Here is a 57,671-nt window from a genome sequence, read left to right as displayed (position 1 = left end):
CTGGTGGATGAACCGGCCTGGTCCTTGTCCTGATTGTTGTCCGTCATGTCAAGTCCCGATGCGTGCCGTGACCAGGCCCATGGACACTTCGATCTTGTTGCACAAGTCGATCACTTCCACCACCTTGGCGTACTGGGTACGAGCGTCGCCCTTGATCGCGACACTCATCTTGGGATCACGCCCCTTGGCGTCCAGCAACTGTGTTTCAAGCTGGCTGATGTTCACGGGCACGCCATTGACCATCAAGGCGCCATCAGACATCACCTGCACGATCTTGAGGTCATGCTTTTCGGTGCTGGGCTTGTTGCTCGGCTTGGGCATGCTCACGCTCAGTCCCTGCACCGATGCGGTCGTCATCAAGATGAAGACCACCAGCAGCACATAGGCCAGATCCAGCATGGGCGTGACGTTGATCGAATCGTACGGTTTGGTTTCGCTTTGAACTTGCATCGCAGCGCTCCTTTACTGCAGGCGCTTGGTAGCGAGCCCGATTTCAGTGATGTCGAGCTTCTTGGCGATTTCCAGCACCTCCATGACCTTCTCGTACTGCGCCGCTGCATCGGCCTTGAGCACCACCGGCAAAGCCGGATTGGCGGCTTTGTATTGCGCCAGGTTGGTTTGCAACTGCTCCAGGCTCACCGGGTAAGCATCCAGGAAGACCTGGCCATCTGCCGTGATGGTGATGCCCTTGGTCTGTGGCTTGGCCAGGTTGTTGGTGGCCTGGGTCAAGGGCGGTGTCACCTTCACGCCCTGCACCGAGGCCGTGGTCATGATGATGAAGACCACCAGCAGCACATAGGCCAGATCCAGCATGGGTGTGACGTTGATATCGTCATACGCCTGCAGATCGCCTTTGACATCACCCGCCATGTCGTGCTCCGGTCATGCAAAGAGGATCAACGCGCACCGTAGTTCTCGGCCACACGGGTAACGAACTCGTCCACGAAAATGCTCATGTCCGACGAAATGTTCTTGATGCGGGCGGCCAGATAGTTGTAGCCAAACAGCGCGGGAATGGCCACCCCCAGACCGGCCACGGTGGCCAGCAGTGCTGCCGCAATGCCAGGTGCAATCGCATTCACGTTCACGTCACCCGCAGCGGCAATGGCGGCAAAAGTGATCATCACGCCCACCACGGTACCCAGCAGACCCAGGAACGGGCCGCCCGAAATGGCAATGGTCAACAGAACGATCTTGCTGTTGAGCGAGTGGCTCTCGCGGATCAGGTCGGCATCGATGGCGGCCTTCACGGCATCAATCGATGCCCCCGACAGTGGTGCCGCCCCTGCACTACCCACGTCGCGCTTTTTGAGTTCACGCAAGCCGGCCTCGTACAGGCGCGCCAGTTGCGAATGCTTCATGCTCTGGGTAGACACCGTCAGCACATCCTTGGCACCCCTAAAGCCAGCCAGGAACTTGCTGTTGTCCTTGTCGGCACGACCAACCAGTACGGCCTTGTCGTACATCACCCAAACCGCGATGACAAACATGATGGCCAGGATGATGATGACCACCCAGGCATCCGTCGTCAGGTTATTGACCAGGATGGCGAAATGGCCGGCTTCGCCACCGCCTTCGGCATCGGCGCTGCCTTCCGTCTGGGTTACCGCCAGAACCAGCTTGGCTTCGGCGCTCTGTGCCGCATGAGCGAACTTCACCCAGTCATCAGACCGGACCGTGCCCGCCACTTCAAGCTGATCGAGTTGACCAGTCAGGCCTTCACCCACATTCAAGACACCATCAATGGGCGCGACATCTGCGGGCAGATCAGCCTGCGCAGCCTGCGCGCCATTGACATACAGGGTGACCTTGCCGGCACCTACCGTCACCGCCACATGAGCCCAAGCGTAGGCAGGCAACTCGCCACCGGCGGCAAGCCCGCCACCCAGCGCGGCAGTCAACTTGCCACCCACCAGCTTCAATGACAGCGGTCCCTGGCTGAACAGCGTCCCGTCCAAGGTGGCGGGCTTGAGCCACAGGCTCACGCTATAAGGACCGGCCGCAGGGGCCTTCAATTTCTCGCCGCTGAAGGCGATGGCTTGCCCACTTAGCTTGGCTGCGGAGCCGATCAGGCCGTTGGCCTCGCGCTCTACCGCAGCCGCCGACTTGATCTGGCCTGAGGCATCGGTCGCGGGCTCGCCTGCCTTACCCGAGAATGTCACGGCTGCCGCCATGGCCCCATCAAAGAGGGCGGCGGAAGTGGCTTCAGCCGCTGCCTTTTCGTTACCCGCATACACGAACACGCCATTCTTGTCGGTACCAGGCGCCACGCTGGGCACCTGGACCCACAGCACAGCCAGTTCGTTGGTGCCGTCAAAGCGCTCAACCCAGAACTTCAGCGGCGTCTTGTCATCGGCGGCCACCACGCGCAGATCGCTGCCATCGGGCTTGGCGCTCAGGAAGTCGAAATTGCCTGAATGCAGGCGAACCGGCACCACTGCACCCGACAAGGCATTTTTGGTCTCAACGCCTTGAGCCGTCGTGTTAAGCGTGACCTTGGTTCTTTGCTTGAAATCTGCATTCCACCAAGCCTGCGCCGTCAAGGGCAGGCAGCTGGCGGCCAACAACAAAGCCGAGGGGAGCAGACGCGAGAGTTTCATGGGGATCATTCGTCAAACGGGACAGCAGAGCATTATCAAAAACGGATGTGTCTCCGATAGGCACGGCAGTCGTGCCATTCGGATCACACCAAGGACGCATCAGCGTCACGGATTTGTCACACGCATCAAGGGCAGTTCTTCTTGCAATCCTTGGCATCCTTGGCATCCTTGGCATCCTTGGCATCCTTGGTGTCCTTGGTGTCCTTGCGGTTCTCCGTGACATGGCCGGCTGCAGGAGGCTGGGCATCGTCCTGCGCCTCGGCCCCCAGGCCCAGCAACTCGACGGTCAGGATGCCGTTGCTTTGCTTGGCCTCCTTTTCCGATTTGCTGTCTTCGGCTGCCTCTTCAACACCGGCCTGCGGCGCTGTCGGGGGAGGGGTCACGTTGACAGACACGGACACCGACGGCCCGGGCCCTGCGCCCGCGATGGCTCCGATCAAGTTGTCCCCACCAATAACTGGGCCAGCCAACTGAATGCCGTCACCGCCCTTGATATAGGCATCCAGCGCGCGGATTTCACCGTTGGGGGCGAACAGCTTGATCAAGCCAGTGGACACGCCCTGCGCATTGCGGGCAATCTGGATGCCGCTGCCCGTGGTCGGCACGGCGGGCTTGAGCACCACCTGATTGATGTCGGTGTCAAACAGGCGGCGACCACCACCGGCCGACACGGCCGTGTTGGAGCCCTTGCCCGAGTCGATCGACCCGCCACTGGTGTAGATCAACAGATCACCGGCACCCACGACCATGGTCTTCTGAGCATTGACCAGGAAGTCACCCTTGGAATAGGCACGCAGATTGCCGCCATCGCGGACGATGATGCCCAGTGGATCACCAGGATTGGCTGCCGAATTCAGGCCGGCCAGCACGCCACCGCCCAGGGACATCACGTCAAGGCCACCCGTGGCGAAGTCGCCATGCGCCAGCGTGTGCACCTTGCTGGCGGCCAGGTCGATGCTGCCCTGACGTTCAAAAGAGTTGCCCAGGCCGGCCAGGTCCATGGTGCGCGCCAGGTCAGCCCACAAGGCTGCGCGCTGTTGCGCTCGACGGGCTTCTTCAGCGGCATCGGTTGAGGCTGCAATGGCCACGGCCTTGGCACCTGTTTCCTGCACCAGGCTCCAGACTTTTTCGCGCTTGAGCTTCTCGTACTCAGCCGAGCGGTAGTAAGCATCGGCCTTGCCAGCCAGTTCGGGCAGGTAGGCGGCCACGAATCGCTGGTTCAGGTACTGGTTGAGCACCCCCACCTGCGTGCTGCTCTGCAAGGTCTGGAACAGGTTCTGCACCTCGGCCCAGGACACCTCGCTCCAGCTTTGCGCACCGGCTGGCAGCTCCAGCTTGCTGGACACCGCATCCATCACCGCGGCACGGAAAGCCGCATCCTCACCCCAGTTGGTCACCGCCTGAGGCAGGTTCACCTGCTGGCTCATGCCCGCTGCCACCAGCACCTTGGCACTGGCATCAGGCAGGGCCGTGTTGCGCACGGAACCGGTAGCCAGAATGCCCTTGGAGATGCCCAGGTCCAGGTCCTTGCCAGCTTCGACGCGCAGCAGGCCGGGGCCGGCCAAGCTCACCTCAGCCTTGAGCGCAGACGCATAACCGCCGATGCTGCCGCCTGCCTGGATCGTGGTGACATCATCCGCACCGAAATGCTGACCACGGAAGTTGAGCGCGTTAATGTCTTCGCCCGCCGTGATGGAGGCTGCCCGAGGCAGCGCCAGCGCGCTGGTGGCTTCCGAGCCAAACGTGACGTCACGCCCGGCATGAATCGTGATCAGGTCCTTGTTGTTCTGGTAGTAGAGAGAGGGATAGGGCGAGAGCACGGCGCCATCTACAGGTGAGTTCTCAAACACCCGATTCAGCTTCGTTTTCAGATCGCTCAGACTTAGCGTGGTACTGGTCAAGGCAACGGCGGGGTTGCTGACGCTGTTGGGTGCGGTCTCCCCCCCATCCACAAAGTGCAGTCGCGCATTGACATTCAGATCTCGACCTGCATACACCGCAAGGTCTGCAAGCGGAGATTGCATGATGCGGATGGCATCAGTTGTCTTGCCCGAGTTGCTGAGATTGACATCCCCGGACACACTGGTGATGCGCACGACCGGTGGCGCAACGTTCATCCAGGAGAGGGCCGCCTCCGAAGCGGTTACCTTTTCAGCGGAAACGCTGGTGAAGTCGCTCAACAAAGCCCCCACCGTTTCATTTGCGCCAATTGGCGCGCTGGCCCAGTGTGTATGGCCACGCAGACTTGTCAGCAACACGCCGCTGCCCTCTGCATAGGTGGCATAGTAGCCTGGCGTCGAGATCGAACTGCTCGCTCCTGCTTTGGTCAAATTGACTCGCGCCGCAGGCTCAGGCATCATCGTCGGATTGAACGTCGTGGCCACATTCAGGTCACCATTGGTCTGCACCGCCCAATGGCCGTCCATCAGGCCCAGATAGGCGCCGGATGGTGACACGGTCTTGTTCACTGACTTGCGCCCATCACCCAGCGCCAATGCGCCACCTGCCGTGATGCGCCCCTCGCCACGGCCCAGGAAGTAGATGCCACCGGCCACATCCTGACCTGCCGACACCGTGATATCCCCGCCGTTGAGCACCTTGAGCGACTTGCTGCCGCCAGCCGATGTGAGCGTACGCGCCGAGGTCGGGGCCACCACGCCGATGTTGCGGATGCTGCCCTTGGCGGCAACTTCGATGTTGCCGCCGCCGAAGGAGCCGAAGCCTTGACGGAAGCTGTCGAAGGCCGACCACCAAGCCACTTCGGAAGCCGAGTCGCCCCCGTGGTAGAACCAGTTGCCGATCATCTGCGCCGGCGCTGCCTGCGTGATGTTCTGGCCTGCCGTGGCGGTCAGGCGTCCACCGCGCTCGGTGAACTGCCCCCAGGTGTAGTTGTAGGGCATGGTCTCGCCATCTGCCAGGCTGGACAGGCGCCCGGCCACATACACCGAGGCCTGCTCCACCGTGGCGGAAGTGGGCGTCCCGGTCGCCTTCAGATCAATGTTGCCTGAGGCGACCAGGTCGATCGAACCGGCCGTCGTACGGATCAGCTTGCCGCCCGCCACCGTCAGGTTCTTGGCCGTTGCACCATGGGCCAGGGTGTCGGCCGATGTCGTGTCGGCGCCAGCCACGAAGCGATAAGATGTCGCATCACCGGCCTTGATGTCCGTGGGCGCCGTGGGGGGCTTGGGGGTGGCGGCTGCCCGGGTGGCCGTGGCAAAGCCATCACTGATGTTGGCGTTGACGTTGACGTTGCCGCCGGCACGCACAGTGAGGTACATGGGCTCACCACCCGGGCGCTTGTCGCTGTAGAGGTTGAGGTCCTGCCCGAAGGTGAAGTCCTTGGTGGTCTGGATCTCCACGCCAGACTTCAGGTGCACATTGGCCATGCCACCCAGGTTCATGGCGCCCAGCAAGGCACTCTTGTTCTCATCACTCAGGAAAGTGCTGTTGTCGCTGTCGATGGACTTGAGGCCCCAGGCGGTTGCGGTATGGTCACCGGTCACCAGTTGAGTGCGGGTGTCGCTCTTGTACACGCGCACGGCTTCCACATCCACCTGGCCGGCCTGGATGTCGGCATAGACCGCATCCACATTGAGCTTGCCGGCTTCGGTCGTGGCGCTGTCATCACGCCGTGCACGGATCACCACGCGACCATCGAGTGCGTCGTCCGCACTGGCTGCGGTGATCGTGGCCTGGCTGATTTCTCCCGTGCTGGCATCCTTGGAGCCGATCTTCACGCGGCCGGCCACCTTGGTTGTGTCGTCCACCAGGCCCAGGGAGTTGAGCAGGATGTCGCCGCCGTTGGCGCCCGCGCGGGTAGAGTCGGCCTGCAAGGTCGAGCCGCCTTGCAGCACCACCTCCTTGCCCGCGTTGAGCTGGATCACACCACCGGCCAGGGCTCGGGCGTCAATCTTGCCGCCCGAGGCCACGGTGACGGAGCCTGTGTCAGCCGTCAGCACCACGCGTTCGGCCTTGACGGTGTTGTGCAGCACCTGATCACCTGAACGCACACGCACGGTGACAGCATCATGCGCATTGCCATTGCGCGTAGCCACCATGGTGGCCAGGCGGTCCAGGGCCGACCCATCGGCTGCCATGCCTTGCGTACCGGGCTCTTTCACCAGTTGGCCCGCATCCACGACCAGGCTGCCGCCCAGGCCGGTCTGGCCTGCGCGACCGGCATCCAGGTTGATGCGCGCCTTTTCACCCAGGCGCACGCGCCCTTGTTCAAACTCGTCCTTCACGGTGTTGCCCACGGCAGTCACCGTCACCGTACCGGCGGCCTGCGGGGTGCCGTCATCCTTGGCGGACAAGGCCGGTGCAGATGCATCGATCAGCCCCGCCAGCACCACATCACCCTTCTCGGCCGTGATGTCCACACGGCCGCCTGGGGTGGCCACCGTCCAGGTGTCAGACATCGCATGGCTGCGGCCCTTCACGCTGGTGGTCGAACCTTCACCGAGCACCACGGTATCGGTCTGGCCGGCTGTGCCCTTGCCGGTGATCTTCAGCGTGCCAGACTCGATGTCCACCACACCGTTCTGAGCAACCCGGGCGCCAGAGAGCGTCAGTTGTCCACCGACACCGACCGATTCGTCGAGCGTGCGGGCATCGCTGCGCTTGTTGATGACCAGATCACCGTTCGCGCTCACGGTGTAGTTCGCATCAGACGAAGCGGTGAGGCGGGCCGACTCGATGGTCATATCACCCTGAGCCGTGACCGTGCCGGTGCCACGGGTCACCACGTCGCCCTTGCTGGACAAGGTCGCCTGTACAAAGGCCAGCGTCTGGCCTGCCGCTTGCGCCAAGGCCGTTGCACGGGCTTGAGCCTGTAACTTCCCAGATTCAGTCGTCAAATCTTGACTTTGGGCCAGGACCAACTCAGCAACCAGAGCCTGCTTGTTTGCCTCGCTCAGCCCAAGCTTGACAGACAAGGCTTGAGCTTGCTGTTGCGCCAACTCCAGGGCTTTTTCAGTGGTGGTGGCATTTGCCGCATCTTTGGTCGCCTTTGCAGCAATCAGCGCTTGTTTCAACTCCAACATCTGCGCCTGACTCTTTGCCTGAGCGGCAAACACAATGCCACCAGTGCGGCCATCGGCCTTGGCTGGCTCGGCCCTCATCACCAGCTTGTTGGTGCCCGCCGCCGCCTTGTCATCTGCCGCCAGGCCAGAGCTGTTGCGCAGCGTGATGTCACGCGCCAGTACCTGCGCAGTCAGGCCCGCCTGGTCCGTGGTGCTGGAGACACCACGCAACATCGGTGCGTCCAGGGTGAGCTTGTTGATGCGGGCCTGCTGTGTGGTGGCATCCCGCGCACCCAGTGTCACATCGTCTACCAGGTCAATGCTGGCATAGGCGCGCAATTGCACCTGGGCCGTCTGGCTGACCGCATCCAGAGCCTTGCCTGTCAAGGTCAGGGTGCTGGATGCATCCTTGGCTGCCGCACCACCCACGCGAATGGCCTGTGCACCCAGGCCAATGGAGCCCGTATTCAGTTTCGTTTCGCTGTCGAGGTCAAACACCCCCGTCGCGTCCAGCTGCAAGGTGGCGCCTTGCAAGGTGGCCTTACCCACCTTCAGGTCGCCCTTGGTGGTCTTCTCCGTGAGCGTGCGTTGCAGATCGGTGTTCTGCACGCTGCCAACCAGCAAGGCGGCACCTGCTCCCGCGACCTTGTAAACACGCGAGGACTGGGTGTCGCGGCCAGTCGAGGCCAGGGTCATACCGTCATCCACCGACACGGATGAGGTCGCCACCGACAGCACGTCACCCGGCGTCTGCAGCACATTCAACCCGGCCACACGGGCCTGCTCTTGTGCCGATGCGTCTGGCGCGGCCTTGGCTGCCACCCACTTCACGTCGCTCGCCTTGACATCCACCGTGGCGTTGGCCGCTGTGCCCGAGCGTGTGCCGCCCAGCACGATGCTGTCCGCCCCTGTGGCGTTCAGGGCATCCAGGCTGATGCGGGCATAGCCTGCTGCAGCCGCTTCATTGGGGTCGGCCATCACGGCCATCTTGCCCATGGACAAGTCGAACTGGCCGCCCAGGAAACCACTGGTGCCCTGGAGCTTGAAGCGTGCCATCCAGTCGAAATTGGCAGCCGACCACAGCGACACGCGCCCGGCATCACCCGGGCGAGCCAGCGCAGTCACGCCGTCGCCGGCAATGCGGCCATCCAGGAAGCTGTTGATCGAAGTCACGGTGATCTCGGACTTCTTGCGGAAAGTGGCCTCCGGCTCCAGCACCAGCCCCAGGCGGGCGTCGTTACCGCCGTTGATGCGGGTGCCCACGGCGCTCTTGTAGCCAGACACCGTCCAGCTGCCATCGTCGGCCAGTGCACCCCGATCCAGAGCTGCCGTTGTATTGAGCTTGGTCTCGGATACCAGCACGGCACCCGGCAAGATGGCATAGCGTGCAGGCAACAGCGTGTAGCTGCCTGCCGCCAGCACCCCGTTGCTGGAGGTGATGGTGACCTTGTCACCGGCCTTCAGGTTGGTCCCCACGGCTTGCGTGGTGGCCATGATTTCGGTGTCGTAGGGTGCGAAGTCGTAGGTGTAGCTGGGCAGCACCGCAAACACATTGGGACGGTTGAGGGTGTCCGTCGTGCCGCCCGTGCCCTTGACGAACTCCCAGGCCAGCAGGTCGCCACCGGCTTGTGCGTTCAAGGCAGACTGGCTGGCGATCTTCACCGTCTGGCCTGTGAGCGTGACCGACTTGTCGGTCGGCAGGCCCCCGGTCAATTGCTGGATGGCCTCCAGCTTCGTGTCATCCAGGTGGCTGCCCTGGGTGTTGTACTTCCAGGTCTTTTTGTTTTCCGTGTGACCGACCGGCACCAGCAGGCCTGCCCCCGTGACGGAGAACTCGGCCCGGTCGGTGAGGGTGAGACTGTTGTTGGCCGTGAGCTTGATCTCGCCAAAGGGCTGGCGCAGCACACCGTCCACCTCGATGTCATCGGCGGTCAGGCTCATCGAACCCAGCGCCGACAAAGGCATCTGGCTGGTCGATCCGGCGCTGGGCGCCTTGATGCGCAGGTCCACGCCATCGTGGACGTCCTTGACGGCGGCCACACCGTCGTAGCCGGTGATGCTGGCCTTCGTCAGCGTGGTGGCATACACCTGCCCGGCGGTCAGATCAAGCTGGCCCGAATAGCTGAAAACGCTTTCCAACGAGGAACTGACCTTGTTGTCCGTGGTGGGGGTTCGACCCACAAAGCGGATCTCGCCATCGCGGCGCTCGGCCAGCACATTGTTGTTGGCGCTCAAGGTGGCGCGCAAGCTGCTGGCATCAAAGCCTTGCAAGGCCGTGTGGCCGTGAACCTCGATCAGGCCGGCCTGGACATCCAGATTGGCCTCGCCAGCCAAGCCCTTGTTGGCGGCCTTGGCTTCAGGGTAGCTGGTGTTCTCGGTGTGGGCCAGATCACGGTCACCCAGCGAGACATGGTGCGCGCGAATCTGGTGGTCACCAGCATCACCGTCCGTGGCGCGCACGATGGGCGTATTGAGGATGACCGAGCGTAATTGCACCTCATCGTCAGCACGCCTGATCTGGGCACCCTTGTCCAACACCACCTGGTCATCGGCGCGCAGGTTGATGCGGTCAAAGCCCGCTGCCACCATCTGGGTGGAAGACAGCACGCCCTCGCCGGCCACCAGCTTGCTCTGGTCAATGGTGCGGCGGTCCTTGGTCAGCCCCAATTCGGCGGCCAGTTCTTCCTTGGTGTTGATCACCCGCACAGTGCGGCTCTGTGCCGTGTAGGCCGTACCGGCCTGAACCAGGTCATTGGCCCCTTCGCGGGACACAGACACATTCAACTGCCCGCCGTTCACAGAGGTGTCTGTTGCATTGGCGTCCACCGAGCCCAGCAGCGCAAAGCCATCCGTGGACACCACGTTCAAGGTGCCCGCGCCCGCGTACAAGGTACTCTTGTTCACGGTGCGCCCGCGGTCCAGTTCGCCCTTGACCCCCTTGAGCAGAATCTTCGAGCCCTCCTCCGTGATCACGCGACCACGCACACGGCCCTTTTCGCCCTTGGCACCCAGGGACACGGTACCGCCTGCCAGTACCTCACCCACCACCCGCTCGCGGGCGTCGTCGATAGCCTTGTTGTCTCCATCAGGCATGTAGGACTTCACCACGCCCGACACGTCGATCTCGGCATTGGTGTTCAGGTGGATCAGTTGATCGGGCTTCCAGCCAGCCGCGTCGGGCGAATTGCCCGCGTCCGTGGCGGTGCCGCCGCGCTCACCCAGGATCACGGCTGACACCTGGCCAGCCCGGGCACGCAGCTTGCCATCCACTTCGATGTGCCCGCCGGCCGCCAGGTTGATCGCACCGCCAATGCCCACATTCAGTTCGGCGTTCGTGCCCACGGTGATGTTGGCGCCGTTTTCCAGGCCAGGCAGGGCCAGCCCCTTGGCGTTCGCCACCTGCGCCGCCGTCAAGGACACCGACACACCCTGGCGCAAGCCCGCTACCAGCTTGTCGACGGACACCATACCCTTGTCGGTCAGCGCACCAACTCTGGAGGGCGTCAGCACCCAGTTCTTCAACTCGGGCTTGATGATGGCGTTGGCAGCGATCTCGACATGCCCCAGGCTGCTGAGCTCCATGGTGCCGAAACCCTGCTCGGCCAGACCTTCGAGCGACACGTTCACACCCAAGGGATCGGTGTTGCCGCCCGACAGGTTCAGGGAACTCACGCCCTTGATCTTGAATGTGCCGCCCTTCGCGAAGTCATAGCCCTTGACACCAGAGAGGCTACCCGCAATCCGCCCCACAGGGGCGATGTTCGCCGTCGCCCCCGTGTTGATCGCCATGTCCACGGTGCCTGCCGTGCCCTGGCTCAATTTGCCACTGCCGTCTCGCCAGGCACCACCTGACACGTCGATACCGCCATCCAGCACGATGTTCGTCGCAGCAGTCAATACAACCTTGCCCCCGTTCACCACGACGGCCTCATTGGCATCAGGCTCGCCAACCCGGTCATCGAGCAGGGTCCCGCTGACATCGATGTTGCTGCCCTGCGCGATCGTGATGTCGCCAAGCGCTGCATTCATGGCCACATCACCGCCTGCGGCTCGGATGCGTCCCTTGAGTTCGACCTCGACACCTGTCGCATTCAATTGACCGGTACCGTGCAGGTTCAGATTGACTGGCGCCCCTTCGGTACCAATGCGGATCTTCTGGGCCTGGAGATCAAGGCGGCCAATGCCAGAGGTGTTCAAGGCAGCGGCGGACAAAGTGGCTGTACGCCCCAATTGCGACAAAGTCTGAGCCCAGGCCTCCGCGTCTTGCCAGTTCGAGGGTGCCGCCACGCCAGCAATACCGCCCCCTACAAGGTCGATGCCATTGAGGATCTGTTGTTCAGCGCCACCAATGAACTGCCTGCCCACACTCACCCAGCCGCTCAGTGGACGCAATGAGGTGTAGAGATTGGGCGACGAAGCCAGATTGGGTGATTTCTGGCGTTTCCAGAGCTTGGCGTTCTGCTCGTTGGTGCTGAGGTCCGATTCGAAGAAATCGGCGTATTTCCCCATGCTTTGGCCAGATGTGCGCTGCGCCTCGCCCAGCACCACACTGCCATCCAGTTTGGCTGGCAAGGACAGGTAAGGCGCAGCCACCAAGGCGGCACCGGCGTTGTCGCCCACGGTGATTTCCTGCACGCTGGCTTTCAGTCCGGTCCCGGCGCTGCTGGTCAGCAGTTCGCCGTATTGATCGCCTGCCTTGGCATTTTCAAGGCGGACGATCCGCCCATCCCTGCGAAGAATGGACGATGCAATGCTGCCGGCCTTGTAGATCGTCGAACCACCAGAAAAGTTGATGCGGGCACTCGGGTCTGCAATCAGTGAACCATTGGAGACGATGCGCACCACACCGCCTGAGGTGGACAGCTCTGCTGCGGATCGCTGAATCTGATCATAGAAGCCTTTGACGTTGGCCACGTTCACGGCACGTCGTGCATCCGAGAAAAAGTCCTTGCGATACAGCACACCGCCGCGTTGCACGGGCGAGTCAGACAGTTCAGACGCGAACAGTCGGCCCGTGAGCTGGTGGCGCGTCGCATCCAGTGACACGCCGCGCAAGCCGGACACATCGATGACGGCATTGGCATCAATTACGATGCGGCTGCTATCGGCCCGGTAGGCACCATTGTCTTCACGATAGCCATCCAACTCGTTGCTGGAAACCTCCGCAGCACGGATGGTCACCACGCCAGAAGGTGCCATCACTTTGGCGTTTTCCTTGACGTGAATATCACGGCCCTCAATGGCAATGCGCGACCGGTAAAAGTCTTCACTGTCGGCCTGCGTGGCCTCCACCATCTTGCCCGTCTCGGGATCTTTGACTATCGCAGTGGAAGGCAGCACGGAGGTCACGCTGCCTTCGCCCAGCTCGACCGTGCCCAACATCGCACCGACCCTGACAGGCTCGTCAGACTTGGTGAGGGCATCCCTGGTTGTCGTATGCGCTTGCAGGAAGATGGCGCCGTTTTGGCCCTTCACGGCCGTGGTGGCGGTCAACACCCCGCGCTGGCGAATCGCCGCCCCCACCATGTTGATGGTGCCTTGTTCCGCAAAGATCTTGCCCAGGTTCTCGGCGACCCCGACTCCCTCCGGCTTGGCATCACCCGTAAAGGCATCGGCTGCCACGAGCAGACCGCGCTGAGCAGCGTCATTGGTCGTGGCGTAGAGATAGACCTTCTGACCCGCGGCCAAGATGGTCTGCCCTTTTGGCGTTTCAATCAGACCCTCGTTAAGCACCTTGGGTGCGATCAACATGACCTCGCCACCAGCCAACGACCGGATCTCGGCACCGGCCTCCACCGACACAACGCCATCGGCATTGCCATTGTCATCACCAAAGCTCGGTCGGTTCTGCTTGGTCGACCCGAAATTGCGCAGACCCGCCTTGTATGTGTCGTCCGCCACCTTGAGCGCCGTGACTATCAGCTTGCCGGCATCCACGCGCGCAGTCGAACCGAAAATCACGCCGTTGGTGTTCTCCAGGATGATCTCGCCATTGGCCTGCAACTTACCCATGATGACGCTGGGGTTCAGGTCATGGATGTGGTTGAGCGCCGTGCCATTGGTGGGCTGCTTGAAGGCGACCGTATAGCCCTTGTCGATGTTGAAGCTGTCCCAGTTGATGATGACCAGGCGATCGATCTGATCGATCGTCATCGTCAGGCCATCATCGGACTTGTAGGGGTCCTTGAAGCTGCCGAAGTTGAGGTCGGTGTACTTCTTTTCCGTGCTGAACACGGGCAAAGGGCTACCCGGGTTGGTCCGCGCCACACCGCTGGCACGCTGCACCACACTGGTCAGCGTTCGGTTCTGCGCCTCAGCCTGATCGGCCACACCGGCGGTGAGCAACATGGCGCAAGCCAGCGCCACGGCGCGGGTCTGGCCGCCAGCGGCCTTGCCACTGCTGCGCACGTGTTCGGCAGCTGGCACGCGCATACCGCGACGACGGTCAAACACCAGACGATGGACATGCTTGTTCATGACGATCTTTCCTCAACTAACCGGTACTGCCAAAACGAAAATCAGAATGACTGGCGCAGGCTGAAGTGCCAGCGCACACCGCGGCCCGCCTTCGGGCCACTGGCGTAGGCACGCTGCCCACCGTCCACCACCCTTTGGGTGCTGAAGATAGGCCGTGCCGCATCCAGGCGCACGGACAAGCCCTTGTCGCCATCCACGCGCAGCCCCAGACCGCTGCTACCCAGGTGCATATAGGTCAACTGGGTGGCTTGGGCGTCCATGAAATGCACATCCCCACGGTCGAGAAACGCCAACGCCGTGAACTGCGCATCACCCAGCGTCAACCATGTGGGCGTATGCAGCTCCAACCTCGCGCGCCAGCCTTCGTCGCCAGACTGCTCGTCGTCGTAGTACCCGCGAACGGTCTCGATACCACCGAGGCTGTATTGATCAGCGGACGGCAGCGGGGCCGATGCCACTTGACGTTCAAACTCACTCTTGAGGCGCCACTTGCCCAGTGACTGCTCATAGGCCATGCCCAGGCGCAGCGCCATGAAATCGGCACTGCCCCCCTTGCGGCGGCATTCGAACTGGTCTCGCTCCACGCCATCACAGTTCACCATGCGGCCCGCCAGCCCATCAGAGGACACCTTCACCGACGTGTTCAGGCTGAATACCGAGTTGCTGCTGCCCTTTTTGTTCAGGTTGTAGCCGGCCGACAGCAAGGGGTAGCGCAGCGGCGGCTTCGCCGTGGTGAAGCCCTGCGCGTAACGGTTGGCGTCCTTGTTGTTGCGGTAATCCAGGCCCAGGAACATGTCATGCTGCACAGGCCAGCCACGCGAATTCAGCTGGTGCATCCACAGCAGGCTGTAGATCTGGCCCTTGGTGATGGTGGCTGTCGGGCCCGACGAGGTGCCCACATTGGAGGGCGTCTCACTGTCGCTGATGGTGAAGGCACCCAGCAGGGTGTCACGCGGGTTCAAGGGCAGGCTGTAGATGGTGGACAGCGAGTTGCCATCTGTGGGGCGGTTCGGTGCGTACTGCCAGAAGAAACCCAGCGAATGGCCACGCTGGAACAGGTTGCTGTAGTTCAGGCCCGCGCTCACGCGCCCCTGAGATGTGTTGAAGTTCTGGACGTTATTGATCTCAACGGAGCCATGCAAGGGCGCCTCATCCTGTACCTTGAGCTCCACCTCGACGGCGGCGCCATCTTCGCTGGAACCGACGATGGGGGTGATCTGCAGGTCACGGGTCTGGACGTCACCCAGCTCTTTCTGAACTTGAGGAAACAAGGGCACGCTGCCCTCCGCCAAACTGGGCACGGCCTCCCGAATTCTGCTTGGCAGGTGGTATTGCGCACCAGTCACTTTGAACTGGGCAACACTGGCCTCGTTGACCTCGATGCGCACTTCGCCGTCGGAGACCTTTTGATTGGGCAGGTTGACCAGCACACTCAGGTAGCCGGCCTCCTGGAATGACTTTTCCAAAGCGTTGCGTGCAGCTTCGATGTCCTTGAAGGTCTTGCCAGGCCCCATGTAGGGCGACAACACCTTCTCCACCAGTTCCGGTGCGAGCAAGGTATTGCCTTCAACGACAAACTCCAGCACATCGAATGCAGGCGTGGCAGCCGCAGCGGGCCTGGCCGTGGTCTGGGCCATCGCCGAAGCAGACACCAGGGCGGTGACAGCTACAACAGCACGAGCAAACGCATTTTTCATTTTTTCTCTGACACAAATGAAGCAGTCCCCATCACTGGGGACTGCGTGTTTTCAGCCAGGCACCCCCTCATCCGAGCGGGTGCACACATCACAAAAACTTAGTTCTTGGTGATGGGGTTGGCGTTGTTGTCGTTGTGGTGGAAAGGGGACTCACCCTTGCCGTACAGACCGGTCGAGTTAGTCAGGTCGCCCAACGTGTTGTTGATGGCATCCAGCACAGCGCACGAACCCACGCCAGCAGCGCAGTAGGTGAAGCTCTGGTAGGCGAAGTCGTAGTTGCCCAGAACAGCGGCGTTCTTGTTCTTCACGGCATCACCGATGGCCACGCCATTGAGCTTGACGTAGCGATACAGGTCGGTCGTCTTGGGGGCGTTTTCAGCCGACAGCACGCCAACAGCGTAGGCGGTGGCCGAACCCAGGCAGGAACGGGTGTTGCTGGTCGAGGCACCTTCGTTCACAGCGAACGTAGACGTGGCGGGGAAAGCCGCACCGATCGGGGTCAGGTTACCGCCGTTGGGGCCGATACCGGTCAGGGTGTTCATGAAGTACTGGTTCGAAGCAGCTTGCGTGCCCGAAGTGTCAACGCGGCGGCACAGGGTCAGCTTGCCAGCAGGAACACCCAGGAATGCACCGGGGGCCGTCTTGGCTTGGCCAAACACGTCATTGTTGGCAATCGAAGCGTACTGAGCGCGCGAAATCGAAGGCTGATACTGGGGCAGACGCTCGTCAGCACCGACAGGCTCGGCCACACCTTGGGCGGTTTGCAGGGCGTCGTACAGGCCCTTGCTCACAGCGACGTAGAAAGCCTGGCTGAAGTTGGACACGGCCACGTTGCCGGAAATGTCACCGTAGACGTCAACTTGTGTACCGAAAGCTGCGGGCTCCATGTCCATGAAACCGCCTTCAGACACCTTAGTCTCGGTCGTGGCGGTTTGGGCGCAAGCGATGGTATCCACACCGATGGCGCAGGTTTCACCGAAGGTGGCAGCCGTGGGGGTGATGAACTTGGTGGCCGTGCCGCCAGTGGAGGAGTTGACAACGGCGGTGAAAGAACCACCGTCAACGTTGAAAGCCACGGTGGAGGTGCTCAGGGTGTCGAAATCAACCACGGCGGTGCCAGCAGCGTTCTGGCATTGCACGGTGAAGAAGTTGCCCAGGGTGCCAACGTTGGTGTTGTTCTTGAAAACCTTGGCGCTGCCGCCGGCAGCGGTACACAGGCTCTTCAGAGCGGCAACGTAGTTGGCCGAAGTGGCGGAAGCACCGGTCATGTACACGGTGGTGCCTGCGGGGGCGGTCAGGGCTTGAGCCTGGCCAGCGAAGCCCAGAACGGCGGCGGCGGCGGAAGCCAGAGCGATCTTGTTGAATTGCATGGAAATTCTCCGAAAAGAAGGGAATGCGGGTACGAAGCAGAGCAAAGCGGAAGCTGAACAGACAGAGGCCCCTGCAGGCAGCCGGCCTCTGTCACATCACGGCGATCAGCCGCGACGACGACGGGCCAACAGACCCATCAGAGCCAGAGCGGTCAGGCCCATGGAGTAGGTGCTGGCTTCAGGGACGGAAGGCGTCACGGGGGCCAGCGCGGCGGTTTCCCAGGTCAGGGTCTTGGCAGCGGCGTTGAACGTGAAGGTGCCCTTGTCGTTCAGCAGGTTGGCGCTGTTGATGATGGTGGAACCAGCAGCGGCCGCCCCCAGAGCTTCTTCGGTACCATCAGCGTTCAGCTTCCAGAAATTGTTCTGGGCATTGGTGGTGGTGGTAACCCAGGCAGGCTTGGTTTGCCAGTTGGTGCCGAACAGAGTGGAGTCAATCACGTAACCAGCAGCGGCGTTGGCACCGTCGATGGTGCCCACAGCTGTCCAGGCGCCGTTGTCAACGCCAGCGACGTTGACGGTGCCCTTGTTCAACAAGTTCAGACTGAACAAGTTGTTCACCGAAGCCATCGCGGCAGTCTTGCCCGAGTTCTGGCTGGACAGAGCGGAGGCGTTAGGCGTACCAGCCACCACAAAATTGACATAAGGATCGGATACAGAGTCACCAGCGCCCACGGTCCACTTGATCTGGCCGGCGTCAGAGTTAGCAACCAGCTTGTCGAAGGCGGCGTCCCATGAGTTCGTGGAGGCTTGCAGCGTGCCGTTCACCTTGATGGTGTTGCCAGCGAAGTCCCATTCAACTTTCTGGTTGGTCTGCGTCAGGGCAGCCGTAGGCAGGAAGTCGTTCAGGTTGAGGCCCAGGTCGAAGAAACCGGCGGTTTGGGTTTGGGTGCCGCTGGCGTTGTCAAACGCGATCAGGAACAGCGAGCTGTTGTTGGTAGCCATCGTGTCGACGGCAGCGTGTGCAGTACCGGCGACAGCCAGGGCCACAGCGGCGGCAATGTGTTGCAGTTTCATTTGCTTGATCTCCGAAAGAGAGGATGAGAAAACTTTTGTATGTCCCCGGACAAAAACTGCTTGCTCGGGGCATGCCGAAGTGTCTCGGCGTGATGTGACATCCGTAGCAGCCCGCAGAGGTATCCACCTAGTCCGTTTGGCGGAAGCCATCAAGGAGCGCCCCAACGACCGTCAAGATACCTATCAGGTATGGCAGAACGAACCGCACAAATGCAAAGGCCTGATCCGTTTGGATCAGGCCTTTGTTCAATCAGCGTGGAGAGACATCGCCCCGCACTTGCCCCCCCATGAACAAGGGGGGAGGTTCATGCACGAACCGCGCTTGTGACCTGCACACATCAAAGCGGGCTGCCAGCACCGCCTTCGGCCAGCTTGTCCAGCAGCACTTGTGTGAGCGGGCCAGGTACAGTGGCGCCACGCTGACGCAACCAGGCCACACCCTCAGAATTTTGGGCCGCAGCGGCTGCATGCAAGGCCGTCAACTTGTGCTGATCTCGCAACTCGATCGAGACCCCCTGCGCCAACAACAAAGCCATGACACCAACCTGGCCATTGCTCGCAGCCTCGGCCAACGCATGACGCCCCGACAGGTTGAAGGCGGCCGGATCAGCACCCGCATCCAGCAGCACCTGCACAACTCGCTCGTCACCCACCAGGCAAGCCAGATGCAATGGCAACTGCCCGTGGCGGCTGTATTGATCGACACGCGCGCCATGGCGCAACAACTCCTTGAGCACCAACTCCTGCCTGGTGAATGCCGCCAAGGCCAAAGGCGCGTAGCCACCCGAACCAAACTGCGCGATGTCAGCCCCCTTGCGCAGCATGTCGCGCACCAGGTCCAGTTGTCCGGCCTTGATTGCCAGGGTCAGAGGTGTATCCCCGATTTCATTCGGCAGATTCAGATCCGGCGAGTCATTCTTGAGAAACGCTTTGGCATCCTTCCATGCGCCGCTCTTCAACAAGCTCATGAATATCCGCTCCACGGGCCCAAGCTGACCGACCGGGGCTGGCACCCAGGGCCCACCTTGCTTGATGGACTGGAACAGATGCTCCGGCATTGGGCCCTTGCGCTCCGGCACAACCTCCGGCGCCACAAAAGATGACCGTTCATGCTGGTCACGCAGGGCGTGCCCGTCGTGCTCCCGCATCGGCGGAATCTGCGCCCAGGCTTGCAAGCAGCACGTACCGGTCAAAGCAATGAAAACGCCGGCTCGCAAGCCGGCTTGGGTTGGGATCAGCATGGTGGTTCAATCAGTAAGTGGAGTCGCCCATGTGATGGCTGGGCATGATGCTCAGTGCATTCATCGTCATGGCACGGGCCACGGCTTGGGCTCGGTTGGCCGCACCCAGCTTGCGCAAGATCTTCTGCACATGATTCTTGACAGTCAACGCGCTGATACCCAGCTTTTCACTGATCTGCTGGTTGCTCAAACCATCACGCACCCAAAGCAGGATCTCCCGCTCACGTTCGGTGATCGGAATCAAGCGCTGGTAAGGCTGCCCCGGCAGCGCTGACGACATGGTTCGCCCCACCACCATCTGCCGCTCAGTGGCACAGACGCGCTGATAGGCCACATGCAGGCAAGGCAACAGCATGTCGAGTGAGCGCAGCACGTTCTCACTGAACGCCTCGTGCGGCTGAGTAAACAGGAAAAAGCTCTCGATTTCCTCAGGGCGACCAGGGCGATGAATGCCGTGCATCAACACCTCGTCATAGCCGAGATCGGTCAGCGTCTGGCGCAAAGAAGAGGAGGCGCCAATCCGGTTCAACGGCATGCGACACGCCTGGCGACGACCGCGATGCCAGGTGCTCAATGCGGTTTGCATGAGTTCGGAGCGGATGTCCTTCAAGCCTTGAACCACGGCGTCGGGAACAGGCACGCTGTTGAAGATGTCGAACACCAGGTCGCGCTGGTCACGGTCATACGTACCACACACGCTGATCTTGTGCGGCAACCAACGCTGGAAGTCACCTTGACTCCAGACGAAGAACTGATGGCGCCTGCAAACCTGCGGCGCGGACTCAATGACACGCAGCAGTACTTCCGATTGCTCGGGCGCGACGTTTTGTGATGACATGACAGCCTGAAGGAAATTTGCTGCAGTCTATGTACGCTGGATGACGGTTTGTTGACGAATCCAGCGATTCAAGGCGACGGGGCCGGATTCGATGCCGCCTCGAAACGCCATTCTGAAAACGTCAGCACGCCATCAGGGCCACGCATGGGCTTCTTCCGTGACAAGCTGAAGACACCCTTGATGCCTTCTTGATCTCTGATCAGCCCCCAGGGCTGACCCGTGATCGGATCCGGCCAAAGCCTGCGCAGGTGATGGCGAACGGAACCCGTGCGACGATCTTCCAACAAATCCGACAACTGACCGGGGTAGCGCCCTGCACCTTCGTGCACGGGTACTTTGGCGTAAGCCTCAATGGCGGATTTGATCTGTCCGGCCTTGAAGACCAGATCCATTTCCTTCTGACGCTGCGCCTCGACAGTCCATCTCTGAGCCAGTGCCGTGAGCAACACGCCGCTGATGGCAACCCACCAAAGCAGCATCAGATAGGTAAAGCCCACCTGGGATCGAGAGCGCTTCATTTCACCCCTTCTACCAGTTGCTGAAAAGCTCGCCGTTCTGACCTCGTCCACTCGCACCGCTGCGCACATCTGCCATGCGGCCCTTGTCCTGACTGTCTGGTGGTGGTGGCAGCATCTGCCAACTGTCCCGCGTGCCGGTCATGGGGTCTTCAGGGATCTGCCTGAGGTAGCCGCGGCGCACCAGATCCTGCAAGGAGTCGGGGTAGCTGCCCTTGTCAGCCATGTACTTGTCGATGGCATCGCGCATGACATTGAGCGACGTCTTGAGCGAGGCCTCGCGCGCGTTGTCCACCGACCGGCTATAGCGTGGTGCGACCAGGCTGGCCAGCAGCGCGATGATCGCCAGGACCACAATGAGCTCGATGAGCGTGAAGCCCCGCCGCCGGTGCGACACTTGTTTGAACATGATGCTGGGCCTCACCATTGTTGATAGGGCGTGCCATCCAGGCCAAGGCCGGGTGTGCGGGAATAAACATCGAAGACATCCGCACCAACAGCCGGGGAGTCCGGCGGGCTGTCATAGCTGCGCCCCCCCCATGTCAGCGCCGCAGACAGCAGTGGATCCGCAAAGGGATCGCGAGGCAGGCGCCGCAAGAAGTAGATGCGCTGCCCCTTGGGGCTCGACACATCCTTGACGCCATCGACCAGCACATGGAGGTTGGGCGGATAGCCGGAGTCATCCACCTTCTTCTCGATCTTGCCAGCATCCCAGGCTTGTTTGTAGGCGTCCAGGGCCGATCGAATGACGCGCAGAGACTGCCTCAATTCAGCCTCCTGGGTGCGCCGCTTGTGCAACGCAGACAGGGGCATGGCCGCACTGGCAAGTATCGCCACGATCATCACCACGACCACCATTTCGATGAGCGTGAAGCCGCGAAGCCCGCCTCGCCCGGTATCAGCGGTTGAGATCGGATGCCGGCTCGTCTGCATCGGGGTTCTCCTGAGACGGTGCGCCGTCCGGCGATGAAGGGTCGCGTACCCTCAGGCGCAATGGTTCGGCACCGCCGTCCAGGGTGACCATCGTCTCGGCGGATCTGAGGCCGGGTTTGACACGCATCGTCACGGTTTGTATGCCGTTCGGCGGGACCGAGATGCTGGTTGAGCTGCCTTGCCCGCCGCCAGGCATGTCCATCTCGAGCACACCACTGTCGATGAGCAAGACAGCGCTGAAGGGCTGGTTCGTCGGGTTACGCACCGAGACCTGGAAGGATGCGCCCGGCAGCACCTCTTCCGGCCCGCTCAAGTTGACAGCCGGGGCCGCCGCAGTGCTACCAGTGACACCCGCACCACGTCCGGCAGCAGCACTCGGCAAGGACGCCGCCGTACCCTGGGCACCGCTTCGGGCCGTCACGCCTTTGCGCAACAGCAAAGACGCCGCACCTGGTTGGGCTTCCGTGCCAGAAGGCATGAGGGATACCGCCGAGGCAGGCTGAACCAGATTGCGCACGATGTGAGGCGTGACCAACAGGATCACTTCAGTCTTCTCTTTGGAGTCGGTGGTCGAGCCAAACAGACGCCCCGCGATCGGCATGTTGTGCAAACCGGGGATGCCCGCTGACGAGCGGCTTTCGTTATCGTTGATCAATCCAGCCAGAATCTGGGTCTCCCCATCCCGCAAGCGCAGGGTAGTCGATGCCTGGCGTGTACCGACCTGGTAGGCGATGGAGCCCTGTGGCCCAAGGACCTTGTCGGTGATGCTGCTGACTTCCAGCGCGACCTTGATCGCCACATCGTTGTCAAGCAGGATCTGAGGCTCCACTTCCAGTTTGAGGCCCACATCCAGATAGGTCACGGATGCAGAAACCCCTACATTGGCCGTCGAGGTGGTGGTGAAGATAGGCAACTTTTCCCCCAGCAGCACCTTGGCCTTTTCGCGATTGCGTGCACGGATTTTCGGGTTGGCCAGCAGATTGGTTGCACCCCGCGTGGACTTGAGGTTCACGATGGCCAGCGGGTTGGGCACGTAGTAGCGCAGCGAATCAGGCAAAGGGGATGAGAGCGCAATAGGTGCAGTGCTTCCAGGCACACCATAGTTCACGGCCTCTGGCCAGTTGATGCCAACTTGGTCCAGCGTCTTGGTGGACACCTCCATGACCTCCAACTCCAGCATGACCTCCGGATCTGGCAGGTCCAGGCTCTGGATGAGGCGCTCGATCAGGCGCATCACTTCCGGCGTGTCGCGCACGACAAGCATGTTGAGCCGCTCATCCGCGTAGATGTCGCGGGTCTTGGCCACTGTACGGATGAGTGTCTGAGCCTGCTTGGTATCGGCGTTGGTCAGGTAGAACGACCGGGTAACCGTGTCCAGCAACTCCCGCTGCTTCTGCTGGGTGCCTGGAAAGACCAACACGGTGTTGTCGTTGAGCAGCTTGGATCCCAGTTGTTGGGTACTGAAGATGACCCGCATGGCCTCTTCCACGCTGGTGTTGCGCAAGAACAGGGTGACTTTGCTTTCGCCACGAACATCCTTGTCAAAAACGAAGTTGATGTTGGCGGCCCGGGAGAGCGCTTCGAACACGTTTTTCAGAGGTGCTTCGCGGAACTCCAACGTCACTGGCTGCTGCGAGGCAGCCAGCGACAAGGTGCTTTGCTGGCGGGTTTGTTGCGCCCGCAAGGCTTCGATGTTGTCCAACAGATCACGCGCTCGACGGTTGCCAGCGTCTTCGGCCAGCAAGGAGCGCAACGCCGCCTCGGCACGTTCATAGGCACGTTCACTGAATGCCTGCCTGGCATCATCCAAGAGGCGCTCCAAGCGCTTGATGCGTTCGAGATCCTGTCGAATAGAGGCGGTTCGTGGATGCTGCGGCGCAATGCTGTCAAGGCGACTCAGCACAGCCCTGACCTCGTCGAGCTTGCCAGCCGACCGTGCCACCGATGCCTTGGGTACCAGTTCGTTCACGGCCTCCTCCTGGAGGGTGGCGTACGCAAGCTGCAAACGCCGATCATTCGGGCTCTCCGTCAAGGCGTGCCTCAACGTGGTCAACGCCGCTTCATGCTGCCCCTGCTTGCCCAACTGCCGGGCCTGATCGACAGCCGGAGACGCGCAAGCACCCAGTAGAAGCGCGACTGAGAGGCTCAGCACCAGATTCAGCATGCTAGGTTTATGAAGGCTTGTCATGGTCATTTCATCGCCAGTGTCTGAGGCAGATTCAGGGGCAGATAGGTCAATTGCATCGTGCGAGCTTCAATCCGATCGACACGCCATTGCCCGTCGACGACGTCACCTTCCTTGAGCACCCAGGTGGTCGACGGCCCCGCCACCAAGGCCCGCTGAACCGGCCGCACCACACCGACGGACGAGGCGCCAACGACGGGTTCCTGAACGCCGACGGCTTCGTCGTTGTAACGCCCAAGCCATTTGTGCGGAAACGGTGGCGCCACGGGAGGTGGCACATCCTTTTCTGACTGCGCGGCCTGTACAGGAGTCGGAGGGAGAAGCGAGGCCCATGCCACGCTGGTCGGCCTGGGCCCATCACCCCATCCATCACCATCTCGCCGCTTCTGCCAGAGCAACACACCATCCATCAATTGCGTTTGTGCCCATGACACCTGCTGTGACTCCTTGGGCCTTTGGGTGGCAGTCGATCTGGCCGCAGGTCGGGCATCGTCGGCGCGTGTGGGCTCTACGGCATCGTCCTCCTGCATGGAAGCCCAGATCGTCGCCCCAAGCACCACGGCCAGCCCGACCAACAACGGTGGCTTCATCGTTGCCCCCCGCCCTGACGCCACCAAAGTGACACACTGACTTGAGCCTTAATCTGGTCGGACATCGCGCTGCTACGCTGCAACTCCAAAGCGTCGAGGCTGAGCGCAGGTTGTTGCAACAATCGATCCAGCCAGGCGCGCACGGCCGGATAGGATCCCTCTACCGGCATGGACATCCGCAACCGCCACAAACCCTGCTTGGACTGCTTGTCCAACCAGGGTTCCATCTGACCGCTGTACTGCACATTGTTGAGCACCAGGCCACGCTCTTGCGCGGTCAACAACACATGCTTTTGCAGCGCCACACGCTGAGCATCATCAGGCAGACCACGCCAAAGGGCCTGCCAGGCCGCTTGCGGTGAACCCGCTACACCACCCTGCTCTCGCCCCTCTTTGCGCGAAGCGTCGAGCCTTGCTGCATCGGCCAACAACTCGTGCCGCAATCGACGAGCATCTGCCTCCAGTTGCGCCGTCTTCGCCTGTTGGGCAGGTGTCCAGCCATACTCGACCCACAAGCCGAAGCCCAACAGCATCAACCCGATCAGACCGGGCCATCCGAGACGCTTGAGCACGCTCATGATGTCGTTCATGGCCCCCCCCCACGAATCGACACGTCCACGCGCCAGGCATAGCTGCCGTGGCGCGTATCAAAGGGTGTTGAAAGGCGTTCGCGTGACCTCAGACTCGCATAGGGACCGGCGGCTTCCAACCATTGCAAGGCGTGGGCATCGTCCCTTACTGCGGCCTGGAGCTTGATTTCAGGCTGTGCGTCTGGCCCACTACCCAAAGCCGCCAGATCCAGGCTGAACTGCAGGAGCACAACTTGCTCCTGGTCCGCCACGGTATCGACGCGCCGCAGAACATTCGCCCAGTCAAAGCCCAGAACCTGGGCCAATTGCCCGGCGTGCTGCCAAGCACCTTCCGCCAGAGCAGGCTCAGCTGTCGCCGGGTCTCGGCCCGACGGCGCGAGCGCCTGCGTTGTGACAGCCATCCTCTGCCCACCACGCTGCAGCCGCTTCAAGGTCGATTCAGCCTCATCCCACGCCTGCTGGGATGCATCCATCCGTTCCGCGCCATGCAAAACGGCAACCAGCCCCAATGCCAGCAAGGCCCAACCTGCCAGGGATGTGCGTACGCGCGGGCCGACAAAATCGAGCGCATCAGCCCACGATGCTGCGGACAGATGCAAGCGCTTGGTCAGGCGCGTCATGGCCGCGCCTCCTTGAACACGTCGTCCGTCATCAGCGTGCGCAGATCAGCGTGGCACCACAAGCAGGTCCGCCAGGCCTCATCCCCAGGCTGTACGCCGGGCGGCGCTGGCGGCAGCCGCAAGATCGTGCTATCTGGTCGCTGACTGACGGGGGCAACAGGGGGGAGGTGGTCGGCCAGGTCGCCAGCTTCGGTCCAGATCCGATTGATCTGTACCCCCTGTTCTCGGATGGTGGCCTGCACATGGGTCAAATAGCCAGGCTCGACCAATGTCAACTGGTGCGAAGCTGAGTGCTCTGCGCTCAGGACATCAGCCAGAAGTCGCTCACACCACACCTGCAAAGCGAATACCCACCAAGGAAAGAGACCCCGAACCTGCACGCCATGCAGACTCGCCCGTTCGCTCATGCCATCAATCAACGCCCGTGGTGCCGCACAAAGAATGGCTGCTTCAGGGACCAACAGGTCACGCAGCACCCACTGCTCATTGATCTGCGCGGCGTCAAGGCCGTGGTAGTGCGCCCACTGAAGCATCGCTTGCTCACGCAGCGCGTCAGGGGGCGTCCCCGACTCCGCCACGCACAACAGCAGCCAATTGCCCGACAAGCCGATTTCGCAAATGCTGCCCTGCTTGGCCTCGCACCACGAGGAAAAGGCGGCCAAGGTTGCCTCAGTGGCCACGGCATCAGTGACGCCACGGTCCCGCCCCAGAAGCAGGATCTGATGCGGCCTGACGAACGTGCTCAAGCGGGCGCGGGCACGTAGGCTGGCAACGCGCAGCCAACTCGGCAACCTGCCACCACCGGCTTGCCGCGCATCGCCTATCGAATTGACATCAGCTTGGGTCATGCTGTGTCCGCCAACGTCACGCGATTGAGCTCATCCAGTGTGGACTCACCCCGCAACACACAGGCCAGCGCCGATTCACGCAGCAATCGCGTGCCGCTGGCCTTGGCATGGCTCTTTATCCGGATGAGCGAGGCGCGGCTCACGATGAGATCGCGCAGGGTGTCATCCATCAACAAGATCTCCGAGATGGCCTTGCGCCCACGGTAGCCAGTGCCGCGACAACTCGGGCAACCGACAGCCCTGAAAAAGTGCCCCTGTGTGTCAAGCGGCAACTGCGCCGCCTTGAGGTCGGTGGCCCGCGGATGCCATGGCTGCGCGCAATGGCTGCACAGCTTGCGCATGAGCCGCTGCGCCACCACGCCATTGAGCGCAGATACCATGTTGTAGAGATCCACCCCCATGTGCATGAAGCGCCCCACGACGTCGAACACGTTGTTGGCGTGGATGGTGGACAGCACCAGGTGTCCCGTCAGCGCCGCTTGCGAAGCAATCTGGGCGGTCTCGGCATCGCGGATTTCGCCGACCATGACGCGATCTGGGTCATGACGCAAGATGCTGCGCAAGCCACGTGCGAACGTCAGGCCCTTCTTCTCGTTGACGGGTATCTGAACAACGCCACCCAGCTGGTACTCCACCGGGTCTTCGATGGTGATGATCTTGTCCGTGCCATCGTTGATCTCCTGCACGATGGCATACAGCGTCGTGGTCTTGCCACTGCCCGTCGGCCCCGTCACCAACAACATGCCATAAGGCTTGCACGCCAGACGACGCACCACGGCTGCGTCATCGGCATCAAAACCAAGCCCCTCCAGGCTCAGTGCCTGCGCCTCGGTGGAAAGTCGGCTGCGATCCAGGATGCGCAACACGGCATCTTCGCCAAAGCTGCTGGGCATGATGGACACGCGGAAGTCCACATCGCGCAAGCCGGCCTCGGCCGACTGCTGTACCCTCAGCTTGAAGCGCCCATCCTGAGGCAGACGGCGTTCGCCGATGTCCAGCTCGGCCATCACCTTCAGGCGCGACACCAATTGTTCTGCCACTTCACGCGAACCGACATCACCAACGGGCACCATCACACCGTCCAGGCGATGGCGTATGACCATACCCGTGGCGGTGGACTCCATGTGCAAGTCACTGGCCTGCGCCTTCATGGCATCGAACAGGGTCGCATCGAGCAACTTGACCACCGGACTGCTCTGGCGGCTGATGGACTCGACAGACAGCGCATGCGTCTCTGCGCCGACCTGTCCACCATCACCAGCGACATCATCATGGATCAGCGCACCTCGAGCCTGGTAGCTGTGTTCACCTTGCGCCAGCAGCAAGGACAAGGTGTCTTCGTCTACTTCACGCCATTGCAAGGGCAGTGCCACGGCCCGACTGACCGCTTCACGCAGCAGCACGTCATCGGTCGATGGCGTGAGCGCCCAGTAACGCTTCTGGGCATCGCAGGCCACCACTACCCGCAAACGCATGGCACGCACCAAAGGCCAGGCCGACCAATCAGGTGTCCAGTTCAGCACCGGCGTCACGGATTGAAGCACCGCGCTCATTGAATCTGCTCCGCCACCTGAAAGATGGGCAAGTACATCAACACCACGATCCCACCGATCAGCACACCCATCACCAGCATCAGCACAGGGCTGACGACCTTGCCGACCCATTCAGTGAACCGCGCCAGCTCTTCGTCATAGAACGTGGCGGCCCGCTCCAGCATCGGACCGAGTTCGCCCGTTTGCTCGCCCACACGCATCATGCGCAGCGACACGGGCGTGGACAGGGTGCACTGATGCAGACTGTCCGACAGGCGAGCCCCCTCCTTGACGCGACGGGTGGCCTGCAGCAGTGAGGGCCGCAACGACGGCCCCACCAGTTCGACGGAGGCCTCCAGTGCTGGCACCACGGCCACGCCGGCTTGCAGCAAGAGGCCGAGGGTGCGGTAGAGCGCCGCCAGCTCGATCAGGCGCAGACGGGGCCCGATGACCGGCGTTCGCCACAGGCGTGCCGAAGCCGCCGCGCGGACTGAAGGCGAACGCCAGGCTGCGATGCAAGCCACTACCAGGGCCACGATGGCGCCCAGCACCAGCCAGGGGTGCTCACCCACCGCTTTGCCGGTATCGAGCAGCAAGCCCGACAACCAGGGCAGTTCCCCGCCCATTCCTTCATAGATATCGGCAAAACGGGGTACGACGAACACCGTCAGGAAGGTGATCACCAGAAAGGACGCCCCGATCAATATGGCGGGGTAGATGGCCGCACTGACCAGCTTGTCGCGCAAACCGCTGAGCCAGGCCAGATAGCTCGCATGCTGACGCAGGGCTTGCGCCGTCTGGCCTGTGCGCTGACTGGCTTCGATGGAGGCGATCAACAGTGAGCTGAACGCCTCCGGTTGCATGCGCATCGCCTGTGACAGCGTCTTGCCTTGCGACAGGGCTGTCGTCACGGTGGTCAGCACCTGCGCCACGGTGACGGACGCTTCCTTCTCGCGCAAGGTCATCAAGGACTCATAGAGCGGGATGCCTGCATCCAGCAACACGGCCAGCTCCTGACAGAAGAGCCGGCGCGGGAAGTCCGACCCGGCACGCCGGGGTGCAGGCTTGGATAGGTTCAACATGGACAGAAGGGGGCGACGCATGGTCCGACCTTGTTGGTTCGTCACCAATTGGTGATGTCCTGGTCTTCACCCTCACCGCCTTCGCGGCCATCCTTGCCCAGAGAGGACAGGTCGTAGTCGCCATGTTCACCTGGCGCTTTGTATTGGTAGGCCCTTCCCCATGGATCTTTGGGTGGTGCCTTGCGCAGGTAGGGCCCCCACCAGCGGGACTCATCACCCGGCTTGACCCACAAGGCGTTCAAGCCTTGCTCGGATGAGGGATAGTGACCTGTATCCAGCCGATACTGATCCAGGGCCTTGCCCAAGGCATCCAGTTGCGCCGCGGCTGTCTTGACCTCGGACTTGCCGATCTGGGCGAAAAAGCGTGGGCCGACATAGCCCGCCAGCAAGCCGATGATGACCAGCACCACCAGCAATTCGAGCAGCGTGAAACCACGCGAGGACCTGGCCTGGCGTACAGCGGACATATCAGGGACGAGTTCAGCCAGCACCTCGCTGTGAGGCGCCAGACACAAGTTCTTCAAAGGGGATCCTTCCAGCCTCGCCAGGGCAAAGGCAAAGCACTGGGCATGATCCTATTGGGCTATTGCTGACAGCTTTGTGACAAACGCCAATCCGGCACGCGCTATCCCGCCACCTGGGGGGGGGGATAAGGCTGCCCGCAAGCTCAAACCCATCGGCGTGTATCCTGAAACCAAACACCCGATCTACTTCGACAGCATCCAACTGTCACTGGAGGAGCCTTTGGTCCGCACCTCGCACAAGCGCGGATTGCGCCTCAAGCATTCGCCCGTGTTCATCCAGTCCTTTGAAGTGGGCAATCTCAAAGACCTGGCCAGAATGACCAGCGCACCCCTGGTCCAGCTGCTCAACGACTCAGGCCGGCCCTATGACTTCGTCTTGAGCGGTGAAACACGCACCTATGCGGACCTCACCAGGCCCGATGATCTCCGGGAAATTGCCACCTGCGCTGTGAGCATTGGTGCGAATACCGTCCTGATGATCCCGCTTGTCAACGGCGCACTTGGTGCCCCCACCACATTGATACAGGATGCCCATGCGGCAGGTCTGAAGATCCAGGTATTCCTGGCCATGGGCATAGATGGCTTGTTTACCGATCAACCCTTCCTGGGCAAGCAGGCACGCGACGCATTGGCGCAGGCCTGAGGCTCTGCCCCCCCCGGCTGCCATCGCGAAAACGGGGGCTTGTGCCCCCGTTTTCAATTTTGACTGATCCAATCAGTGCCGAGCCATCATGGCAAGGGCACCTGACCAACCGCACAGCCCGACTCGTTCACCCCTACACCATCCAAGGTTCCGGGGCAGCGATCCAGCCCACCGGCCGCACCATCGCCCGGCACCCCGTCGCGGTCCGCATCCATCCAGACTGCGTCTTTCAAAACCAGGACGCGTGAGGACTTGGCCTGCAAAATGAGCGGGAAGCTCACGTCTGCACCGCTCACCACATCGACATACTTCTTGCAGGCAGCGGCATCGCTTACAGGACAATCGAACAACCGGGACGCGGTGCCCGCATTGTAAAAGCCGACAGGCTGTGCATTACCGGATACCGACTGAGCCGGCACGATGCGGACGTTGTCGATCCTCACCTGCCCAGTGGTCACCAACTCGAAATCAAGTCGGGCATTGCTCAAAGACTCCTTCGCATTGAAGATGGCCGTATAGGTTCGCCAGTTGGACGACAGGTTGAACCCCACCACATTGGTCTTGTCCGAGAAATTGCTCATGCTGCGCAGCACCGTTCGCAGGTTCTCACCCGCATTCACGGCCAAGGCATCAAATGTCAGCACATAGGTCTGCCCCTGTGTCAGCGTCATCGGCGAGGTGGTGTTGACAATGTAGATCTTGCGTCCCTCCGATGGCGCTGCATCTGCGCTCGGCTCCGTGGTGAGACATAACCCACCGCCGAAACAGCCGCCGGCACCAGCTGCCGACACGGCATGCCAGTCACCCCAACCTGAAAGCCCCTGCTCGAACCCACCATTCACAACCATATTGGCAGCACCAGCGACAACCTTCGTCCCGGCGGAGGTGGAAAAAACATTCCAAGGCGTTCTGGCCACCGTATCCTGCCCACTCTGTACCCACTGGCTGAAGGTCTTGTTGAACACACCGCCGGACTCGATCAAGGCGAACACCGGGGTGCCGTAAGTGGCATACACATTGTTGGAGTAAGTCGCAAAATCATCTGCACCGGCAAAATCACTGGAATGTGCAATCACTGGATTGGGCTGGCGCGAGGCCAACACGTTGCCTGTCACCGTGTTGAACCGCAAGTAGTTATTGGCGTCACAATCGGGCATCACACCACAATACTCAGGCACTGCAAACGTGGTCAGATTGCCGTGCCGGTTTTCCTGCATCCACAACTGTGTGCGGGTGTTCCCGACCAGTTTGTTGTTCCTGACGGTGTTGCTTCTGCCGTAGTGCAACATCACCCCACGGTCGAAGCCGGTAACGTAGTTGCCATCGACGGTGACGGCGCCCGCAAAGTCATCGAGGTAGATGCCGTTGGTCGCACTGCTGACCGTATCGGGCGCGACGTCAGCCAAGCCATCGAGGCGATCCGGTGCGCTGGCCAATAGTGCACCATCAACGAAGTTGGCGTTGATCGAATTACCAACATCGTTCTTGTAGACTAGCCCATACACGGCGCCGTCGTAGTCCAGACCACGCGCGTAGATACCGCCACAATCATCGAACTCCAGGCAGCTGTTCAGAACCACGTTGTTGTTGATGGCGTTCGATTTGGCCGCGCGAATGCCGATGTAGCTGGAGCGCTCAACCGTGTTGCCACTCGCAACGGAGCCATGCCCAAGCCAGATGCCGGCATGCGCGTACAGACCCAAGCCCGCGTTTCGAACAGTGTTGCCCGTCACCTGGATGGATCGCGTGCTGTTGCTACCCAGGTAGATGCCCGCCGCACCGCTGTCATTGACCACCGAGTTGGACACAGAACCACTTCCATAGCCGTTGTTGATGATGACGATGCCCATGGCACCGGCCCGCGCAACACTCAGGCCATCCAGGACAACAGCGCTGGTGGGACGATTGATGGCCACGGCATCCCCCCGGGACTCGGCAACGGCAAGGCCCTTGACTTTGACCGAAGCCACATCACGTGCTTCGATGGCATGCACGCGTGAAGACGCGTACAGCGCCTTGCCGCTCGGGTTTGCCCCCGATGGCAACCAGACATAGAGCTTTTTCGCAGCAGCATCGAAAACCCACTCACCCTCCTTGTCCAGCATCCACAGTTTGTTCTCCAGCCAATAGCCATTGCCCGCCGTCAGACGATAGGACTTGTCACCTGGCCAGGTCGCGTCAGCCGTGACACTCACGCTGGTCTTGCTGGCTGCTGCCTTGAGGTCATAACGCGTCATGAACCAGGGCCAGTTTTTGACGTAGACCTGCGCACCAACCAGATCACTTGCACCAACGGAAGCAGGCACTGAGCCGCTTTCAAGCAACATGGTGTGCGAAGTAGCGCCATCCACAACCGGCGTGCCAGCTGCCACGCGCAGGAACCTGTTCTGCCCTCGGTTGAACACGCCCTGGCCGCCGCCCACACCGATATTTGGATAGCGAGCCCGTTGCAAACGGGCGCCGTTGTAGATCAACTGACCAATGCCCGCCGGATAAACGACGCCCTGAACGTCTGTCTCGTTTCTGAGCACAGTGGAGACGTCTGCCACATAGATTTGGCCACTGTGCAGGGCCCAGTTCAATCCACCCACATTCGACGAAGCACGAATCAACGGCGCCGCCTCGGTTGAACTGTCAGGATAGCTGCCGTAAGTGACACCGTTCTTCAACTTGAGCGTGCCCTCCCAGACTTGCCCCTTCTTGAACAGCACGCGATCACCGGACTGGAGCGCGGCGCTGTTCACCTTGTCGAGCGTGCGCCAGGGTAAGAATTGCGAACCGGGATTTCCATCTCCCCATGACCCGGTATTGACGTAATAGTCGGCCGCAATCGCGGTTTGTGTGCACAAGGCCACCAGGCCGGCCAAAGCGTGGCCAGCCGCTAAGCGTCTGTATGACATATATTCCCTGGAGTTGATTGATGATGGTGCCCATCGAACGCAACGGGCGCAGATATGCTAAGCCCTGTGCCAGCTTTCGACAGTGCATGCAAACGATAGGTTCGCCACCATGACTACAAGCCATCTCATCTACCTGCACGGCTTCCGCTCATCGCCCCGGTCCTTCAAGGCGCAGATGCTGTCGCGACACATCGCCCGGCTGAACGACAACGGTGCCGAGTTGACCTGGTCATGCCCACAACTGCCACCGTCGCCCGCCGAGGCCTGGTCCTTGATCCAGCAAGAGACCTCATCCTGGCCCGCAGACGGCTTGGTCGTGATCGGCTCCTCTCTGGGCGGTTTCTATGCCACCGTGCTGGCAGAACACCGCGGCTGTCGTGCGGCTGTGATCAACCCGGCGGTGGAGCCAGCACGTGATCTGGCCAGGTACATCGGCGAACAAACGTCCTTCCACGATCCGGATGATCACTTTTTCTTCCGCCCCGAATTCATCGATGAATTCAACGCCATTGCCCGCTACCCCATCACCCGGCCCGAGCGCTACTGGGCGCTGATCGCCAAGGGTGACGAGGTGCTGAACTGGGAAGAAATGTCAGGGCGCTATCAGGCGGGCGCCCTGCGCCTGATAGAGGGCAGCGACCACGCCGTCAGCGACTTTGATCTGCACATGCCAGAGCTGCTGAAGTGGCTGGGCCTGCCTGCTGCAGGCGCGTGAGCCAGTCGTCCCGAGACAGGGCATGGACCCAGGCATCCCTCGGCTGATGGGAGACATTCGGATGCGACAACGCGCGCCGCAAGCGCCCCTCACATGGCATGCCAATCCTCGCGAGCATGGCCATAGAGTAGACGTTATCGACATCACACAAGGCATCGACCCGCCAGACATGCGCATGAGCGAAGGCCACAGCCAGAACAGCCCGCACAGCCTCGGCCATCAAGCCCTGCCCCCAGTAGCGGCTTGACATCAGATAGCCCAGCCGCAGGTGATGAGCCTCATCCGACGGAAAGCTCATCGGAGCCAGTTCGATCTGACCAAACACGCGCCCTGCTTGCGGATGGGGCGCCTTCAAGCTCAAACCCCAGACCCAGGCGCTCCCTTTCATCCAGCGATGGATGTCATAGCTGATACGCTGCCTCGTGTCCTCTACGGATTCATGCTGTCGCCAGCCCAGGTAGCGCAACACCTCCGGATCGCTGGCGTAGGCGTCGAACACATCTTGCGCGTCGCCGGCGCGCATGTCCCGCAGTTGCAGCCGAGGTGTTTCGATCAGACGAGGCCAGTCCATGGCCTGCACGATGCCGCATCCGAAAAACCCTGTCAGCCGCCCGCCGCATGCCCCAGCAACAAAATGGGACAATCACGGTCTGACACCAGAAAAGACCCCCATTCGATGTTTGCCCTTTTTGACGACGCCGGTAAATTCCAGGCCGGCCGTGTGATGTCCGAAGCCGACAGTTCGATGCAGATCGAGCTCGATTCGGGCAAGCGCGTGAAGGTGAAAGCCGCCAACGTGCTGATCAAGTTCGCCAAGCCCTCGCCAGCCGATATCCTGGCGCAGGGTGCGGCCCAGGCGGCCGACATCGATGTGGACCTGATCTGGGAAGTGGCCCCGGAAGACGAATTCAGCTTCGAGGACCTGGCCAAGGAGTATTTCAGCGCCAATGCCGACCCCGTGCAGCAGGCCGCCATGCTGATGCGCCTGTTCGACACGCCGCATTACTTCCATCGCCGTGGCAAGGGCCGTTTCCGCAAGGCGCCCGAGGACATCCTCAAGCAGGCCCTGGTCGCCATCGAGCGCAAGAAGCAGCAGGCCTTGCAGATCGAACAATGGGCGCAAGCGTTGGCAGCAGGCCAGTGCCCGCAGCCCATCAAGGATCAGCTCTACAAGATCCTCTTCAAGCCCGACAAGAACGGCCCCGAATACAAAGCCGTGGTGGACGCCGCCAAGGCCACGCAACGCGCCCCGCTGGATCTGCTCAAGGACGCGGGCGCCATCGACAGCCCCTACCTGTTCCACTACAAGCGCTTCCTGTTCGAGCACTTCCCCAAGGGCTCGGGCTTCCCCGCTCTGGAAGCGCCCCCGATCAAGGACGAGCTGCCCCTGGCCGCCGTGCGCGCCTTCTCGATCGATGACTCGATGACCACCGAGATCGACGATGCCCTGTCCGTGCAAGGACTGGGCAGCGGCAGCGTGACCTACGGCATCCACATCGCCGCGCCCAGCCTGGCCATTGCGCCGGGCTCGCCGGTTGATGCGTTGGGCCGCGCCCGCATGTCCACCGTCTACATGCCGGGCCACAAGATCACCATGCTGCCCGATGACGTCGTGCAGACCTACACGCTGATCGAAGGCCGTGACTGCCCCGCCGTGTCGCTGTACGTCACGTTTGACGAAGCCACATTGGCGGTCACCAGCAGCGAGACCAAGCTGGAGCGCGTGCCCATCGCCGCCAACCTGCGCCACGACAAGCTCGACGGCATCATCACCGATGCCACGCTCAGCGGTGAGGCCCCGGCCGCCTCGGTCAATTACGCCTTTGCACCCGAACTGGCCTTCGCCTTCCGTCTGGCCAAGCACCTGAAGGCCCAGCGCGAGGTCGTGCGCGGCAAGCCCGAGACCTTCAACCGCCCTGATTACAGCTTCAAGCTCATCGGCGCCAATGGCGAGAACACCATGAGCGACGGCGTGGAGCCCACCGGGCAAGAGCAGGTGGTGATCGGCACCCGCGCACGTGGCTCGGCGCTCGACTTGATCGTGGCCGAAGCCATGATCCTGGCCAACAGCACCTGGGGTGGCTGGCTGGCCGAACTGGGCGTGCCCGGCATCTACCGCAGCCAGGCCAGCCTGCAACCCGGCATCAAGGTGCGCATGAGCACCAAGCCCGCGCCGCACGCCGGCATGGGCGTGGCGCAGTACACCTGGGCCACCTCACCACTGCGCCGCTATGTGGACCTGGTCAACCAGTGGCAGATCGTCGCCTGCGCCAAGAATGGCCGCACGGCTGCCCTGGTTGCCCCCTTCAAGCCCAAGGATGCCGAACTGTTCGCCATCATCTCGAACTTCGACACAGCCTACAGCGCCTACAACGGCTTCCAGTCCGCCATGGAGCGCTACTGGACGATCAAGTACCTGGGCCAGCAAGGCCTGAGCGAGCTCGATTGCGCCGTCATGGTCAACGGCCTGGTGCGCGCCGACACCCTGCCCCTGGTCTTCAAGGCCATCGGTGCGGACAACCTGCCTCGCCATGCCAAGGTGCGCGTGCGCATCACCGGTGTCGACGAGTTGACCCTGGACGTGCACGCCAGCGTGGTGGCGCGTCTCGACGAAGCCACACCCTCTGATCAGGGTGACACCGAAGGTGGTGAAGACGATGAGGTGCTGGACAATGCAGGTCCATTGACCCTGGCCATCGACGTGACCGATGCGGACGCCCCTGCGGGCGACGCCCCGGCTGCCTGACGGCCTGGCCCCTCAGCCCGACTGCCTACGCCAAGCCTGAACGCGAATGCTGCAACGCCTTCGATCCCTGTGGAAACGCCTGAGCCTCCTGCAGATCTGCCTGGGGATCTCGGCGCTGCTGCACGTGGGCCTGTTCAGCTTCCGCTTCATTGACCCGGAAGGCTTCAACCGCACCTTCAAGGACACCCCGCTGGAGGTCATTCTGGTGAACGCGGGCGGCGAGAAACCACCAGAAAAAGCCCAGGCCCTGGCGCAGCAGAACCTGGCCGGCGGCGGTGAAGACACCGGCCGCGCCACCTCGCCGCTGCCGCCTTCGCCAGAAGCCGAAATGGGCGATGCGCTGGAGCAGACAGCCCGCATGATCGAGCAGATGCAGCAAGAACAGCAGCAACTGCTCACGCAGGTCAAGAACGAGCTGTCTGCCCTGCCGCCGCCGCAACCGCGCGCCAAGGCCGAGACCAGCCAGTCCCGCGCCGATGAAGAACGCCGCCGCCAGCTGACCAAGCTGCTGGCCGAAATCGAAAAGCGCATCCGCGAAGAAAACGAGCGCCCCAAGAAGCGCATCATCAGCCCGGCGACCATGAAGGCCGCCGATGCGATGTACTACAGCCAGTTCCGCACCCTGGTGGAGCGCATGGGCACTGATCATTTCCCCTCACACAACGGCAAGAAGCTGTATGGCGAGATGTACATGATCATCACGCTGGACCGCAGCGGCAAGGTGCGTGAAACCGAGATCACCATCAGCTCAGGCAACAGGATGCTGGACAAGCGCGCCGCCGAAATCGTCAAGCAAGGCGGCCCCTATGGGCGCATTCCGCCTGAAGTGATCGCCGGCAAGGACCTGCTGCTGATCTCCTCGCGCTTCCGCTTCACCCGTGACGAAGGCATGCAGGCCATCACCCAGGCGCCCGCGCCGGGTCAGACTGCCCCGGCCCCAGCCGCCCCCTGAACCAAGCACACATGACCACCGCAGACCGCTACGCCGTGGCCGGCAACCCGGTTGAACACAGCCGCTCGCCGCTGATCCATGCCCAGTTCGCCCAGCAGACCGGGCAGGCCGTGGATTACGGCCGCCTGCTGTGCCCGCTCGATGCCTTCAAGGCCCACATCCAGGCCTTCTCGGCCGGTGGCGCCAAGGGCTGCAACGTGACCGTGCCCTTCAAGTTCGAAGCCTTCGAGCTGGCTGCACGCCGTACCCCACGCGCCGAGCTGGCGCAAGCCGCCAACACCCTGCGCTTCGATGCCGGCAGCGCCGGCGGTTGGGTGGCAGACAACACCGATGGCGTGGGCCTGGTGCGTGACATCACTGTCAACGCGGGCGTGGCCCTCGCAGGCAAGCGCGTGCTGTTGCTGGGCGCAGGCGGCGCCAGTGCAGGCGTCATGGGCCCGCTGATCGAAGCGCGCCCCGCCGAGATCGTCATGGCCAACCGCACGGTTGAAAAGGCCCAGGCCATCGTGGACCGCCACGCCGCATGGGCAGCCCAACACGGCGTGAAGCTCAGCGCCCGCGGCTTGCAAGACCCGGGCACAGCCTTCGATGTGTTCATCAATGGCACGGCCGCCAGCCTGGCCGGCAGTGGCGTGCCCGTCGGGCCCGAGGTGCTGAAACCCGGCACGCTGGCGCTGGACATGATGTACGGCCCGGCTGCACAAGCCTTCCTCGACTGGGCCCGCAGCCATGGCGCCGTACCGCGTGATGGGCTGGGCATGCTGGTCGAACAGGCCGCCGAGAGCTTCGCCCTGTGGCGCGGCGTACGGCCCGATACCGCACCGGTGTTGGCCCACATGCGTGCCCTGGTTGACGCAGCCCAGCCTCACTGAACCCCGCAACCCCATCAGCAAGAGCCCACCGATGCGTGCAGTCTGGCGAATCGTCGTCCTGTTGATCCTCAGCGGCCTGAGCCTGCAGCTCTACTTTGCCGCCCGCATCGGCCTGATGCGTTTTGTGGACCCGCAATCCACCACCTTCCAGCGCAGCGAGATGTCCCGCCTGTTGCGTGAGCAAGGTGGCATCACGTGGAGCCAGTCCTGGCGCGACTACGACCGCATCTCCGACAACCTCAAGCGCGCCGTGATTGCATCCGAAGATGGCAATTTCGTCGATCACTGTGGCGTGGAATGGGATGCCCTGAAGAACGCCTGGAAGAAGAACAACCAGGCCCAGGCCAAGGTCGAGAAGATCCGCCAGCAGGCGCAGGAGCGCTACGACCGCGCCGTGGCACGCGCCAAAGCCCGGGGCCGCGCGGTGCCCCCGCCACCCACTGCAGCCACCACCGCAACACCGAAGATCATCGGCGGCTCCACCATCACCCAGCAACTGGCCAAGAACCTGTTTCTCAGCAGCGAACGCAACTTCCTGCGCAAGGGTGAAGAGTTCGTCATCACCTTCATGCTCGAAGGCATCCTGGGCAAGGAGCGCATCCTGGGCGTCTACCTGAACAACGTGGAATGGGGCGAAGGCGTGTTTGGCGCCCAGGCCGCCTCACGCCACTACTTCCAGGTGGAAGCCTCGCAGTTGAGCGCCATGCAGGCAGCCCGACTGGCCGTGATGCTGCCAGCACCCAAGCGCTTCGAGCAACAACCGCGCTCGGGCTACATCATGAGCCGCTCGGGCACCATCGCGGCGCGCATGGGTGGCGCCGAACTACCTTGATCCGCGATGCCAGCAAGGCACGACATCACTTCTTGTTGATGTCGTCCACGCCCTTCTGATAATTGTCATAGGGCTGCCCGGCTTCCTTCATGCAGCGCTGGCGATCATCGATATTGCTCATCGCATGGCACTGGTTCTGACGCCAGGCCTGCCCGGTGTTGTAGGCCAGTTGTTTTGAACAAGCGGTCAAGCTCAAGACAGCCAGCAGACCAACCCAGAATGTGATGTGGTGTTTTTTCATGCGCCACATCTTAAGAGATCAACCCCGGTTCAGCCAACGGCGCCAGGCCAGTGAATCCAGCGACAAACGGCCGGCACCGAAACAGGCCAGCGCCAAGGCCAGCACACCCCACAGGTGATGATCCTTGAGTGCAGCCGGCGCCAGATCCGGGTAGCTGATCACAGCCATGGCGTTCACAAAGAACAGACCGATCGCGGCAGGCCGTGTCAACAGCCCCAAAGCCAGCAACACGGAGAAGCCCAGCTCGCCACCGGTGCCCATCCAGGCGGCCAGTTCGGGTGACAACACGGGCACGTGGTATTCCTCGCTGAACAGGAAGAGCGTGGCATCCCAATCCCGCACCTTGGTCCGGCCGGATTTGAAAAAGACGTCAAACAGGTACAAGCGCGCAGCCAGCAAGGCCAGCGCCTGAGGCCAGACCTCCAGCCGCAACCAGGCCTGCATCAGGGCCAGAACGCGCGCGCGCAGGCCGCCTCCCGTTGTGCCGGTGGCTGCATGAGAATTCGAATCAAACGAAGAAGAGGTGGTCAACATGGGAGGCTCCAGACAAGTGCTTCCCGGTTGGTCGTGCGTGCGGGCGATTTCTTACACGGCACCCGGCGGCGGGCCTGCATCCTCATCCTGCGGCAGGCCGGCATCACCCTCTCGTGCCGCAAAACCCTGCATGGCCTGGCGAATGAAGCCCAGCTGGCCGCCAAAGTTGCGGCAACCTTCGCAGATCCAGGTGTGCACGCGCAGCATGGTGCGCTCGGACATGGCCAGGTCACGCTCCTGAGCCTCCGACATCAGGCGGGTGGCTTGTTCGCAGTTCAACTTCAACATGGTGGCGCGTCCTCAAGCTGCCTGCGCAAACCAGCGCTGATTCAGACACTCACGCAGACGCAGGCGCGCCCGGTGCAACTGCACGAACACATTGCTGCTGGTGATCCCCACGGTGCTGCAGATCTCGTCGGTCTCGAACCCCATGAACTCGCGCATCATGAAAACGCGGGCTTGCGAAGCCGGCATGCCATCGAGGCAGACCTCCAGCACGGCCCAGAACTGCTGTTGCTCCAGGCTGGCTTCAGGGCAATGCCAGGCGGTGGGCGAGCTGTCTTGCAGCCAGTGCCCGCGCTCGTCGAACAGGTCGCTCATGGACTGCTCTTCGCCTTCCTTGAGCAGGCTGCTGGCGTCCACCATGCGCTGCTTGTGGCGCAACAGGTCCGCCACCTTGTTCTTGAGGATGGCAAACACCCAGGTCTTGATGGCCGCACGGCCGGCAAAGCGCTGCGCGCCCGTCCAGGCGCCAGCCAACGCTTCTTGCACCGCGTCCTCCGCCAGGTGCCCGTCGCCCAGATGCAAGCGCGCGAACTTCACCATCTGCGTGCGCAAGGCGGCCAGAAAGCCGGGGTCATGGAGCCCCTGGCGATCCGCACCAGAAACGGCAGAAGCCGACGCACTCAGGTCGGCTTCATCGTTGGGCCCTGGATGCAGAGCAGCTTCGTCGCGAGACATGTGGGGAGCCTGGCTTGATTAAGCAGCCCCCACTGTAACGTCACGCGGCGTCGCCCTCTGGCTCAAAATCCACTTTGTCACGCACGGCGCAGCCCGGGCAGGCCCAGTCGTCGGGAATCAGCTTCCACGGCGTGCCGGGCTTGAAGCCCTCATGGGGCTCGCCTTTCGCTTCGTCGTACACGTAGCCGCAATTGGGGCAGCGGTAGGTCATGTGGAGGTCTCCTCGGTAGCCGGCGTGGGCGCCGGTCAGATCTCGATATCGGCCTGCTGGTCAGGCCCTTGAATCAGGTCGGGCTCATCACCCCGCTCATCAGGCCTCTTAATCAAGCCTTTTGGGCAGCCAGCTGGCGGGCATCGTCGGCGTAGCGCTTCATCAGGGCTTCGCGGCGTGGTGCATACCAGTTGATGCGGCTCATGTCGCCCTGGTAGTGGGCCAGCACGCGCTTGTTCATGACGGCATACCAGATGGGCGGGAAGTAAGCCAGGGTGATCATGCCGGCGTAACCAGAGGGCAGCTGAGGGCTGTTCTCGAAGTGGCGCAGGGCCTGGTACTTGCGGGTCGGGTTGGCGTGGTGATCACTGTGGCGCTGCAGGTGATACAGGAAGAGGTTGGTCACCATGTGGTTGCTGTTCCACGAGTGCTCGGGTTCGCAACGCTCGTAGCGGCCATCGGCCTTCTTCTGCCGGCACAGACCGTAGTGCTCCAGGTAGTTCACCACTTCCAGCAGGTGGAAGCCGTAGATGGCCTGGATGAACAGGAAAGGCAGCGCGGCCCAGCCCAGCACGGCAATCACGGCGGCAAACAGCAGCACCGACATGCCCCAGGACTGCAGGTTCTCGTTATCGGTGCTCCACACGCCCTTGCCCAGACGAGCCAGACGCTCGCTCTCCAGATGCCAGGCCGAACGCACGCTGCCAATCACGGTGCGGGGCAGGAAGGCCCAGAACGACTCGCCAAAGCGCGAGCTGGCAGGATCTTCCGGCGTGGCCACGTTCTTGTGGTGACCACGGTTGTGCTCGACGTAGAAGTGACCGTAGAACGTGGGCGCCAGCGAGATGCGCGCCAGCCAGCGGTCCAGCTTGTCCTTCTTGTGCCCCAGCTCGTGCGAGGTGTTGATGGCGATGCCATTGACCATGCCCACGCTCAAGGCCAGGCCCACCACGTGATACCAGGGCAGATCGGATGTCACCGCCAGCCAGGCGCCAAAGACGGTCACGACCAGTTGCAGGGGCACGAAGGCGTACAGCACCCAGCTGTAGTAACGGTCGCTTTCCAGTCCTTGCAGGGCGCTGTCAGGCGGGTTTTCGGCGTCTTCACCGAAGAGCCAGTCGAGCATGGGCAGAATCACGTGCACCAGACCAACGACAAACCACAGTGTCCACACGGCCTGGGTCTGCATGAACACGTACAACATGGCGATCCCGATGGCGGGTACGGCGGGGCCGAGCAACCACAGGAATCGTTTGGGGTCGGCCCACTTCTGTGCGGGGGCCGTGCTGACACTGGCGTTGGACATCGCTTCAATCTCCTTCAAGTGATGCCAGTGTCATCAATTTGATCTAGATCAGGAAGGGGCAAAAGTCCGTCCAGCCATCGCGATACGCCGGCATCAAATCAGGAAAAACCCGAGGTTTATCAAAGTTCACACAATCCCGGCGTTTGACACCACAAACCCGGATTTTCGGCATGCGTACTTTCCGGCCATTCATGGCATCCTGAGCCAATATGGATAGTCTCAGCCTGATTTTGGACGACATGCACTTTGATGGTGTGGTGTTCGCGTCCACGCACAATTCCACGCCTTGGGCGTGGCATCTGTCGACGCCAGGTCTGGCTGCCTTCCACATGGTTACCAATGGCCAGGCTTGGCTGATCCGCGAAGGCGAAGAGCCCTTGTTGCTTCAGGCCGGCGACTTGATCGTACTGCCCGCAGGCTGCATGCACCGCATCCAGGACAAGCCTCAAACCATGGCCGTGGCCCAGGATCTGGTGCCCTTCATGGCGAAATCCGAACTGGAGCCCCAGCGGCACGGCGGCCAGGGCGAGCCCAAATGCGACCTGATCAGTGGCCACGCACGTTTCGATGTGGACATGGCTGCCCCCTTGATCGCGGCACTGCCCAGCACCCTGCATGTGCGCGGCCTGGGCGAGGCGCCGCCCGTGTGGCTGGCCATCGGCCTGCAGTTCCTGGCGCACGAGGTGTCCTCACCCCGCCCGGCCCAGCAAGCCATCATCAACCGGTTGGGTGACATCCTCTTCATGGAATGCATCCGCGACTATGTCGAAGCCGTGCCGGAAGGCTCAGGCAACTGGCTGGCCGCCCTCAAGGACCGCGCCTTGTCGAACGCGCTGGCCAATATGCACCGCGACCCGCGTCGCAACTGGACGGTGCCTGAACTGGCACAACAGGCCTGCCTGTCACGCTCGGCGTTTGCCGACCGCTTCAGCCAGACTTTGGGCGAACCACCCCTGACTTATCTGACGCGCCATCGCATGCGCCTGGCCGCGCGCCAACTGGCCAATTCGGGTTTATCGATCAGCAAGATTGCCGATCAGGTGGGTTATGCGTCGGAGGCTGCGTTCAGCCAGGCGTTCAAGCGCGAGTACGGTGCATCGCCCTCTGCTTGGCGGCAACAACGCATGAGTGCGAACGCCTCACGACCTGGCCATGGCCCAGGTGAAAACGATTCCCCCAATGAAAAAGCCGCAGCCTGAGGCTGCGGCTTGATGCTGAAGCGAAACCCGTCGACTCAGGCTGTCTTGCGACGGCGGAGCGCCAGGCCCAGCACAGCCAGACCACCGAACACCATGGCATAGGCTTCGGGTTCGGGCACGGCACCCGTGAAGCTCAAGTCATCCACAGCGTACACGCCAATCTGCGGGGTCAGCCGCACGCTGGCAATGCCAACGCCGCTCACCGACAATTGCTGCCAGGCGGCGGAAGCACTGATGGTGGCCGTTGCCATCTCGGCGCCGGTCACGTCATAGGCCGTCAGTGCGATGGTGCCGCCGTTGCTGTTGGCTGCCCAGATGGACACAGCAGACTGCAAGGTGCTGAAAGTGATGTCTTCCACACCCGAAATGCCGTTGACGCCCGTGTTGAACGCCAGGAAATCGGTGCCACTGTGGGCGTCGAAGCCAAAGTTGCCGCTCTGGTTCAGGATGGAGCCACCCGTGCCACCGACGCCGCTGAAGGTCACGCCGAGGCCTGCATAGGCATTGCTCAGGGGCGACGTGTCCACAAAGCAGCAAGGCGCGCTGGTACCTTCGAAGTCGATGGTGGTGGTTGCAGCAAAACTGGTTGCAGGCAAGGCAGCAGTCAAGGCGGCAGCCGCAACGAAGGTACGCAATGTATGCAATGGACGCATGGAAACTCCCGATGGTAATAAAAAGGCAGCCCGCAAGGCTGCCGTTAAACGACTAGAGAAAATTACCATGATCACCGAAGCATGGTTAGTGTCATCGGTCATCTTTTGAGGGATATGCCGCCCCCAGAACAGGGGGCGGCATGCCCTCTCTCAGCGGCGCGTGGTGCCGCTGCCACCCAGCAAGGCTGCTACCTTGCGCTTGGGCTTGATGAAGCGCGACAAACCTGTCGCGCCGCTGGCCGGCGTTGCCGCAGCAGCCTTGTCTTCCCAGACGGGATCGGCTGAGGGATCTGGCTCGTAAGGCTTGTCGAAGAAGGGGTCGCTTGGCTGACGGCGCGGTGCCGGGCGCATCGAGCGGGCCGACTCACGCGGCTCGCGAGCCTCGCGCGAAGGCGCTGAACCGAATGAACCCTCGGCACGCTCACCACCTTCCGGGCGCTCGCGGCGGTAGCTGCCACGGTCACCTCGCTCGCCGCGATCACCACCACGACGGTCACTTTCGAGCTCGAAGGGCTCGACGTCGATCTTCTTCTTGATCAGCTTTTCGATGTCGGCCATCAGGCGGGCATCAGAGCCCGTCACCAGCGACACGGCCAGACCACTGGCGCCTGCACGACCGGTACGGCCAATGCGGTGCACATAGTCTTCGGCATTGAAGGGGATGTCGAAGTTGAACACGGCCGGCAGGGCGGCAATGTCGATGCCACGTGCTGCCACGTCGGTGGCCACGAGCAGGTCAACCTCGCCCTTCTTGAAGGCTTCCAGGGCTTTCAAGCGCTCTTCTTGCGACTTGTCGCCGTGCAGGGCCGTGGTGCGCAGGCCATCACGCTCGAACGTGCGCGCCAAGCGGGCCGCGCCCAGCTTGGAGTTCACGAAGACGATGCTTTGCGTGATGCCGCGGTCGCGCAGGATCTGGCGAATCACGTAACGCTTGTTGTCGTCGTCCACCTTGTAGAAACGCTGCTCGACATTGGTGGCCGTCTGATTGGGGCGGGCCACTTCGACCAGGATCGGGTCTTGCAGGTAGCTTTGCGCCAGCTTCTTGATCTCGGGCGAGAACGTGGCTGAGAACAGCAGCGTCTGGCGTTGCTTGGGCAGGTAGCTCAGGATGCGCTGCAGATCAGGCAGGAAGCCGATGTCCAGCATGCGGTCGGCTTCGTCCAGCACCACGTACTCGACTTGAGACAGGTTGCAGTTCTTGGCTTCGATGTGATCGAGCAGGCGGCCTGGGGTGGCAATCAGCACCTCGACACCAGCCTTGAGCTCCAGCGTCTGCTCTTTCATGTTCATGCCGCCAAACACCACGGCCGAGCGCAAGTTGGACTTGCTGGCGTATTTCTTGATGTTGGCGGCCACTTGCACGGCCAGCTCACGCGTGGGAGCCAGCACGATCGCGCGCACCGGGTGACGCGCGGGCGACACGCTGGGGTTCTCGTGCTTCATCATGCGCTGAAGCAGCGGAATCGAGAAAGCAGCCGTCTTGCCTGTGCCGGTTTGCGCAGCGCCCATGACGTCGCGGCCTGCCAGCACCAGTGGGATGGCCTTGGCCTGGATCGGCGACATCGTCGGGTAGTCGATGGCACTCAGCAGCTTGGGGTCCAGCGGCAGGGTGTCAAAACGGGCTGGTGCGGCGTCTGCTTCGGGCGCAGCCTCCACGGGAGTGGCGGGCGTAACGAGCGTAACGGGCTGGGCGGCGACCGCACCTTCTGGGAGGGTCGCAGGAGAGGTATTCGAATTCATCGGTTGCGCATTATCCGCCTGTTGCTGCATTTTTGCGCAATTTAATTCGCCGCAAATGAGGGGCCATTTTCAGAAGGTGTAGCCGACCTGGGTCTGGGTGCCGCCGTGAGCCGCCTCGGCCTGCTCCAGCAGGTGTGCCAGCGGGCCCAGGCCCTGGTAACGGGAGGCCACGCGGTGGGCGTAGGTCCAGACGCGGGGAATGTCGTCCAGATACTGCTTTTTGCCATCGCGCAGGGCCAGGCGGGCGAAGATGCCCAGCACTTTCAGGTGGCGCTGCAGCCCCATCCACTCGACATCGCGCCAGAACTCGCCGAAATCCGACGACAGCGGCAGGCCGGCCTTGCGGGCCTTTTCCCAGTAACGCACGGCGTAATCGAGCTGGATGTCCTCGTCCCAGATCACGTAGGCGTCGCGAAGCAGGGACACCAGATCGTAGGAGGCCGGGCCCCACACCGCATCCTGAAAATCGATCACCCCAGGGCGAGCCTTGGGATCGGCTGGATCGGCCATGAGGTTGCGCGAGTGGTAATCGCGGTGCACCAGCACGGTGGGCTGACTCAGGACCTGAGCCTTGATCAGGGCGAAAACCTGCGTGAGCTGGGTTTGCTGCTGCGGGGTCAGAACCTGCCCGCGCAGCTTGCTGAAGTACCACTCGGGGAACAGATCCAGCTCGCGCTGCAGCAGCGCGTCATCGTAGGGCGGCACGGCCTGGGCGCCTTCGCCCTGCGCCACGCCCTGCAGTCGCACCAGCTCGTCGATGGCGGCCAGGTAGCGGGCGCGGTTGGCCGAGGCCGGGGCGTGCTCGTAATCCGTGGCCTCCAGCGTGGACAGGAAAGTGTGTTCGCCCAGGTCGCTCAGGAGCATGAAGCCCTGGGGCTCATCCCAGGCCAGGATGTGGGGCACGTTGACACCGCCGGCATCCAGCAGACGGTCCACGGCCACGAAGGGGCGGCAGTCCTCCTTGTCGGGCGGCGCGTCCATGATGATGAAACTGCCCTTGGCACCTCCTTGAACGGCGTCAACCCGGAAATAGCGGCGGAAGCTGGCATCGGCACTGGCCGAGCGTACCGTCTCGGGCTGGAGGCCATGTGCGGGCGCCACGGCAGCCAGCCAGGCCGCAAACGCCTGCTGTCGGGCCGAATCGGCCCAGTGGATATCGTTGGAAGCGGTGGTCGACACGTTGGTCATGAGTGGGGCAATCCAGAAAAATGCCTGCCAGCCGGCAACAGGCGGGCAACATGAAATAATGCACCGATTCTAGGCAAGGCCGGCTCACTGTGATTGAAGGCCCATGCCGCAGCCCCACACTGCGACACCGACGCGCAACTCCCGTGACCGTGACCACCACACAGGCCCGCCCCAGCTCATCGAAGCACAAGCACTCAGCCAAGGCCGCCTTGCGCCTGCGCTGGACCCCCATTGCCCTGGCGGCTGGCCTGCTGACCGTGCAGATGGCCTGGCCTGATGCTGCACAGGCGGATGGCGCCTTGTTGGCTGCGACGCAAGGTTCCAGCAATGGCAACCCGACGGCCGCCACACCGCCACTGCGCCTGAGCTTTTCCTTGCCTGCACCGCAAGGCCAGGAGCACAACGGGAAGCTGCCGCTTTACTTCGAGGCCGACCATCTGGAAGGCGAAGCCGACGCCCGCACCCGTGCAACGGGTTCCGTTCGCCTTCGCCAGGGGGGGCTGACCGTGCGTGCAGATGAATTGACCCACACCCAGGCAGACAACACCGCCAGGGCCCTGGGTCATGTCGTGATCACCCGCAACAGCAACATCTTCAGCGGCCCGGAGTTGATGCTCAAGCTCGACACACTGGAAGGCGAGTTCATCCGACCGCACTTCTGGTTTGCGCGCACCCAAGCCGGCGGGCAGGCTGAGCGGGTCGAGTTTCTGGGATCCAATCGCCTGCGCGCCAGCAAGACCACCTACAGCAGTTGCACCCCCGATGACCTGCCCGACGGCACGCCGGGCGAGCCTGACTGGTCGCTCAAGACCCGCAGCGTCCATCTGGACTTCGATGCCAACGAGGGCACAGCCGACAACGCCGTGATCTGGTTCAAGGGTGTGCCCATCCTGGCATCCCCGACATTGACCTTCCCGCTCAATGACGCACGCAAGTCCGGATGGTTGCCACCCAGTTTTGACTTCGACAGCAAGAGCGGTTTCGAGCTGTCTGCGCCCTACTACTGGAACATCGCGCCAGACAAGGACATGACCCTGGCACCGACGCTGTCGGTGCGCCGCGGTGCAGGCCTGGATGCCGAGTACCGCTACCTGGCACCGCGCGATGAAGGCGTCCTGCGGCTGGCCGGCTTGCCCGATGACCGCGTGGCCATGCGCTCACGCGGGCTGCTGGATTTCGCTCACAAGGGCAACCTCAACGACGGCAATGCGCTGTCTCAGACCCATTACGAACTGCGCTGGCTGCGCGTTTCGGACGACGACTACTGGAAGGACTTCCCGCACGGCCTGCCCACGCTGACGCCCCGCCTGTACGACAGCCACGCCAACGTCGAGCGGCAACTGAACTCGCGCAACTGGGGCCTGGGCGACAGCCAGACCACCTTGTATGGTGGCGTGCAAACCTGGCAGACGCTGCGCGACCTGGACCCGTTGGCCGACCCCACGCTCAGCAACATCAGCACGCCCTATCGTCGCGAACCGCAAGTGGGCGTGCGCAGCCGCAGCGGCAACGACACCGGCCTGACCTGGACCATGCAGGGTGAATTCAACCGCTTCACCAACCCGGACCCCATCAAACCACAAGGCAACCGTCTGCATGCCGTCGGCCAGATCGGCCAGAACTTCAACCTGGGGGGCCTGAGCCTGACGCCTCGCGTGAGCCTCAACGGCACCAGCTACAACATGGACCAGGACTTGCCGAACGCGAGCCGCAGTGCAACGCGCATCCTGCCCACGTTCAGCCTGGATACCGGCCTGGTCATGGAGCGTCCGCTGCGCGCGTTCAGTCGCAACCTGACCCAGACTCTCGAACCCCGTATCCAGTACGTGCGCACGCCGTACAAGGACCAGGGCTTCCTGCCCCTGTTTGACAGCGCCCCACGCGACTTCAACCAGTATGCGATCTACAGCGAAAACGCCTACACCGGCGTGGACCGCATCTCCGACGCCAACCAGGTCACGGTGGGCGTGACATCTCGCTTGCTGGACGATGCCACCGGTGTCGAGGCCCTGCGACTGGGTCTGGTGCAAAAGCTCTTGCTGGCCGACCAGCGCATCAACCCGGATGGCCCTGAGCCGATCACGCAGCGCCTGTCCGACTTGCTGCTGCTGGGCTCGACCTCCGTGATTCCCAACTGGACCCTCGATGGCTCGGCGCAGTTCAACGCCCAGAACCACGCCATGTCGCGCGGCCTGATGGGGGTGCGCTACTCCCCGGGCCCCTGGCGCACCATCGGGGCCGCCTACCGCTACACCCGCCAGGCCAGCGAACAGCTTGATCTGGGCTGGCAATGGCCCCTGGCAGGCCCGGTGCCCTCCTCCACGGCGCAGGTCCGTGACGAAGCGCTGAACGATCCGCTCAACCTCACGGGCCGACGCCCCCGCAGCGGCAGCGCCTGTGGCGGCACCTGGTACAGCGTGGGTCGCATGAGCTACAGCCTGCGCGACAGCCGCCTGACCGACTCGCTCATCGGCTTCGAATATGACGCGGGCTGCTGGATTGGTCGCGTGGTGGCCGAACGCGTATCCGTGGGCCGCTCACAAGCCTCCACCCGCCTGATGTTCCAGCTGGAACTCGCCGGACTGTCTCGCATCAGCCTGGGCTCCAACCCCTTGCGCACCTTGAGGGACAATATCCCCGGCTATCGACTGCTGCACGATGACAGCGCCACGACGGCCTCAACCGGTTCTTCGCCCTTCACGACAGATGATTGATCACACCATTTCAACCCGCAGCCCATCCCGCCCGGCACGCAGCAAGTCATTGAGCGCGCTGGTGCACGGCATTTGCCTGAGTCTGCTGGTTGGCACCGTCGCACCTGCCTGGGCTCAGTTCAAGGCCTCGCCAGCGGTAACGCCGCGCATTCCGGGCAACCGCAGCCTGAGCACCGAACTCAAGATCGAAGGCATGCAGACCACGACGGACTACATCCTCGCCGTGGTCAACCAGGAACCCGTCACGCACACGGACGTTGACAAGCGCGTGGCCCGCATCACCGATACCGCACCGGCCGGCTCGCGTCTACCGCCGCCGGAAGCGCTGCGCCAACAGGTGCTGGACGCCCTGATTGATGAAAAGGTGCAACTCAACCACGCCAGGAACATCGGCATGGACATCTCCGAACAGGAGATTGACGCCTCCATCGAGAACATCGCGGCACAAAACCAGATGTCGTTGGAAGACCTGCGCAAACGCATGCAGGCCGATGGCCTGGACTTCCAGCGCTACCGCAACAGCCTGCGCGAACAGCTGCTGCTGCAACGCTTGCGCGAGCGCGAAGTCAACGGCCGCATCCAGATCACGGAAGAAGAACTGACCACCTTCATGAAGGATGACCCCACCGGCCAGGCAGAGGTCGCCCTCAACGTGGCCCACATCCTGATTGCCGTGCCAGAAAAAGCCACGCAGGTTCAGCTGGCGGCCCTGCAATCCAAGGCCCAGGCCATCCAGGAGCGCGCCGCGCAGGGCGCCAACTTCTCCCAGCTGGCCAAGGATAACTCGGCTGACACGAACACCAAAGACCAGGGCGGGACGCTGGGCCTGCGTCCCGTGAGCCGACTGCCGGAGCTGTTTGTCACTGCCGCAACCAAGCTCAAGGTCGGGCAAGTGGCACCCCTGGTGCGCTCCAACGCGGGCTTTCACATCATCAAGCTCGTCGAGCGAGAAAACAGTGCTCAAGCCACTTACACGCAACAGCGTGCCCGCCACATCCTGCTGCGCACGAACCCGCAACAAGCTGCCCGCGAACAGATCGATCGCATGAACGACATCCGCAAGCAGATCGTCGGCGGTCAGACCAGCTTTGCCCAGATGGCGAGGCAGCACTCTGAAGACGGCAGCGGCGCGCGTGGCGGAGACCTGGGCTGGGCCGCCCCCGGTCAGTTCGTGCCAGAGTTCGAAAAAGCACTGACGGCGCTGCAACCCGGTCAGATCTCCGAACCCGTTGTGAGCCGCTTTGGCGTGCACCTGATCCAGCTGATCGAACGCCGCGAAGTGAAGCTGACCGAGCAACAGCAACGCGAAGCCGCTCGTTCGGTGCTGCGCGAACGCCGTTTCGAGCCCACCTATGAAGAATGGGCCCGCGAACTGCGCGCCGCCGCTTACATCGAGATGCGCGATGCGCCCTGATCGCCCGTCGTCCAAGCCGACACATCGCCCCGGCGGCAAGCGCCCGGTGCAAGGCGGCGGTGGTCACATCGCCCGCAAGCGTTTTGGTCAGAACTTCCTGGTGGACCTGGGCGTCATCGACGAGATCGTGCGCGCCATTTCGCCCAAGCCGGGTCAGGCGCTGGTTGAAATCGGCCCCGGCCTGGGCGCCCTGACCAACCCGGTCGTCGAGCGTTGCGAACACCTGACTGTGGTGGAACTGGACCGCGACCTGGCAGCCCGTCTGCGCAAGCGACCCGAACTGACGGTCATCGAATCCGATGTCCTCAAGGTGGACTTCGGCCAGATTGCGCAGGAGCGCGGCCAGAAGCTGCGCGTGATCGGCAACCTGCCCTACAACATCTCCAGCCCCATCCTCTTTCACCTGCTGCCTTGGGCATCGCAAGTGGAAGATCAGCACTTCATGCTGCAAAAGGAAGTGGTGGACCGCATGGTGGCCTCACCCGGCAGCAAGGATTTCGGGCGCCTGAGCGTGATGCTCCAGTGGCGTTACGACATGGAATGCGTCGTGGATGTGCCGCCCGAATCGTTCGACCCGCCCCCCAAGGTGGACTCGGCCGTGGTGCGCATGGTGCCCTTGGCTGAGCCGCCCAAGGTTGACCCGGCCGTGCTGGAAAGCATGGTGGCCCTGGCCTTCTCGCAGCGTCGCAAGATCCTGCGCAACACACTGGGCGCCTGGATCGACGAGCACGGCCTGCAGACCGATTTCGATCTGCAGCGCCGCGCCGAGGAAGTGCCCGTCAGCGAGTTCGTCGCGCTGGCAGCCTTGAAGTCCGCCAGCAGCGACTGAGCCCACATCGGCGCCTCTCAACGCATGCGCCGGCGGCTCACACTCGCCACGATACCGACACCCGCTAATGCCAGTGCCAGCGATTCAGGCTCCGGTACCGTGGTAACGCTGTAGCTGCCCACGAAACTGCCACCGTACGACTTGCCGAACACCGCAATGGTATGGAAGCCGGCCAGCACGGGCGCGGAAAACGCGTAATAGTCGTTGTAGCCTGGCAGGAGATCCGGCACGCTGTTGCCATCGACCAGCACCTGAAAGATATCGTAGCCAGCCTTGCCGGTAAAAGACGACATCACCGAGCCTGTCAACAGACCTGCATCGGACGCAAAGCCCGTCAGGTACGTTGGCGTCGAACTGACGAAGCTGCCATCCACATCCTCGGCTTTGGCACCTGTTGCAGCCACCGCCAGGGCCATGCCCATCAACACTGCTGTACGTTTCATGACACTCTCCAAAAAGGACCACGCGAGATGTCATGCAGATTACGTACCAGCGTTTACCCTTGCTTTTTGCACCATGACTGCTCGTCATCCTGGCCCTGACGTGACAAAACGCACCACAAAGCTCACTAAACTCACAGCATGAAAACCTACCTTGTTGGCGGTGCTGTGCGCGACAGGCTGCTGGGCCGCCCCTGCGGCGACCGCGATTGGGTGGTCGTGGGCACGACGCCCGAAGCCATGGCCGCGCAAGGTTTCATGCCGGTCGGCAAGGACTTTCCGGTTTTCCTGCATCCGGACACCAAAGAGGAATACGCCCTGGCGCGCACGGAGCGCAAGAGCGGACACGGCTACCACGGCTTCCACGTCCATGCCTCCCCGGACGTCACGCTCGAAGAAGACCTGGCGCGGCGAGACCTGACGATCAATGCCATGGCCCAGGATGAGGCCGGGCTGGTCATTGACCCCTATGGCGGCCAGGCTGATCTGCAAGCCCGCGTGCTGCGCCATGTCTCACCCGCCTTTGCAGAAGACCCGGTGCGCATCCTCCGGCTGGCCCGGTTCGCCGCCCGCTTCCACGACTTCACCGTCGCCGACGAGACCATGGCCCTGATGCGCCAGATGGTGCACAACGGAGAAGTGGATCATCTCGTGCCCGAACGCGTGTGGCAGGAACTGGCGCGCGGCATGATGGAAGACAAACCCTCGCGCATGTTCGACATCCTGCGCAACTGCGGTGCCTTGGCACGGCTGCTGCCGGAAGTGGACCGCCTGTGGGGCGTGGCGCAACGTGCTGACTACCACCCCGAGATCGACACCGGCGTGCACCTGATGATGGTGATGGACATGAGTGCACGCTTGAAGGCTTCCCTGGCCGTGCGCTATGCCTGCCTCGGCCACGACCTGGGCAAAGGCACCACGCCGCCCGACATCCTGCCTCGCCATCTGGGCCATGAGGGCCGCAGCGCGCAGTTGCTCAAGCAGGTCAACGAACGCCTGCGCGTGCCGGTCGAATGCCGGGAACTGGCCGATGTGGTCGCGCGCGAGCACGGCAACGTGCACCGCAGCGGCGAGCTCAACGCGGCCGCCGTGCTGCGCCTGCTGGAACGCTGCGACGCCATTCGCAAGCCGCAACGCTTCCGAGAGATCATGCTGGCCTGTGAGTGCGACGCCCGCGGCCGGCTCGGCAAGGATGAGGAGCCCTACCCTCAGGCCGCGCGCCTCAACCAGGCGCTGGATCTGGTCCTGGCAGTCAAAACCGCCGATGTTTCTGCTGCAGCGCAGCAACATGGCATGAAGGGGGAAGCCATCGGCAAAGCCATCGCCCAAGCCCGATGCGAGGCATTGGTTTGTGGGGGATTTTGACGCGATCGCTTCCTTGCTGTCGTGAGATGTTCAGTCGGCCATTCCCATAAACAGGCCCTGCGCACTAGACTGCCCGGATGGCCAGTCAAACGATCAATTTTTTCCAATGGACAGGCGGTGTCCTGCGTACCGCCCCTGCTCTGCCCAGCGTGGTCAAGGGCTTGTGGAACCTTGTCACGCTCAAGCCGGATCAGATCGGGTCGCTGGGGCTGCGCTATGCCGAACTGGCCGCCAAGCAACCTGACGCGCCTGCGCTGGTCTTCGAAGGCCGCACTTGGACCTACGCGCAATTCAACGCCTGGGCCAACCAGATTGCCCACAGCCTGGAAGCGGCCGGCATCCGCCAAGGCGATTCGGTGGGCGTGCTGATGGAAAACCGCGCCGAGCTGATGGCCTGTGTGCTGGGTATCGTCAAGCTGGGCGCCATCGCCACCTTGCTCAACAACCAGCAACGCGGCGAGCCGCTGGCACACAGCCTGCGCATCACCAAGCCTCGCGTGGTGATCTTTGGCGAAGAATGCGTCGAGGCCTTTGACAGCATCGAGCCAGCGTTGCGTGCAGAACTCTGCCCGCAATGGTGGTTTGAAGGCGCCTCCGCCGGCCCTGTAGGCACCGACAGCCTGCGTCGCCGCGCGCTCAAGGCCGAGACCAGCAACCCGCCGCAGACTGCACAGATCAAGCTGCGCCAGCCCTGCTTCCACATCTTCACCTCGGGCACGACGGGCATGCCCAAAGCCTCGGTGATGACGCACTACCGCTGGCACCGCTGCATGGCCGGCCTGGGCCAGCTCGGCATGCGCCTGAAGTCCGACGACGTGCTGTACTGCCCGCTGCCCATGTACCACAACAACGCCTTGACGGTGTCGTGGAGCTCGGTCATTGGTGCCGGTGCCTGCATGGCCTTGGGCCGCAAGTTCAGTGCCACGCGCTTCTGGGATGAGATCCGCGCCAACAAGGCCACGGCGTTCTGCTACATCGGCGAGCTGTGCCGCTACCTGCTCAACCAGCCAGCCAAGGCCACGGATCAGCAACACAGCGTGCGCACCATCATCGGCAACGGCCTGCGCCCTGACATCTGGGACACCTTCCAGAAGCGCTTCAACATCCCGCACATTGCCGAGTTCTACACGGCCAGCGAGTGCAACCTGGCCTTCGTCAACGCCTTCAACTTCCAGGGCACCGCGGGCTATTGCCCCCTGCCCTACGCCATCGTGGCGTTTGATGTCGAGAACGAGACGCCCATCCGTCAAGCTGACGGCACCATGCGCAAGGTGGCCAAGGGCGAGAGCGGCCTGCTGCTGACCGAGATCACCGACAAGGCCCCGTTGGACGGCTACACCGACAGCAAGGCCACCGAAGCCAAGGTTTTCCGCAACGTGTTCAAGAAGGGTGACGCCTGGTTCAACACCGGCGACCTGATCCGCGACATGGGCTTCGGCCACATCGGCTTTGTGGACCGCGTGGGCGACACCTTCCGCTGGAAGGGTGAGAACGTGGCCACGACCGAAGTCGAAGCCGCGCTAGGCACGATCGACGGCATTGAAGAAGCCGTGGTGTATGGCGTGGAAGTGCCTGGGGCCGATGGCCGCGCCGGCATGGCCGCCATCCGCTGGGATGACAGCAAGGGCCACATCGATGGCGTGGCGCTGGCGGCCGCCTTGAACAAGGCCTTGCCCAAATACGCCGTGCCCCTGTTCATCCGCGTGCGCGAAGAACACGAAGTCACCGCGACGTTCAAACACCGCAAGGTGGAACTCAAGCGCGAAGGCTTTGATGTGGACAAGGTCGAAGACGACCTGTATGCCCTGGGCGACAACGGTTACGAACTGATGCAGCGCGCCCACCCTGTGGCCAAGCGCGCCTGATCCTTCAACCTGATTGCTGTTATTTGTCTGCAGCGTTGCCGGCAAAGCCGAAAAGGCCAAAAGCCCCCCGCACCATCAGGCGCGAGGGGAAAAAGACTTGGCAACGGTACGCGCTGACTGATCAGGTCAGCGTCTGGCTATCAGTCAGCCTGCTTGCGCAGGAAAGCCGGGATCTCGATTTCATCCATGCCGTTGCTGGCTAGGGCGTCCACCTTGGCTGCCGCTTGCGTGCGACCACTGCGCCACACGCTGGGCGTGTTCAGGCCGCTGAAGTCGTTGCCGCCAGCGCTGGCGTGGCCCATGCCAGCCAGGCCGCCGGCCAGACCTTGGGCGTGACCTGCGTGGCCGATAGGCTGCGTCAGCACGGGGATGTTGTCGGTACCGGTGCGCTGGAAGACTTGCGTCTGTGGCGCGCTGTGGACCACGGTCATCGGGGCTTGCTGGCGCTTGGAGCCGCACAGGCCAGTGGCGATCACGGTCACGCGCAGGGCGTCACCCAGGCTTTCGTCGTAAGCCGTGCCGTAGATGACGTGCGCATCTTCAGCAGCATAGCGACGGATGGTGTTCATGGCATTGCGCGACTCGCTCAGCTTGAAGCTGGACTTGCCTGCAGCGATCAGCACCAGCACGCCACGTGCGCCGGACAGGTCGATGCCTTCCAGCAGCGGGCAGGCCACAGCGGCTTCAGCAGCCTTGGTGGCACGGTCAGGGCCACCAGCGGTAGCGGTGCCCATCATGGCCTTGCCGGGCTCGCTCATCACGGTCTTGACGTCTTCAAAGTCGACGTTCACCAGGCCGGGAATGTGGATGATGTCGGAGATGCCGCCGACGGCGTTCTTCAGCACGTCGTTGGCCTTGCCGAATGCTTCTTCCTGCGTGACGTCGTCACCCAGCACTTCCAGCAGCTTCTCGTTGAGCACGACGATCAGCGAATCGACATTGGCTTCGAGTTCGTTCAGGCCGGTGTCGGCCTGCTTCATGCGGCGGTTGCCTTCGAATTCGAAAGGCTTGGTCACCACACCCACGGTCAGGATGCCCATCTCCTTGGCCACACGGGCGATCACGGGAGCCGCACCGGTACCGGTACCACCACCCATGCCCGCGGTGATGAACACCATGTGGGCGCCATCCAGGGCTGCACGGATCTGGTCGGTGGCTTCTTCAGCCGCGGCCTTGCCGGCTTCAGGTTTCGCACCAGCGCCCAGGCCGGAGTTGCCCAGTTGCAGTTGCATCTCGGCGCTGGAGCGCAGCAGAGCTTGCGAGTCGGTGTTGGCGCAGATGAACTGCACGCCTTGCACGCCTTGCGAGATCATGTGCTCGACAGCGTTACCGCCGCCGCCCCCCACACCGATCACCTTGATCTGTGTGCCCATATCGAAGTTGTCGATCATCTCGATTGCCATGTCGTACCTCTTTTTTAATCAAGCAGTTGCCAATTGAAATCGTACCCAAGTTCGGCGCTTAAAAATTGCCGACGAACCAATCGCGTACACGACCAAACAAGGTCTGAACAGACCCGGCTTGTTGTGCCGCCTTCATCCCGCGCATGCGCGCGAGTCTTGCCTCTTCGAGCAAGCCCATGACGGTGGCCGAGCGAGGGCTGGCCACCATGTCGTGCAGTGCGCCTGAGTACAAGGGCGTGCCCTTGCGCACAGGCTTCAAGAAGATGTCTTCG

Annotated in this window: 46 protein-coding genes and 1 pseudogene (1 of these 47 running past the window's edge); 12 read left to right on the top strand and 35 right to left on the bottom strand. The window is 62.4% G+C overall.

Annotation, left to right across the window (positions count from 1 at the left end; translation table 11 throughout):
* The 21 genes from HY836_RS04710 to gspG all read right to left on the bottom strand — a co-directional run.
* On the bottom strand, positions 1 to 47 hold the beginning of the coding sequence (locus tag HY836_RS04710) for a TonB C-terminal domain-containing protein (protein ID WP_290674064.1). Its footprint begins 649 nt before the window's first position; only the first 47 of its 696 coding nucleotides appear in the window; the start codon lies at positions 45 to 47; its stop codon lies beyond the left edge, outside the window.
* A 1-nt stretch (position 48) separates the two neighbouring features.
* On the bottom strand, positions 49 to 450 hold the full coding sequence (locus HY836_RS04705) for a biopolymer transporter ExbD (protein WP_290674061.1): 402 nt from the start codon (positions 448 to 450) through the stop codon (positions 49 to 51).
* Between the two features lie 12 nt (positions 451 to 462).
* Positions 463 to 870, bottom strand: a complete 408-nt coding sequence (locus HY836_RS04700; protein WP_290674059.1) for a biopolymer transporter ExbD — start codon at positions 868 to 870, stop codon at positions 463 to 465.
* A gap of 26 nt (positions 871 to 896) precedes the next feature.
* Positions 897 to 2,600, bottom strand: coding sequence for a DUF2341 domain-containing protein (locus HY836_RS04695; RefSeq protein ID WP_290674057.1), 1,704 nt, complete (start codon positions 2,598 to 2,600; stop codon positions 897 to 899).
* Between the two features lie 125 nt (positions 2,601 to 2,725).
* A complete protein-coding gene (locus HY836_RS04690) occupies positions 2,726 to 14,098 on the bottom strand; it encodes a filamentous hemagglutinin N-terminal domain-containing protein (protein WP_290674055.1) in 11,373 nt (3,790 codons plus the stop codon).
* A gap of 41 nt (positions 14,099 to 14,139) precedes the next feature.
* Positions 14,140 to 15,795, bottom strand: a complete 1,656-nt coding sequence (locus HY836_RS04685; RefSeq protein WP_290674053.1) for a ShlB/FhaC/HecB family hemolysin secretion/activation protein — start codon at positions 15,793 to 15,795, stop codon at positions 14,140 to 14,142.
* A 98-nt stretch (positions 15,796 to 15,893) separates the two neighbouring features.
* The gene (locus tag HY836_RS04680; RefSeq protein ID WP_290674051.1) at positions 15,894 to 17,165 is read right to left on the bottom strand and encodes a hypothetical protein; all 1,272 of its coding nucleotides are present in this window, start codon (positions 17,163 to 17,165) and stop codon (positions 15,894 to 15,896) included.
* A gap of 105 nt (positions 17,166 to 17,270) precedes the next feature.
* Entirely contained in the window at positions 17,271 to 18,179 is a 909-nt protein-coding gene (locus HY836_RS04675; protein ID WP_290674049.1) for a PEP-CTERM sorting domain-containing protein, read from the bottom strand.
* A 338-nt stretch (positions 18,180 to 18,517) separates the two neighbouring features.
* Complete coding sequence (locus tag HY836_RS04670) at positions 18,518 to 19,420, bottom strand: ankyrin repeat domain-containing protein (protein WP_290674047.1); 903 nt, start codon at positions 19,418 to 19,420, stop codon at positions 18,518 to 18,520.
* Positions 19,421 to 19,430: 10 nt separating this feature from the next.
* Positions 19,431 to 20,258 carry a LuxR C-terminal-related transcriptional regulator gene (locus HY836_RS04665; protein WP_290674045.1) on the bottom strand — a complete coding sequence of 276 codons (828 nt, stop codon included), beginning with the start codon at positions 20,256 to 20,258 and terminating at the stop codon, positions 19,431 to 19,433.
* 68 nt (positions 20,259 to 20,326) lie between these two features.
* Positions 20,327 to 20,776, bottom strand: a complete 450-nt coding sequence (locus tag HY836_RS04660; RefSeq protein WP_290674043.1) for a type II secretion system protein — start codon at positions 20,774 to 20,776, stop codon at positions 20,327 to 20,329.
* Between the two features lie 10 nt (positions 20,777 to 20,786).
* Positions 20,787 to 21,182, bottom strand: a complete 396-nt coding sequence (locus tag HY836_RS04655) for a type II secretion system protein (protein ID WP_290674040.1) — start codon at positions 21,180 to 21,182, stop codon at positions 20,787 to 20,789.
* Positions 21,183 to 21,193: 11 nt separating this feature from the next.
* Positions 21,194 to 21,706 carry a type II secretion system protein gene (locus HY836_RS04650; RefSeq protein ID WP_290674038.1) on the bottom strand — a complete coding sequence of 171 codons (513 nt, stop codon included), beginning with the start codon at positions 21,704 to 21,706 and terminating at the stop codon, positions 21,194 to 21,196.
* Positions 21,672 to 23,894 (bottom strand): secretin N-terminal domain-containing protein, encoded by a 2,223-nt coding sequence (locus tag HY836_RS04645; protein WP_290674036.1) that lies wholly within the window; start codon positions 23,892 to 23,894, stop codon positions 21,672 to 21,674. The genes HY836_RS04650 and HY836_RS04645 overlap by 35 nt, the downstream gene beginning before the upstream one ends.
* 2 nt (positions 23,895 to 23,896) lie before the next feature.
* Positions 23,897 to 24,481: a hypothetical protein gene (locus tag HY836_RS04640; RefSeq protein WP_290674034.1), complete on the bottom strand. Its 585-nt coding sequence runs from the start codon at positions 24,479 to 24,481 to the stop codon at positions 23,897 to 23,899.
* A complete protein-coding gene (locus HY836_RS04635) occupies positions 24,478 to 25,071 on the bottom strand; it encodes a GspMb/PilO family protein (RefSeq protein ID WP_290674032.1) in 594 nt (197 codons plus the stop codon). Before HY836_RS04635 ends, HY836_RS04640 begins: the two co-directional genes overlap by 4 nt.
* Complete coding sequence (locus HY836_RS04630; protein ID WP_290674030.1) at positions 25,068 to 25,691, bottom strand: hypothetical protein; 624 nt, start codon at positions 25,689 to 25,691, stop codon at positions 25,068 to 25,070. The genes HY836_RS04635 and HY836_RS04630 overlap by 4 nt, the downstream gene beginning before the upstream one ends.
* Positions 25,688 to 26,539 (bottom strand): hypothetical protein, encoded by an 852-nt coding sequence (locus HY836_RS04625; protein WP_290674028.1) that lies wholly within the window; start codon positions 26,537 to 26,539, stop codon positions 25,688 to 25,690. The genes HY836_RS04630 and HY836_RS04625 overlap by 4 nt, the downstream gene beginning before the upstream one ends.
* Complete coding sequence (locus HY836_RS04620) at positions 26,536 to 28,092, bottom strand: GspE/PulE family protein (RefSeq protein ID WP_290674026.1); 1,557 nt, start codon at positions 28,090 to 28,092, stop codon at positions 26,536 to 26,538. The genes HY836_RS04625 and HY836_RS04620 overlap by 4 nt, the downstream gene beginning before the upstream one ends.
* On the bottom strand, positions 28,089 to 29,174 hold the full coding sequence (locus tag HY836_RS04615; protein ID WP_290674023.1) for a type II secretion system F family protein: 1,086 nt from the start codon (positions 29,172 to 29,174) through the stop codon (positions 28,089 to 28,091). The genes HY836_RS04620 and HY836_RS04615 overlap by 4 nt, the downstream gene beginning before the upstream one ends.
* A gap of 20 nt (positions 29,175 to 29,194) precedes the next feature.
* Entirely contained in the window at positions 29,195 to 29,620 is a 426-nt protein-coding gene (gene gspG, locus HY836_RS04610; protein ID WP_290674119.1) for a type II secretion system major pseudopilin GspG, read from the bottom strand.
* Positions 29,621 to 29,753: 133 nt separating this feature from the next.
* Between gspG and HY836_RS04605 the strand changes: the two genes are divergently transcribed.
* Positions 29,754 to 30,320: a glycerophosphodiester phosphodiesterase family protein gene (locus tag HY836_RS04605; RefSeq protein WP_290674021.1), complete on the top strand. Its 567-nt coding sequence runs from the start codon at positions 29,754 to 29,756 to the stop codon at positions 30,318 to 30,320.
* Positions 30,321 to 30,406: 86 nt separating this feature from the next.
* Here HY836_RS04605 and HY836_RS04600 read toward each other — a convergent pair whose 3' ends face one another.
* Positions 30,407 to 33,220, bottom strand: a complete 2,814-nt coding sequence (locus HY836_RS04600) for a carbohydrate binding domain-containing protein (RefSeq protein ID WP_290674019.1) — start codon at positions 33,218 to 33,220, stop codon at positions 30,407 to 30,409.
* A 109-nt stretch (positions 33,221 to 33,329) separates the two neighbouring features.
* Here HY836_RS04600 and HY836_RS04595 point away from each other — a divergent pair, with 109 nt between their 5' ends.
* Complete coding sequence (locus tag HY836_RS04595) at positions 33,330 to 33,935, top strand: YqiA/YcfP family alpha/beta fold hydrolase (protein ID WP_290674017.1); 606 nt, start codon at positions 33,330 to 33,332, stop codon at positions 33,933 to 33,935.
* Here the strand turns inward: HY836_RS04595 and HY836_RS04590 are convergent.
* Positions 33,868 to 34,506 carry a GNAT family N-acetyltransferase gene (locus HY836_RS04590; RefSeq protein ID WP_290674015.1) on the bottom strand — a complete coding sequence of 213 codons (639 nt, stop codon included), beginning with the start codon at positions 34,504 to 34,506 and terminating at the stop codon, positions 33,868 to 33,870. The two genes, HY836_RS04595 and HY836_RS04590, sit on opposite strands and share 68 nt — an antisense overlap.
* 105 nt (positions 34,507 to 34,611) lie before the next feature.
* Between HY836_RS04590 and HY836_RS04585 the strand changes: the two genes are divergently transcribed.
* Genes HY836_RS04585 through HY836_RS04570 form a run of 4 tightly spaced genes read left to right on the top strand, consistent with a single transcriptional unit; the run spans position 34,612 to position 39,337 of the window.
* Positions 34,612 to 36,681: an RNB domain-containing ribonuclease gene (locus HY836_RS04585; RefSeq protein ID WP_290674013.1), complete on the top strand. Its 2,070-nt coding sequence runs from the start codon at positions 34,612 to 34,614 to the stop codon at positions 36,679 to 36,681.
* A 46-nt stretch (positions 36,682 to 36,727) separates the two neighbouring features.
* Complete coding sequence (locus HY836_RS04580; protein WP_290674011.1) at positions 36,728 to 37,633, top strand: energy transducer TonB; 906 nt, start codon at positions 36,728 to 36,730, stop codon at positions 37,631 to 37,633.
* A gap of 11 nt (positions 37,634 to 37,644) precedes the next feature.
* Complete coding sequence (gene aroE, locus HY836_RS04575) at positions 37,645 to 38,505, top strand: shikimate dehydrogenase (RefSeq protein WP_290674009.1); 861 nt, start codon at positions 37,645 to 37,647, stop codon at positions 38,503 to 38,505.
* Positions 38,506 to 38,536: 31 nt separating this feature from the next.
* A complete protein-coding gene (locus tag HY836_RS04570) occupies positions 38,537 to 39,337 on the top strand; it encodes a transglycosylase domain-containing protein (protein ID WP_290674007.1) in 801 nt (266 codons plus the stop codon).
* A 25-nt stretch (positions 39,338 to 39,362) separates the two neighbouring features.
* Here HY836_RS04570 and HY836_RS04565 read toward each other — a convergent pair whose 3' ends face one another.
* The 6 genes from HY836_RS04565 to HY836_RS04540 all read right to left on the bottom strand — a co-directional run bounded on the left by HY836_RS04565 (position 39,363) and on the right by HY836_RS04540 (position 42,589).
* Positions 39,363 to 39,578, bottom strand: a complete 216-nt coding sequence (locus HY836_RS04565) for a hypothetical protein (protein WP_290674005.1) — start codon at positions 39,576 to 39,578, stop codon at positions 39,363 to 39,365.
* Between the two features lie 18 nt (positions 39,579 to 39,596).
* Positions 39,597 to 40,112, bottom strand: a complete 516-nt coding sequence (locus HY836_RS04560; RefSeq protein WP_290674003.1) for a DoxX family protein — start codon at positions 40,110 to 40,112, stop codon at positions 39,597 to 39,599.
* A 51-nt stretch (positions 40,113 to 40,163) separates the two neighbouring features.
* Positions 40,164 to 40,400: a zf-HC2 domain-containing protein gene (locus tag HY836_RS04555; protein ID WP_290674001.1), complete on the bottom strand. Its 237-nt coding sequence runs from the start codon at positions 40,398 to 40,400 to the stop codon at positions 40,164 to 40,166.
* Positions 40,401 to 40,412: 12 nt separating this feature from the next.
* Positions 40,413 to 41,072 (bottom strand): sigma-70 family RNA polymerase sigma factor, encoded by a 660-nt coding sequence (locus HY836_RS04550; RefSeq protein WP_290673999.1) that lies wholly within the window; start codon positions 41,070 to 41,072, stop codon positions 40,413 to 40,415.
* A 40-nt stretch (positions 41,073 to 41,112) separates the two neighbouring features.
* Entirely contained in the window at positions 41,113 to 41,283 is a 171-nt protein-coding gene (locus HY836_RS04545) for a rubredoxin (RefSeq protein ID WP_290673997.1), read from the bottom strand.
* 112 nt (positions 41,284 to 41,395) lie between these two features.
* Positions 41,396 to 42,589: an alkane 1-monooxygenase gene (locus HY836_RS04540; RefSeq protein ID WP_290673995.1), complete on the bottom strand. Its 1,194-nt coding sequence runs from the start codon at positions 42,587 to 42,589 to the stop codon at positions 41,396 to 41,398.
* 209 nt (positions 42,590 to 42,798) lie between these two features.
* On the opposite strand from HY836_RS04540, the gene HY836_RS04535 reads away from it, so the two are divergent.
* On the top strand, positions 42,799 to 43,788 hold the full coding sequence (locus HY836_RS04535; RefSeq protein WP_290673993.1) for an AraC family transcriptional regulator: 990 nt from the start codon (positions 42,799 to 42,801) through the stop codon (positions 43,786 to 43,788).
* A gap of 35 nt (positions 43,789 to 43,823) precedes the next feature.
* On the opposite strand, the gene HY836_RS04530 is transcribed toward HY836_RS04535, so the two are convergent.
* The 3 genes from HY836_RS04530 to HY836_RS04520 all read right to left on the bottom strand — a co-directional run bounded on the left by HY836_RS04530 (position 43,824) and on the right by HY836_RS04520 (position 47,369).
* A complete protein-coding gene (locus HY836_RS04530) occupies positions 43,824 to 44,441 on the bottom strand; it encodes a PEP-CTERM sorting domain-containing protein (RefSeq protein ID WP_290673991.1) in 618 nt (205 codons plus the stop codon).
* Positions 44,442 to 44,591: 150 nt separating this feature from the next.
* Complete coding sequence (locus HY836_RS04525) at positions 44,592 to 46,181, bottom strand: DEAD/DEAH box helicase (protein ID WP_290673989.1); 1,590 nt, start codon at positions 46,179 to 46,181, stop codon at positions 44,592 to 44,594.
* 69 nt (positions 46,182 to 46,250) lie between these two features.
* Entirely contained in the window at positions 46,251 to 47,369 is a 1,119-nt protein-coding gene (locus HY836_RS04520) for a phosphotransferase (RefSeq protein WP_290673987.1), read from the bottom strand.
* Between the two features lie 143 nt (positions 47,370 to 47,512).
* On the opposite strand from HY836_RS04520, the gene HY836_RS04515 reads away from it, so the two are divergent.
* Genes HY836_RS04515 through rsmA form a run of 3 tightly spaced genes read left to right on the top strand, consistent with a single transcriptional unit; the run spans position 47,513 to position 52,326 of the window.
* The gene (locus HY836_RS04515; RefSeq protein WP_290673985.1) at positions 47,513 to 50,083 is read left to right on the top strand and encodes an LPS-assembly protein LptD; all 2,571 of its coding nucleotides are present in this window, start codon (positions 47,513 to 47,515) and stop codon (positions 50,081 to 50,083) included.
* The gene (locus HY836_RS04510; protein WP_290673983.1) at positions 50,076 to 51,497 is read left to right on the top strand and encodes a peptidylprolyl isomerase; all 1,422 of its coding nucleotides are present in this window, start codon (positions 50,076 to 50,078) and stop codon (positions 51,495 to 51,497) included. Before HY836_RS04515 ends, HY836_RS04510 begins: the two co-directional genes overlap by 8 nt.
* The gene (rsmA, locus tag HY836_RS04505) at positions 51,487 to 52,326 is read left to right on the top strand and encodes a 16S rRNA (adenine(1518)-N(6)/adenine(1519)-N(6))-dimethyltransferase RsmA (RefSeq protein ID WP_290673981.1); all 840 of its coding nucleotides are present in this window, start codon (positions 51,487 to 51,489) and stop codon (positions 52,324 to 52,326) included. The genes HY836_RS04510 and rsmA overlap by 11 nt, the downstream gene beginning before the upstream one ends.
* Positions 52,327 to 52,343: 17 nt before the next feature.
* Here the strand turns inward: rsmA and HY836_RS04500 are convergent, their stop codons facing one another.
* Positions 52,344 to 52,769 carry a PEP-CTERM sorting domain-containing protein gene (locus HY836_RS04500; protein WP_290673979.1) on the bottom strand — a complete coding sequence of 142 codons (426 nt, stop codon included), beginning with the start codon at positions 52,767 to 52,769 and terminating at the stop codon, positions 52,344 to 52,346.
* A 138-nt stretch (positions 52,770 to 52,907) separates the two neighbouring features.
* On the opposite strand from HY836_RS04500, the gene HY836_RS04495 reads away from it, so the two are divergent.
* Together HY836_RS04495 and HY836_RS04490 are read left to right on the top strand one after the other, a co-directional pair.
* Positions 52,908 to 54,131 (top strand): multifunctional CCA addition/repair protein, encoded by a 1,224-nt coding sequence (locus HY836_RS04495; RefSeq protein WP_290673977.1) that lies wholly within the window; start codon positions 52,908 to 52,910, stop codon positions 54,129 to 54,131.
* A 77-nt stretch (positions 54,132 to 54,208) separates the two neighbouring features.
* Positions 54,209 to 55,996 (top strand): long-chain-acyl-CoA synthetase, encoded by a 1,788-nt coding sequence (locus HY836_RS04490; protein WP_290673975.1) that lies wholly within the window; start codon positions 54,209 to 54,211, stop codon positions 55,994 to 55,996.
* Between the two features lie 140 nt (positions 55,997 to 56,136).
* Here HY836_RS04490 and ftsZ read toward each other — a convergent pair whose 3' ends face one another.
* Together ftsZ and HY836_RS04480 are read right to left on the bottom strand one after the other, a co-directional pair.
* Entirely contained in the window at positions 56,137 to 57,399 is a 1,263-nt protein-coding gene (gene ftsZ / locus HY836_RS04485; protein WP_290673973.1) for a cell division protein FtsZ, read from the bottom strand.
* 58 nt (positions 57,400 to 57,457) lie between these two features.
* Positions 57,458 to 57,671, bottom strand: a pseudogene (locus tag HY836_RS04480) (cell division protein FtsA); the annotation flags it as partial.

The sequence above is a fragment of the Aquabacterium sp. genome (assembly GCF_016234775.1).
Lineage (GTDB): Bacteria > Pseudomonadota > Gammaproteobacteria > Burkholderiales > Burkholderiaceae_C > Aquabacterium.
Note: the sequence above shows the minus strand (reverse complement) of the source record. Positions and strands in the feature narration are given on the sequence as shown.

Coding starts and splice junctions, on each gene's coding strand:
- HY836_RS04705 (WP_290674061.1), bottom strand. CDS start 450: ATGCAAGTTCAAAGCGAAACCAAACCGTACGATTCGATCAACGTCACG.
- HY836_RS04700 (WP_290674059.1), bottom strand. CDS start 870: ATGGCGGGTGATGTCAAAGGCGATCTGCAGGCGTATGACGATATCAAC.
- HY836_RS04695 (WP_290674057.1), bottom strand. CDS start 2,600: ATGAAACTCTCGCGTCTGCTCCCCTCGGCTTTGTTGTTGGCCGCCAGC.
- HY836_RS04690 (WP_290674055.1), bottom strand. CDS start 14,098: ATGAACAAGCATGTCCATCGTCTGGTGTTTGACCGTCGTCGCGGTATG.
- HY836_RS04685 (WP_290674053.1), bottom strand. CDS start 15,795: ATGAAAAATGCGTTTGCTCGTGCTGTTGTAGCTGTCACCGCCCTGGTG.
- HY836_RS04680 (WP_290674051.1), bottom strand. CDS start 17,165: ATGCAATTCAACAAGATCGCTCTGGCTTCCGCCGCCGCCGCCGTTCTG.
- HY836_RS04675 (WP_290674049.1), bottom strand. CDS start 18,179: ATGAAACTGCAACACATTGCCGCCGCTGTGGCCCTGGCTGTCGCCGGT.
- HY836_RS04670 (WP_290674047.1), bottom strand. CDS start 19,420: ATGCTGATCCCAACCCAAGCCGGCTTGCGAGCCGGCGTTTTCATTGCT.
- HY836_RS04665 (WP_290674045.1), bottom strand. CDS start 20,258: ATGTCATCACAAAACGTCGCGCCCGAGCAATCGGAAGTACTGCTGCGT.
- HY836_RS04660 (WP_290674043.1), bottom strand. CDS start 20,776: ATGAAGCGCTCTCGATCCCAGGTGGGCTTTACCTATCTGATGCTGCTT.
- HY836_RS04655 (WP_290674040.1), bottom strand. CDS start 21,182: ATGTTCAAACAAGTGTCGCACCGGCGGCGGGGCTTCACGCTCATCGAG.
- HY836_RS04650 (WP_290674038.1), bottom strand. CDS start 21,706: ATGCAGACGAGCCGGCATCCGATCTCAACCGCTGATACCGGGCGAGGC.
- HY836_RS04645 (WP_290674036.1), bottom strand. CDS start 23,894: ATGACAAGCCTTCATAAACCTAGCATGCTGAATCTGGTGCTGAGCCTC.
- HY836_RS04640 (WP_290674034.1), bottom strand. CDS start 24,481: ATGAAGCCACCGTTGTTGGTCGGGCTGGCCGTGGTGCTTGGGGCGACG.
- HY836_RS04635 (WP_290674032.1), bottom strand. CDS start 25,071: ATGAACGACATCATGAGCGTGCTCAAGCGTCTCGGATGGCCCGGTCTG.
- HY836_RS04630 (WP_290674030.1), bottom strand. CDS start 25,691: ATGACGCGCCTGACCAAGCGCTTGCATCTGTCCGCAGCATCGTGGGCT.
- HY836_RS04625 (WP_290674028.1), bottom strand. CDS start 26,539: ATGACCCAAGCTGATGTCAATTCGATAGGCGATGCGCGGCAAGCCGGT.
- HY836_RS04620 (WP_290674026.1), bottom strand. CDS start 28,092: ATGAGCGCGGTGCTTCAATCCGTGACGCCGGTGCTGAACTGGACACCT.
- HY836_RS04615 (WP_290674023.1), bottom strand. CDS start 29,174: ATGCGTCGCCCCCTTCTGTCCATGTTGAACCTATCCAAGCCTGCACCC.
- gspG (WP_290674119.1), bottom strand. CDS start 29,620: ATGTCCGCTGTACGCCAGGCCAGGTCCTCGCGTGGTTTCACGCTGCTC.
- HY836_RS04600 (WP_290674019.1), bottom strand. CDS start 33,220: ATGTCATACAGACGCTTAGCGGCTGGCCACGCTTTGGCCGGCCTGGTG.
- HY836_RS04595 (WP_290674017.1), top strand. CDS start 33,330: ATGACTACAAGCCATCTCATCTACCTGCACGGCTTCCGCTCATCGCCC.
- HY836_RS04590 (WP_290674015.1), bottom strand. CDS start 34,506: ATGGACTGGCCTCGTCTGATCGAAACACCTCGGCTGCAACTGCGGGAC.
- HY836_RS04585 (WP_290674013.1), top strand. CDS start 34,612: ATGTTTGCCCTTTTTGACGACGCCGGTAAATTCCAGGCCGGCCGTGTG.
- HY836_RS04580 (WP_290674011.1), top strand. CDS start 36,728: ATGCTGCAACGCCTTCGATCCCTGTGGAAACGCCTGAGCCTCCTGCAG.
- aroE (WP_290674009.1), top strand. CDS start 37,645: ATGACCACCGCAGACCGCTACGCCGTGGCCGGCAACCCGGTTGAACAC.
- HY836_RS04570 (WP_290674007.1), top strand. CDS start 38,537: ATGCGTGCAGTCTGGCGAATCGTCGTCCTGTTGATCCTCAGCGGCCTG.
- HY836_RS04565 (WP_290674005.1), bottom strand. CDS start 39,578: ATGAAAAAACACCACATCACATTCTGGGTTGGTCTGCTGGCTGTCTTG.
- HY836_RS04560 (WP_290674003.1), bottom strand. CDS start 40,112: ATGTTGACCACCTCTTCTTCGTTTGATTCGAATTCTCATGCAGCCACC.
- HY836_RS04555 (WP_290674001.1), bottom strand. CDS start 40,400: ATGTTGAAGTTGAACTGCGAACAAGCCACCCGCCTGATGTCGGAGGCT.
- HY836_RS04550 (WP_290673999.1), bottom strand. CDS start 41,072: ATGTCTCGCGACGAAGCTGCTCTGCATCCAGGGCCCAACGATGAAGCC.
- HY836_RS04545 (WP_290673997.1), bottom strand. CDS start 41,283: ATGACCTACCGCTGCCCCAATTGCGGCTACGTGTACGACGAAGCGAAA.
- HY836_RS04540 (WP_290673995.1), bottom strand. CDS start 42,589: ATGTCCAACGCCAGTGTCAGCACGGCCCCCGCACAGAAGTGGGCCGAC.
- HY836_RS04535 (WP_290673993.1), top strand. CDS start 42,799: ATGGATAGTCTCAGCCTGATTTTGGACGACATGCACTTTGATGGTGTG.
- HY836_RS04530 (WP_290673991.1), bottom strand. CDS start 44,441: ATGCGTCCATTGCATACATTGCGTACCTTCGTTGCGGCTGCCGCCTTG.
- HY836_RS04525 (WP_290673989.1), bottom strand. CDS start 46,181: ATGAATTCGAATACCTCTCCTGCGACCCTCCCAGAAGGTGCGGTCGCC.
- HY836_RS04520 (WP_290673987.1), bottom strand. CDS start 47,369: ATGACCAACGTGTCGACCACCGCTTCCAACGATATCCACTGGGCCGAT.
- HY836_RS04510 (WP_290673983.1), top strand. CDS start 50,076: ATGATTGATCACACCATTTCAACCCGCAGCCCATCCCGCCCGGCACGC.
- rsmA (WP_290673981.1), top strand. CDS start 51,487: ATGCGCCCTGATCGCCCGTCGTCCAAGCCGACACATCGCCCCGGCGGC.
- HY836_RS04500 (WP_290673979.1), bottom strand. CDS start 52,769: ATGAAACGTACAGCAGTGTTGATGGGCATGGCCCTGGCGGTGGCTGCA.
- HY836_RS04495 (WP_290673977.1), top strand. CDS start 52,908: ATGAAAACCTACCTTGTTGGCGGTGCTGTGCGCGACAGGCTGCTGGGC.
- HY836_RS04490 (WP_290673975.1), top strand. CDS start 54,209: ATGGCCAGTCAAACGATCAATTTTTTCCAATGGACAGGCGGTGTCCTG.
- ftsZ (WP_290673973.1), bottom strand. CDS start 57,399: ATGGCAATCGAGATGATCGACAACTTCGATATGGGCACACAGATCAAG.